Annotated in this window: 47 protein-coding genes and 1 riboswitch; of the genes, 29 read left to right on the top strand and 18 right to left on the bottom strand. The window is 45.6% G+C overall.

The window, feature by feature from the left end; all coding sequences use genetic code 11:
- Both QUA10_RS19470 and QUA10_RS19465 read right to left on the bottom strand, forming a co-directional pair.
- The coding region (locus tag QUA10_RS19470; protein ID WP_333086346.1) for a WD40 domain-containing protein at positions 1-2,571 on the bottom strand (2,571 nt) is incomplete at its 3' end.
- 36 nt (positions 2,572-2,607) lie between these two features.
- Positions 2,608-4,887, bottom strand: a complete 2,280-nt coding sequence (locus tag QUA10_RS19465) for an AAA-like domain-containing protein (RefSeq protein WP_333084049.1) — start codon at positions 4,885-4,887, stop codon at positions 2,608-2,610.
- A gap of 233 nt (positions 4,888-5,120) precedes the next feature.
- Between QUA10_RS19465 and QUA10_RS19460 the strand changes: the two genes are divergently transcribed.
- On the top strand, positions 5,121-5,495 hold the full coding sequence (locus QUA10_RS19460) for a hypothetical protein (protein WP_333084051.1): 375 nt from the start codon (positions 5,121-5,123) through the stop codon (positions 5,493-5,495).
- 209 nt (positions 5,496-5,704) lie between these two features.
- Entirely contained in the window at positions 5,705-6,010 is a 306-nt protein-coding gene (locus QUA10_RS19455; RefSeq protein WP_333084052.1) for a hypothetical protein, read from the top strand.
- Positions 6,011-6,585: 575 nt separating this feature from the next.
- Here QUA10_RS19455 and QUA10_RS19450 read toward each other — a convergent pair.
- The 4 genes from QUA10_RS19450 to QUA10_RS19435 all read right to left on the bottom strand — a co-directional run bounded on the left by QUA10_RS19450 (position 6,586) and on the right by QUA10_RS19435 (position 10,770).
- Complete coding sequence (locus QUA10_RS19450; protein ID WP_333084054.1) at positions 6,586-7,368, bottom strand: hypothetical protein; 783 nt, start codon at positions 7,366-7,368, stop codon at positions 6,586-6,588.
- A gap of 33 nt (positions 7,369-7,401) precedes the next feature.
- Positions 7,402-7,971: a serine/threonine-protein kinase gene (locus QUA10_RS19445; protein ID WP_333084055.1), complete on the bottom strand. Its 570-nt coding sequence runs from the start codon at positions 7,969-7,971 to the stop codon at positions 7,402-7,404.
- A 29-nt stretch (positions 7,972-8,000) separates the two neighbouring features.
- A complete protein-coding gene (locus QUA10_RS19440) occupies positions 8,001-10,430 on the bottom strand; it encodes an ankyrin repeat domain-containing protein (RefSeq protein WP_333084056.1) in 2,430 nt (809 codons plus the stop codon).
- A 205-nt stretch (positions 10,431-10,635) separates the two neighbouring features.
- On the bottom strand, positions 10,636-10,770 hold the full coding sequence (locus tag QUA10_RS19435; RefSeq protein WP_445242330.1) for a DUF4058 family protein: 135 nt from the start codon (positions 10,768-10,770) through the stop codon (positions 10,636-10,638).
- Positions 10,771-11,093: 323 nt separating this feature from the next.
- Between QUA10_RS19435 and fbp the strand changes: the two genes are divergently transcribed.
- The 13 genes from fbp to QUA10_RS19370 all read left to right on the top strand — a co-directional run bounded on the left by fbp (position 11,094) and on the right by QUA10_RS19370 (position 24,857).
- A complete protein-coding gene (gene fbp / locus QUA10_RS19430) occupies positions 11,094-12,167 on the top strand; it encodes a class 1 fructose-bisphosphatase (RefSeq protein ID WP_333038320.1) in 1,074 nt (357 codons plus the stop codon).
- Positions 12,168-12,405: 238 nt separating this feature from the next.
- Positions 12,406-13,560 (top strand): transaldolase, encoded by a 1,155-nt coding sequence (gene tal / locus QUA10_RS19425; RefSeq protein ID WP_333084057.1) that lies wholly within the window; start codon positions 12,406-12,408, stop codon positions 13,558-13,560.
- A gap of 308 nt (positions 13,561-13,868) precedes the next feature.
- A complete protein-coding gene (locus QUA10_RS19420) occupies positions 13,869-14,675 on the top strand; it encodes a hypothetical protein (RefSeq protein ID WP_333084059.1) in 807 nt (268 codons plus the stop codon).
- Positions 14,676-16,205 carry a glucose-6-phosphate dehydrogenase gene (gene zwf / locus QUA10_RS19415; RefSeq protein WP_333084060.1) on the top strand — a complete coding sequence of 510 codons (1,530 nt, stop codon included), beginning with the start codon at positions 14,676-14,678 and terminating at the stop codon, positions 16,203-16,205.
- Between the two features lie 191 nt (positions 16,206-16,396).
- On the top strand, positions 16,397-17,761 hold the full coding sequence (gene opcA, locus QUA10_RS19410; protein ID WP_333084061.1) for a glucose-6-phosphate dehydrogenase assembly protein OpcA: 1,365 nt from the start codon (positions 16,397-16,399) through the stop codon (positions 17,759-17,761).
- Positions 17,762-18,085: 324 nt separating this feature from the next.
- Positions 18,086-19,636 (top strand): cobyrinate a,c-diamide synthase, encoded by a 1,551-nt coding sequence (locus tag QUA10_RS19405; RefSeq protein ID WP_333084062.1) that lies wholly within the window; start codon positions 18,086-18,088, stop codon positions 19,634-19,636.
- A 107-nt stretch (positions 19,637-19,743) separates the two neighbouring features.
- Positions 19,744-20,235, top strand: a complete 492-nt coding sequence (locus QUA10_RS19400) for an ureidoglycolate lyase (RefSeq protein WP_333084063.1) — start codon at positions 19,744-19,746, stop codon at positions 20,233-20,235.
- 212 nt (positions 20,236-20,447) lie between these two features.
- Positions 20,448-21,713, top strand: a complete 1,266-nt coding sequence (gene codA, locus QUA10_RS19395) for a cytosine deaminase (protein ID WP_333084064.1) — start codon at positions 20,448-20,450, stop codon at positions 21,711-21,713.
- 26 nt (positions 21,714-21,739) lie between these two features.
- The gene (locus tag QUA10_RS19390) at positions 21,740-22,048 is read left to right on the top strand and encodes a hypothetical protein (RefSeq protein WP_333084065.1); all 309 of its coding nucleotides are present in this window, start codon (positions 21,740-21,742) and stop codon (positions 22,046-22,048) included.
- Positions 22,049-22,059: 11 nt separating this feature from the next.
- Positions 22,060-22,512, top strand: coding sequence for a hypothetical protein (locus QUA10_RS19385; RefSeq protein WP_333084066.1), 453 nt, complete (start codon positions 22,060-22,062; stop codon positions 22,510-22,512).
- 98 nt (positions 22,513-22,610) lie between these two features.
- Positions 22,611-23,063 (top strand): KGK domain-containing protein, encoded by a 453-nt coding sequence (locus QUA10_RS19380; RefSeq protein ID WP_333084067.1) that lies wholly within the window; start codon positions 22,611-22,613, stop codon positions 23,061-23,063.
- A 129-nt stretch (positions 23,064-23,192) separates the two neighbouring features.
- Positions 23,193-23,369 carry a DUF4089 domain-containing protein gene (locus QUA10_RS19375; RefSeq protein ID WP_333038298.1) on the top strand — a complete coding sequence of 59 codons (177 nt, stop codon included), beginning with the start codon at positions 23,193-23,195 and terminating at the stop codon, positions 23,367-23,369.
- Positions 23,370-23,393: 24 nt separating this feature from the next.
- The gene (locus QUA10_RS19370; protein WP_333084068.1) at positions 23,394-24,857 is read left to right on the top strand and encodes an AtzE family amidohydrolase; all 1,464 of its coding nucleotides are present in this window, start codon (positions 23,394-23,396) and stop codon (positions 24,855-24,857) included.
- Positions 24,858-24,868: 11 nt separating this feature from the next.
- Here QUA10_RS19370 and rpsU read toward each other — a convergent pair whose 3' ends face one another.
- The gene (gene rpsU, locus QUA10_RS19365; RefSeq protein WP_006632476.1) at positions 24,869-25,063 is read right to left on the bottom strand and encodes a 30S ribosomal protein S21; all 195 of its coding nucleotides are present in this window, start codon (positions 25,061-25,063) and stop codon (positions 24,869-24,871) included.
- Between the two features lie 48 nt (positions 25,064-25,111).
- Between rpsU and QUA10_RS19360 the strand changes: the two genes are divergently transcribed.
- Positions 25,112-25,237, top strand: coding sequence for a hypothetical protein (locus tag QUA10_RS19360; protein WP_333086345.1), 126 nt, complete (start codon positions 25,112-25,114; stop codon positions 25,235-25,237).
- A gap of 28 nt (positions 25,238-25,265) precedes the next feature.
- On the opposite strand, the gene prfB is transcribed toward QUA10_RS19360, so the two are convergent.
- The 3 genes from prfB to QUA10_RS19345 form a co-directional block, all read right to left on the bottom strand.
- Positions 25,266-26,382, bottom strand: a protein-coding gene (prfB, locus tag QUA10_RS19355; protein WP_333084069.1) for a peptide chain release factor 2 whose coding sequence is annotated in 2 segments (ribosomal slippage) — positions 25,266-26,309 and positions 26,311-26,382 — 1,116 coding nt in all. Because the reading frame shifts where the segments join, the coding sequence is not laid out codon by codon here.
- A gap of 207 nt (positions 26,383-26,589) precedes the next feature.
- On the bottom strand, positions 26,590-28,173 hold the full coding sequence (locus QUA10_RS19350; protein WP_333084071.1) for a tetratricopeptide repeat protein: 1,584 nt from the start codon (positions 28,171-28,173) through the stop codon (positions 26,590-26,592).
- Between the two features lie 139 nt (positions 28,174-28,312).
- Positions 28,313-29,041 (bottom strand): Bax inhibitor-1 family protein, encoded by a 729-nt coding sequence (locus QUA10_RS19345; protein ID WP_333084072.1) that lies wholly within the window; start codon positions 29,039-29,041, stop codon positions 28,313-28,315.
- A gap of 563 nt (positions 29,042-29,604) precedes the next feature.
- On the opposite strand from QUA10_RS19345, the gene QUA10_RS19340 reads away from it, so the two are divergent.
- Positions 29,605-29,931 carry a PEP-CTERM sorting domain-containing protein gene (locus QUA10_RS19340; RefSeq protein ID WP_333084074.1) on the top strand — a complete coding sequence of 109 codons (327 nt, stop codon included), beginning with the start codon at positions 29,605-29,607 and terminating at the stop codon, positions 29,929-29,931.
- Between the two features lie 85 nt (positions 29,932-30,016).
- On the opposite strand, the gene QUA10_RS19335 is transcribed toward QUA10_RS19340, so the two are convergent.
- Positions 30,017-32,170 carry a VWA domain-containing protein gene (locus QUA10_RS19335; RefSeq protein ID WP_333084075.1) on the bottom strand — a complete coding sequence of 718 codons (2,154 nt, stop codon included), beginning with the start codon at positions 32,168-32,170 and terminating at the stop codon, positions 30,017-30,019.
- 34 nt (positions 32,171-32,204) lie between these two features.
- The gene (locus QUA10_RS19330; protein WP_333084076.1) at positions 32,205-33,488 is read right to left on the bottom strand and encodes a HAMP domain-containing sensor histidine kinase; all 1,284 of its coding nucleotides are present in this window, start codon (positions 33,486-33,488) and stop codon (positions 32,205-32,207) included.
- Positions 33,489-33,695: 207 nt separating this feature from the next.
- Between QUA10_RS19330 and QUA10_RS19325 the strand changes: the two genes are divergently transcribed.
- On the top strand, positions 33,696-35,033 hold the full coding sequence (locus QUA10_RS19325; RefSeq protein ID WP_333084078.1) for an ArsB/NhaD family transporter: 1,338 nt from the start codon (positions 33,696-33,698) through the stop codon (positions 35,031-35,033).
- Between the two features lie 269 nt (positions 35,034-35,302).
- Here the strand turns inward: QUA10_RS19325 and QUA10_RS19320 are convergent, their stop codons facing one another.
- The gene (locus tag QUA10_RS19320; protein WP_333084079.1) at positions 35,303-36,481 is read right to left on the bottom strand and encodes a sensor histidine kinase; all 1,179 of its coding nucleotides are present in this window, start codon (positions 36,479-36,481) and stop codon (positions 35,303-35,305) included.
- 175 nt (positions 36,482-36,656) lie between these two features.
- A riboswitch (cyclic di-AMP (ydaO/yuaA leader) is annotated at positions 36,657-36,872 on the top strand.
- A 100-nt stretch (positions 36,873-36,972) separates the two neighbouring features.
- On the opposite strand from QUA10_RS19320, the gene ntrB reads away from it, so the two are divergent.
- From ntrB to QUA10_RS19300, 4 genes are all read left to right on the top strand, one after another.
- Positions 36,973-37,821: a nitrate ABC transporter permease gene (gene ntrB, locus QUA10_RS19315; RefSeq protein ID WP_333084080.1), complete on the top strand. Its 849-nt coding sequence runs from the start codon at positions 36,973-36,975 to the stop codon at positions 37,819-37,821.
- 110 nt (positions 37,822-37,931) lie between these two features.
- Positions 37,932-39,362, top strand: coding sequence for an ABC transporter substrate-binding protein (locus QUA10_RS19310; RefSeq protein WP_333084081.1), 1,431 nt, complete (start codon positions 37,932-37,934; stop codon positions 39,360-39,362).
- A gap of 152 nt (positions 39,363-39,514) precedes the next feature.
- A complete protein-coding gene (locus QUA10_RS19305; RefSeq protein WP_333084082.1) occupies positions 39,515-40,354 on the top strand; it encodes a nitrate ABC transporter ATP-binding protein in 840 nt (279 codons plus the stop codon).
- Between the two features lie 46 nt (positions 40,355-40,400).
- Entirely contained in the window at positions 40,401-41,186 is a 786-nt protein-coding gene (locus QUA10_RS19300; RefSeq protein WP_333084084.1) for a universal stress protein, read from the top strand.
- A 212-nt stretch (positions 41,187-41,398) separates the two neighbouring features.
- Here QUA10_RS19300 and QUA10_RS19295 read toward each other — a convergent pair whose 3' ends face one another.
- Positions 41,399-41,617: a hypothetical protein gene (locus tag QUA10_RS19295; protein ID WP_333084085.1), complete on the bottom strand. Its 219-nt coding sequence runs from the start codon at positions 41,615-41,617 to the stop codon at positions 41,399-41,401.
- 5 nt (positions 41,618-41,622) lie between these two features.
- Here QUA10_RS19295 and QUA10_RS19290 point away from each other — a divergent pair, with 5 nt between their 5' ends.
- The gene (locus QUA10_RS19290) at positions 41,623-41,745 is read left to right on the top strand and encodes a hypothetical protein (RefSeq protein WP_333086344.1); all 123 of its coding nucleotides are present in this window, start codon (positions 41,623-41,625) and stop codon (positions 41,743-41,745) included.
- A 109-nt stretch (positions 41,746-41,854) separates the two neighbouring features.
- On the opposite strand, the gene QUA10_RS19285 is transcribed toward QUA10_RS19290, so the two are convergent.
- Positions 41,855-43,798, bottom strand: coding sequence for a S9 family peptidase (locus tag QUA10_RS19285; protein WP_333084086.1), 1,944 nt, complete (start codon positions 43,796-43,798; stop codon positions 41,855-41,857).
- A 79-nt stretch (positions 43,799-43,877) separates the two neighbouring features.
- On the opposite strand from QUA10_RS19285, the gene QUA10_RS19280 reads away from it, so the two are divergent.
- From QUA10_RS19280 to QUA10_RS19265, 4 genes are all read left to right on the top strand, one after another.
- A complete protein-coding gene (locus QUA10_RS19280) occupies positions 43,878-44,801 on the top strand; it encodes a nucleoside hydrolase (protein ID WP_333084088.1) in 924 nt (307 codons plus the stop codon).
- A 157-nt stretch (positions 44,802-44,958) separates the two neighbouring features.
- Complete coding sequence (locus QUA10_RS19275; RefSeq protein ID WP_333084089.1) at positions 44,959-46,317, top strand: DUF3370 domain-containing protein; 1,359 nt, start codon at positions 44,959-44,961, stop codon at positions 46,315-46,317.
- Between the two features lie 122 nt (positions 46,318-46,439).
- Positions 46,440-46,823 (top strand): VanZ family protein, encoded by a 384-nt coding sequence (locus QUA10_RS19270; protein ID WP_333084090.1) that lies wholly within the window; start codon positions 46,440-46,442, stop codon positions 46,821-46,823.
- Between the two features lie 47 nt (positions 46,824-46,870).
- Positions 46,871-47,002, top strand: a complete 132-nt coding sequence (locus QUA10_RS19265; protein WP_333084091.1) for a hypothetical protein — start codon at positions 46,871-46,873, stop codon at positions 47,000-47,002.
- A gap of 206 nt (positions 47,003-47,208) precedes the next feature.
- Here the strand turns inward: QUA10_RS19265 and QUA10_RS19260 are convergent, their stop codons facing one another.
- A complete protein-coding gene (locus QUA10_RS19260; protein WP_333084092.1) occupies positions 47,209-48,780 on the bottom strand; it encodes a DUF4335 domain-containing protein in 1,572 nt (523 codons plus the stop codon).
- Positions 48,781-48,832: 52 nt separating this feature from the next.
- Positions 48,833-49,438, bottom strand: a complete 606-nt coding sequence (locus QUA10_RS19255; protein ID WP_333044296.1) for a DUF3038 domain-containing protein — start codon at positions 49,436-49,438, stop codon at positions 48,833-48,835.
- A 385-nt stretch (positions 49,439-49,823) separates the two neighbouring features.
- Between QUA10_RS19255 and QUA10_RS19250 the strand changes: the two genes are divergently transcribed.
- Complete coding sequence (locus tag QUA10_RS19250; protein ID WP_333084094.1) at positions 49,824-50,036, top strand: helix-turn-helix transcriptional regulator; 213 nt, start codon at positions 49,824-49,826, stop codon at positions 50,034-50,036.
- Positions 50,023-50,166: a hypothetical protein gene (locus QUA10_RS19245; protein ID WP_333084096.1), complete on the top strand. Its 144-nt coding sequence runs from the start codon at positions 50,023-50,025 to the stop codon at positions 50,164-50,166. The genes QUA10_RS19250 and QUA10_RS19245 overlap by 14 nt, the downstream gene beginning before the upstream one ends.
- A gap of 371 nt (positions 50,167-50,537) precedes the next feature.
- On the opposite strand, the gene QUA10_RS19240 is transcribed toward QUA10_RS19245, so the two are convergent.
- A complete protein-coding gene (locus QUA10_RS19240) occupies positions 50,538-51,266 on the bottom strand; it encodes a site-specific DNA-methyltransferase (protein ID WP_333084095.1) in 729 nt (242 codons plus the stop codon).
- Positions 51,267-51,333 lie beyond the last annotated feature (67 nt).

Below are 51,333 nucleotides of genomic sequence, written 5' to 3'. Positions count from 1 at the left end.
CAGGTGCCACAGTTTGATGGTGTTGTCACTGCTTGCAGAAGCCAATGTCTTGCCATCTGGACTAAAGGCGACGCTATAGACCGGATTGCTATGCCCGGTGAGGGTAGCGGTGGGTTTTTGGCTTTCCAGATGCCACAGTTTGATGGTGTTGTCACGGCTTGCAGAAGCCAATGTCTTGCCATCTGGACTCAAGGCGACTCTATTTACCTCATTGATATGCCCGGTGAGGGTAGCGATGGGTTTTTGGCTTTGCAGGTTCCACAGTTTGATGGTGTTGTCACTGCTTGCAGAAGCCAATGTCTTGCCATCTCGACTAAAGGCGACGCTCAAGACCTCATTGCTATGCCCGGTGAGGGTAGCGATGGATTTTTGGCTTTCCAAGTGCCACAGTTTGATGGTGTTGTCACGGCTTGCAGAAGCCAATGTCTTGCCATCTTGACTAAAGGCGACGCTCCACACCGGATTGCTATGCCCGGTGTGGGTAGCGATGGATTTTTGGCTTTCCAGGTGCCACAGTTTAATCGTCTTATCGCTGCTTGCAGAAGCCAAGGTCTTGCCATCTGGACTAAAGGCGACGCTATTTACAGAATTGCTATGCCCGGCGAGGGTAGCGATGGGTTTTTGGCTTTCGAGATTCCACAGTTTGATGGTGTTGTCACTGCTTGCAGAAGCCAATGTCTTGCCATCTGGACTCAAGGCGATACTCCAGACAGAATTGCTATGCCCGGTGAGGGTAGCGATGGGTTTTTGGGTTTGCAGATTCCACAGTTTGATGGTGTTGTCACTGCTTGCAGAAGCCAAGGTCTTGCCATCTGGACTAAAGGCGACGCTATTTACAGAATTGCTATGCCCGGTGAGGGTAGCGAGGGGTTTTTGGCTTTCCAGGTGCCACAGTTTGATGGTGTTGTCACTGCTTGCAGAAGCCAATGTCTTGCCATCTGGACTAAAGGCGACGCTATTTACAGAATTGCTATGCCCTTCCAAATGATTGCGCTCTTTTACTGCGGACACTGCTTGTTGCAGCGCAGCTATCACTCGTCCTCTAATATGTTTTGTCGTCTCGGCTGAAGAATCTAGTTGTTTGAATGCTTGTCCTGCCTTTAATGCTTCCAAAAGTGCTTGGAATGTCTGTCCTGAACGAAATGATTCATTAGAAAAAGCAGTTTCCTGGATGACATTTGCTAAATTCTGAGCTTGAGTGATTTTATATGTGGCCAATTGCTGTGCTTTAATTAGCGTCTGATTCGCTTGAGTCAAAATTTGATTCGCTTGTTTTTGTGCTTCTAACTCTCGTTCAACTTCCCGTTGTTGGACTTCCCGACTGGCATTTAAAAACTGATAATCCAAATCGCTCAAACTTTTATCGGCTGCCCAACTTTGAGCATCTTGCAAGGCTTGACCTCGCAACAGTCGCGATTCATCCTGGAAATTAGCCTCTATCCAAGCTTTAAAACTTTCGCTGTAAGGGCGGAGTTCCGCTAATTGTTTTTCCACCCAATCCAGGTTAAAAACCGATTGATAAATCCGGTTATAAACTTGAAGTTTGCTAGACTGCTTAACCACCAACCCAGTTAATCGTAGTTCCATTTGTTCGGGACTATCATCAGTAGCTATTTCATTGTGCTGCAAAATTTGCTGATATAGTCCCAATAACCTACTTGCCCGTTGCTCGCTGCGTAAAATGCGTCCTCTAATCGTTTTTAAATGTTCTGGTTCATCCTGTGCTTCCCAATTATCAATCACCTTTTCTTGGACTAAACTTTCTACCCACTCAGCGGGATTTGAAATGGGTGTATGATTTGCACTACCGAGCATTAGTTTACAAAGCTTTTGTGTTAAAAATGGCTGTCCGCCCGTCCAATATAATACTGCTTCTAACACAGCTTTAGAATTTTCCGCTTGAGTTTCTAACCCCACTGCCAAAGGTTGGGCTTCTGCTAATTTAAACCCCGTTAACTCTATCCCTCGACCAATATTAAACGGAGTGCGTCGCTTGTCTTGAATTAAATCTGAGGGAGTAGCTACCCCCAACATTGTAAATGTTAATCGACGATAGTCGGGTTTATCAGCTCGATTATTATAGCAATCACGAATCACAGCAAAAAAATCTTCTATTTTAAAATTTAAGCTGAGTAAACTGTCCGATTCATCGACAAAAATTACTATATTTTCTGAAATTATCTTGAGTAATACTTCTTCAAAAAATTTACTGAATCGTTTAACATTCGATAGTAAGCTGTTCTGCTCCCACCATTCATCTAAATCAAAAACGTCATACAAATCTAATCGGCTGACGATGCTATCAATCACGCCTGCATACCACTCTTCTGGCGTGATGTCTGAGGTGCCAATTTCTGTGATATCAATGCTACTACAGGCAATTCCCTCTGCTTGTAACCGCTGCATTGTCCGCACTCGCAGGGATGATTTTCCCATTTGTCTGGAATTAAGAACATAGCAAAATTCTCCAGCTTTTAAAGCTTGATAAAGTTCTTCATCCGCCTTTCTAGTGACATAAGTTGGGGCGTTGGCAGGCAGGCTACCCCCAACTTGATATTGATAATCCTTCATAGGTCATTGTTAATTTATAGGTGGAAAATCAGAGAATCAAGGAATCAATTTGTACAGCCGTACAGGTTCAGTAATTCCCTTTAACTGTTGCATACCTAAGTCAATCACATTTAAAGGTGAGTGGGTTTTAACGACTTGATAAACTGTTTCAGAAATACAGATTCCTCCTGGCTCTGCTTTCCCTTCTAAACGAGCCGCTAAATTTACACCAGCCCCCCTGATATCATTATTAAGAAAGAAGATTTCCCCCAAGTGAATACCAATCCGGTGTTGCAGGACATGACTCGCAGGTAAGGTTGTAGCAGCTTCGGCGAGACTTCGCTGTATTTCTAGCGCACAGGCTACTGCTTTTACGGCACTTTCTGGAAAGAAAATTAATAAACCATCGCCCATTTCTTTAAGGACTTTGCCTTGATGTTTAGCGCAGATGTCTCGGATGATATTGAAATCTCGATTCACTAATTCTAGTGTCAGCTTTTGGTTGGCCACTGATAAAGCGGTGGAATTAACTACATCGGAAAAAATAATAGCTGCTAAATTACTCTCTACGCTCAAGCTTAATGGGTTATTAGATTGTTGCACAGCAGTCATATTTGGTTGGGGAAAAGCTAGGCGATGGCTAAAATATTGACGATACAAACCACACAATGGCATGACAGCATTTCCCTGAAATTTGATCAACCCCATGCTTCGCAATTTAAAAGCCTCTCCGGTATTAATTTCTACAGGTTGTTCGCTGTTAATTACTTGTCTAATTGTTGCTGCTAGTTCTGCATCTTGTTCCAAGTTAACTAAATGCCGTCGTAAATGATCGTAGTAAGGGCCTTCTTCAGTAGGAGCAACTTTTAGCAAGCTATCTAAGCTAATTCTCCCTCTGGCAATTTGGTAGAGAGCAACTCGCACTAAATAAGGATGACCGCCCACCATTTCCATCAGGTCACAAATCTCTTGATTTGACCAATTTAATTGGTGTCGATTCACTAAATCTGTTACCTGTTTCTGATTGAGTTCAGGTAATTCTATGGGCAATCCCACGTTAAATGGCGACTGATTAATATTGAGAGGAATATAAACTTCTTGAGAGTGAGAAATAACCAACCTCAGCTTTTTCCAAATTTCCTCATTTTTTCCCCGTTCGTGCCAAGCTCGTAATAATCCAAAGAAGTCGGTGGCTATTTCGGAATGCTCAAAAATGCGATCGACTTCATCTAACCCTAAAACAACAGGCCGATCGCTGTTAGATAGTAGATAGCGTTGGAAATACTTCGTGCTTTTATTTTTACTGCCGAGAACGCCTTTCCAATATTCTCCTAACCTATCTTCTAAATTTAATTCATTGGTAATCTCACCACAAAACCACTGCAACAACTCATCAAGATTGGTGAGAAAACTGCCATCAGCCCATTGAAAGTTTAAATAAGCCGTTTGATAACCCTGTTCCTTGGCGTTGTATAAAATTCGCTGCACTAAGGAAGTTTTTCCCATGTGCCGGGGGGCTTTGATTCGGATTAAAGCTCCGGGCTTAACAATAGTTTGGTAGCAGTCAGATTCAATGGGATGCCGATCAATATATAGGGGTGAATCTAAACTAACAGAACCTTCTGGGTTGTCTAAGTTGGAACTCGAAACGGGAGATACGGCGCTAGATCGCGGATTTTCCACCACAGGCGACGACTCCTCAACGATATCGCTAACAGAAGCATCGCCCGATCGCCCTGCTGCACCCAACTCAGAAAAATCCGACTTTTTCTTTAATACCGGAGTCAGCTCTTCTGGAATACCAGCCATGCTGATGCTAACGCAACCCAATTTATAGGCAAATTCGATCGATTCCCCCGCCGCCAACGTATCGTAAAAACCTACAGCAAATTCTCGTGCGGCGCTATCTCCCACCGCTTGCTTCATGCCGATCACATAGGGAATGTGACGTGCGATCGCAGCCGCTTGCACTTCTGAATAGCAAGCGTTGAGTATTACGCACTCCACGTACTCATTAAACGCCTCAAATAAAGCTGCCAAAGCTTTGGTATTGACCAGCTTAATTTGTCCCGCCCCATCTTCCAAGGCTAAACCGCCTTCTCCTGCACCATGCCCAGAGAAATGCACAATCTCTGGTTTATAATCTAATATGGCTCGCTGCATTTCTCTGGGTGTCACCGCCCACTGTTGCTCAAGTTGGAACTTGTCGGCTTTTTTAGAGCGTTGCAACCCCTCTGCAACTTCCTTCGCCTCTTTCTGTAAGTCCACAGGGGTGGTATTTTTGGGGTTGGCTGCCAAAAACAGGATAATTTTTTTATTTCTAGGCGAAATACTCATTAATGGAACCTTTAGGAGAGGAGATACAGGAGCTTAACGACACTACCTCAGTCAGGGCGAGATATTTCTTGTCTTTATACGATATTTAACCACAAACATCTTTATTTTTGTTGAGCAGTAAACTGGCAGAAACGATCGCCCTGAGTCAAGCATAACCAATCGAAAAGGCGATCGCTACCTGACGGGGTGACAACCCCGCCGAAAGCATTATCTGTAGAGCTTTTGGAGCTTTTGTGGTAAAAAAAGATGGGGTCGTGATTGTGAAAAATCCCCATCTATTAAATATGCTTCCTTCATTTTACCAAATCTACCTACAACAACAGCTAAAAGTCACCGAATATCTGACTTTAAAGATTTTGGTATATCTACTTGCTTGCCATAAACAAGTAAGCCTGGAATTGCTAGCTTCTTTGATGCCTTATCCGATTCAATTTGAAAGCCGCAGGCGCAGCCTACAACGATTTCTCAAATTGGATTGCCTCCAAATAGAACGCCTGTGGTTCCCTATCGTTCAAGAAATATTGAAGCAGAAATTTAAAAATCATAAATTATTAAAACTCGCTATCGATCCCACTTGTCGGGCGAGCCAAAAACCTTTTTGTAATTAGTCTGATTTGGGACAAGCGAGCTATCCCCTTATACTGGCAACTCTTGGATAAGAGAGGAAGCAGTAATATTGCCGAGCCGCAAACTCTAATTACACCGATTTTAGAGCTTTTAAAGGATTACAAAATTATCATTTTAGGAGACGCCTGAATTTGGCAGCGTCAAACTAGGGAGCTGGCTGTGTGAGCAAGACGTGAAGTTCGTTTTTAGGGTGAAACAGGAACGCTATATTCAGCAAGAATTTGCCGAATATACTCATTTGTCCGAGCTGGGATTGTTACCCGGAAGTCGCTTTTTTCTCACGGGTATTAAAGTCACTAAACAAAAAGGATTTGGCTTGTTTAATGTAGCTGGTTATTGGCGTCGTAAATATCAGGGCAAGGTGGAGGATGAAGGTTGGTATCTTCTCACTAACTTAGAAACCCATAATACAGCAATTTCTGCTTTCAAAAGTCGTATGGGTATAGAAGCCATGTTCAAAGATTGTAAGACAGGTGGTTACAACGAGCGAGAATAGTCATGCTAATAATGAACGGTTACAAAAATTAATTCTCCTCATTGCTCTCGCTTACAGTTCTGCTATCCTGCAAGGTCAAAAAATCAAGCACCAGGGAATTCAAAAGTATGTTAGTCGCCTCACAGAACCTCAACGTTCCCAGCGCCGACACAGTAGCTTTTGGATTGGGCTATATGGTCAATCTTGGGTAGTTGGAATGGAGTTTTGTCAAGATATTATTGCAGAATTAATGAGGATGAGGCGAAATAAGCTACCCTTTTTTCAGAGGGGTATGAGGGCTATGTCCTTGATTTTATCAAGCTTTTGACGGGGTTGTCACCCGTCAGGATCGCTACTCTCAACTAATCTTTTTAGCTACGTATTCAACAAGTGCGATCGCCTTCCCCTTTTGCAGTCCTATTTCATAAATATCGAAATTATTTATAGTTTTACTCTCATGCCAGAGCCAGGATTTTTTGATTATTATTATTGCCTAAATTAGTACATAAAATCTTCTATACTTCCGCATTTACTTAACCCACGCACTCCGAAAAAAAAACGGGTTTTTCATCAAATCTGTGGATGACAACAATGATTTATTTTAGTTTACTTAAACAATCATTTAATTCCCCTACCAACCATTCTTTCTCAGCTTGCGGCAAAAATAAGCCAAAACAATAGTTACGCGACTTGGTGCGAATCAGGCAAAAACTAATCGATTTTTTGAGCAATGGCAGATGAATTACGCTCAACTTTACCCGCTGGATATCTTGAGGGCTGATTTGAATTGGTCTGCTCAATAAACAATAAGAAATCCAACACAAGTACATCAAAGCATAAAATACGGTAAATATTATTACAGGTTCGATCGATATAAATACAAATAGGTGAAATAATTTACCTAGCGAGTCTGCTAAAGTGTATTTAAACAAGCTAAATGTCGTGTACCACGGTGTGACAATTAACCATAGGATTAAATCAAAAACGCCCAGAATCAAAGAGAAGAGAAGTAAAACTTTACAACTCAAATGAATGAACCGGAAAAACCCTTTGAGTTTGCTAGGGAAGCGATCGGGGTATATATTGATGAATAACCACCGTTTAGCGTCAATTAAAGTAATTCGGGATTGGGGCGATCGCTTAAACATTTTTTCGGGATTAATCCCGCTTGGCTGTTCACCTCGCAACGCTGATAAAGCATCTTTTGCTGAGTGAAATCGATCTTCACTTGCGGGTTCAATTATCTTCTCTAACCAGTCGGCAAACTCGGGAGAAATAGAGACGCGATCGCGGAATTTTACCTTCAGCTTTTGTCTGGGTAAATCCGATGGAAATTTCTGGGTTAACAGGAAAAGCAGCGTTGTTCCTAATCCATACAAATCTGTTGATAATACAGCTTTTCCTCTGAATTGTTAAGGTGCCATGTAACCGTAGGTTCCGACAACGGTACTGCCTCCTGTAACGGTATGATGGTAAGTATTTTGAACTGCACCAAAATCAACTAGGAAGACTCGCCCGTTTTTTTGCAGAATTATATTTTGAGGTTTGATATCTCGGTGGATAGTAGCAGGTAACAGCGATTGCAGATAAACTAGAATTTCTAGCACTTTATCGGCGATATGACGAACTTGCGATTCATTTGGTTTCCAGCCATTTTCTATCAATTGTGCGAGAGATTTTCCAGGTGCGAGTTGTTGGGCGATATAAAAACAACGATCTTGGGAAGTATCAACTTGAAAGTAGTCAATGTAGCGAGGAATTCCCGGATGATTCAATCCCGATAAAGTTTTGGCTTCTCGTTCAAATAACTCGACTTTCTTCCATTCAGTTCTTACACGCAGGGATAAAGCTTTGAGTGCAACTTTTTGATTGCTGTTTAAATCTACAGCAGCATAGGTAATCCCAACTCCACCCTGTCCTAATTTACCGATTATGCGATATCTTTCAGCAATGATTTTTTCCGATTGTTGTAGTGTTTTCATATTTTTGTGCCTGAGTTGATTGTGGATGATTAGTAGGTTGCACCGCGAGATATGAGTATTTTGGCTGCTGCTTCTCCGTCGGGGTTCCAGTTGGTTTCTGCTATCTTTAGGGGCGTGTCGCCATAGCAGTTTGTAGCGTTGATTGTTGCACCTTTCGCAATTAGTAATTTTAAGATTTCTACAGTGCCATAATGTGCGGCTTTGTGCAGGGGAGTTGTGTCACACTTATCTCTATTATTAACATCTGCACCGTTTTTAATTAGCAGTGCAGCAATATCATTGTGTCCGATCGCGATCGCTTGATACAACGGAGTTTGACCGTTCTCATTTCTAACGTTAACCCTTGCGCCATTAGCAATTAGCAGTTTAGCGATATCTTGAGAGCCTTGAGCAACAGCAAGATGCAGGGGAGTTTGAAGCAAGTTATTTTTGGTATTAACGAATGCACCTTTGGCAATGAGTTGTTTGGCTACATCCTCAAGTTTGAAATCGACAGCGATATGCAGTAAAGTTCTGCCTTCTTTGTCTTCACTATTAACAACTGGGTTTTTACTAATTAGCAGCGCCACTGCATCCTGAAGTTTCAGGTCTACGGCGATATCCAGTGGAGTTTTTCTTTGATTATCCTGGATATTAATTTCTGCACCTTTAGCAATCAGCAATTTTAAGATTTCTACAGTGCCATAATGTGCGGTTTTGTGCAGTGGAGTTGTGCCAGATCGATCTATATTATTGACATCTGTACCGTTGTTAATTAGCAGTGCAGCAATCTCATTGTGTCCGATCGCGATCGCTCGATACAATGGAGTTTGACCGTTCGCATTTCTAGCGTTAACCCTTGCGCCATTAGCAATTAGCAGTTCAGCGATATCTTGATAGCCTCGATCGACAGCAAGATGCAGGGGAGTTCTTTTTTCACTATCCAGAATCGCCACATTTGCACCGTCTTTAATTAGCTGTTGTACCAACTCCTTAAAACCTATTTTGGCTGCATTATGTAATAAAGCTGTACTCTTGCCATTTCGGGCATTGTCTTCTTTGATGTTAATTTTTGCGCCTGCGGCGAGTAGTATCTTTGCTATTGCCTTCGATCGCGCCGTATGTAGAGGAGTCAAGCCATTTTTGTTTTTGGCATTGACATCCGCACCTTTAGCAATCAGCAACTTGGCCATTTCAGGCGATCGGGCAAAGAACAGAGGAGTTCTATTAAAATATTGACTTCCTGTCCGGGCGTTAATATCTGCACCTTTAGCAATTAGCGTCTGTGCCACTTTTATGTGATCGAACATAGCAGCGATGTGTAATGGGGTACCGCCATGTGTACCCTTAGCGTTGACATCTGCACCTTTGGCAATTAACAATTCTGCCACCTCTTTTGAGCCAGCAAAGTGTAGTAAATTCTGACTGCCTATCCTGCTATTGGCACTAATACCAAGATCCAGATAATGCCTAATAGTGTTAGTATCTCCCTGGCTGGCAGCCTCGACAACTGCATCGGGTGTAAATCCAATCCGGTTGAGTATGGGATATTTAAAGTGATTAAAAACAGCAACAGTAGCAATAGCAGCAATTCCTATTTTGAGGCGCTTTTTCCATTGCGTCGGATTGGATTTAACGTTAACTCTTCGAGGATTGCGAAGAGATTCAAGCGCTTCTTGTGCCGATTCAAAGCGGTTTTCTAAATCTGGCGCGATCGCTTTTTCTAACCAATCGGCAAATGCTGAAGAAATCTGAATTTGAGAGCGAAAATCTTTCTCTAGTATATTTGTTGGTAATTCGGCGGGGGAACGGTGGGTTAGTAAATACAACAATGTCGCTCCTAAACCATATAAATCTGTTGCAGGTACGGCTTGTCCGAGACATTGTTCTGGAGCCATATAACCATAGGTTCCAACTACGGTACTTCCTCGCAGTAAAGTATTGTAATAAGTGTTTTGCACTGCTCCAAAATCTACTAAGCAGACTGCCCAGTCTTTTTCTTTGTGGGAATCGATCGGCGATTTGAAAACTATATTCTCTGGTTTAATATCCCGGTGGATAACAGGTGGTTTCTGTGAATGGAGATAAACCAAAATATTCAAAATTTGTGTGGCAATGCGTTGAATTTCGGACTCACTAGCGTGCCAGCCATTTTCGACTAAACTGGCTAGAGATTGCCCTTGGGCCAGTTCTTGTACTATATAAAAACAACGGTTATCGGGAGTATCGACATAAAAATAATCCAAATAACGCGGAATTCCCGGATGATTCAATTTTGATAAAACATTGGCTTCTCGTTCAAAGAGTTCCAGGACTTTCCAGTCATTCATCTTCTGTAAAGACAAAGCTTTGAGTGCGACTCGCTGGTGTGTTTGGAGGTCAAAGGCTTCATAATTTGTGCTACTACCGCCTTCTCCGAGTAGCTTTTTAATTTGATAGTGTTTGACTAAGTTATGGGGAATTTGTTCGACAATATCCATAGCATTATCCTGGGTTGATGAGTATCAACAAACATTTTGTATTTCGGTTTTAAAAACCCAAATTTTGAAAAATTTATGCAAGGTAAATTGAGTGTTTGAGTATATTTCAAACAAGTCAATAGAAAAGTCAATGACGGACTCTGTATATTTGCTTAAATTTCAATTACCGTATTTCTATGGAGAGCTTACCCAGAATTTTGGAGTGTCATATCACCTTTGGCGAAAATTTACGTACGGGATATTGATCGTAATCGAGCCGATAATCATAGCCGGCGCGATCGTAAATGCCTGCAAGCAATTCCGGCAAATTAACAATAGGTTCTACATCTTCTTCGCGCAAAGGAAGTTGTCGGTCTTTTTGAGATGCTAGCCAACGTTCGTAGGCTTATCTATCGCCACTTTCTCTCTCAGCGCCCTCTGCGTCCTCTGCGGTTAATCAAAAAAATTAGTGATTTTGAATACAATTCCCGACTCAACAGCCGCTCGAACTCCTCAATTTTCGATGCGGATCTAAAATTCACCTAAAGTTCGACGCCCTTTGGCAAAACCCTTCCTAAGATAGAAGTTGGGGGACGATCGGTCTTTTAGCCGATTCAGGAGCAAGAGTCAAGGACTCCATCGAACCCAAATCCAGAGCAGCAAGACAGGGAGGACATCAAAATCATGGTAAACGCGCCGACAGGGGAAGCCCGACTGGGCCCGATGGATCAGGTGCAAGCCTTAGACCGCGATTGCACAACCCTATCCCGTCACGTACTCCAGCAACTCCACAGCTTTTCAGCAGATGCTCAGGATCTCAGCGCGCTGATGAATCGCATCGGGCTGGCGGCAAAGCTGATCGCGAGGCGGCTCAGCAGAGCCGGATTAATGGCAGATGCCTTGGGGTTTACAGGGGCTACGAACGTGCAGGGAGAATCTGTCAAAAAGATGGATATCTATGCCAATGAAGTGTTTATCTCGGTATTCCAGCAAAGCGGACTTGTCTGCCGCTTGGCTTCGGAGGAAATGGAAAAACCCTACTACATTCCCGAAAATTGTCCGATCGGGCGTTACAGTCTGCTCTACGACCCCATAGACGGTTCTTCCAATCTTGACATCAATCTCAATGTAGGCTCCATATTCAGCATCCGCAAGCAAGAGGGGGACGATGAAGACGGTTCTGCTTCCGACTTGCTGCAACATGGACACAAACAAATAGCGGCCGGCTACGTACTCTACGGCCCTAGTACCATGCTGGTTTATTCGATCGGTCAGGGTGTTCATTCCTTTACCCTCGATCCCAGTTTGGGCGAGTTTATTCTAGCTAACGAAAACATTAAGGTTCCTGATCGCGGCCCGATTTACAGCGTTAATGAAGGCAACTTCTGGCAGTGGGAGGAATCTTTGAGAGACTACATTCGCTATGTACACCGCAGCGAAGGCTACAGCGCCCGGTACGGCGGGGCTTTGGTGGGAGATTTCCACCGGATTTTATTCCAGGGAGGCGTCTTTTTGTACCCCGGAACGGTGAAAAACCCCGAGGGCAAATTGCGTTTGCTCTACGAATCGGCTCCTTTGGCGTTTTTGATGGAGCAAGCCGGCGGGCGCGCCAGTACGGGCATTCAAGACATCTTAGACGTTGTGCCGACCAAACTGCACGAGCGATCACCCTTGATTATCGGCAGTAAAGAAAATGTAGCGATGGTGGAGTCTTTTATTCAAGATCGATCGCGCAATCCTAGAACAGTCCAACAGTGAAGGAAGTTCGGCAACGGATTATGCAACGGATGTAACGGATGTAACGGATGTAAGGAAGAAGGAACAAGGAAGAAGAAAGAAGAAAGAAGGAAGGAAGGAAGGAAGAGGGAAGAAGGAAGAGGGTTTTAACTTATAACTTTCGACTCCCAATTACCAATTCCCCATTGCCAATTTTGACTTTTCAATTCCCAATTTCCAAGTCCCAATTAACAGCTATCAAATTGTAGGAGTTACAGTAATGACAGCAACGTCAACGAATCACCTGTTAGAAATCAAAGAAATTGGCCAAAGTATCTGGATGGACAATTTGACTCGCGATCTGATCGAGTCCGGCGAACTCAAACAGATGATTGAAAGTAGGGGACTGCGAGGGATTACATCTAATCCGGCTATTTTTGAGAAAGCGATCGCGGGTAATGTGATTTACGACGCGGATATCGAAGCGGGCATCCGGGCAGGTAAATCTGTAATGGAGATTTACGAATCTCTGGTATTTGAAGATATCCGCAACGCTTGCGACATCTTCGCCCCAGTTTACGCAGAGTCGAAGGGTTTGGACGGCTACATAAGCATTGAAGTGCCACCGACGATCGCCAACGATACAGAAAGCACGATTAGCGAAGCCATGCGCTATTACCAAGCCCTCGGCAAAGAAAACGTGATGATTAAGATTCCGGGAACCGCTGAAGGTTTGCCCGCAGTTGAGCGAGTCATCAGCGAAGGCATTAACGTTAACGTGACTTTGCTGTTCTCGGTTGACAGCTACGTCGAAACCTTCTGGGCTTACATTCGCGGTTTGGAAGCGCGGGTGGCTAAAGGTTTGGATGTGAGCAATATTGCTTCTGTTGCCAGTTTCTTCTTGAGCCGGATCGACATCAATGTCGATGGCAAGATTGATGAGAAACTCAAAAATGTCACAGATATTTCCACAAAAGCTAGACTGGAAGCGGTGAAAGGGAAAGTGGCGATCGCCAATGCGAAGATAGCTTACCAGAAGTATAAAGAGATCGTAGCGAGCGATCGCTGGCAAGCTTTAGCAGCCAAAGGAGCGAAAGTACAGCGCTTGCTGTGGGCTTCCACCAGCACCAAAAACCCCAACTACAGCGATGTCATGTACGTCGATGAACTAATCGGCCCGGACACCGTTAACACTTTGCCACCGAACACCGTGGAAGCTTGTTTCGACCACTGCGATGTCGCACCCCGGATTGAGAACAACGTTGCAGAAGCTTACACGCTGATCGAAAGTCTCAAAGATCCCGACATCGACATCAACTTGGACAAAGTGATGGCAGACTTGCTCATCGACGGGATTGAGAAATTCGTGAATCCGTTCCAATCCCTGATGGATTCCTTGCAAGAGAAAGTGCAGAAGTTGTCGCCCGTCGCTTAGGCAGATATCTGTATCCTTGAAGGCAGAAGCATTTAGGAGTCGGAATAGATAATTGTTTGGACTCTGGAATACTGAGTTTTCGATCCCGAATCTGGAAAAAATGACACCAATTGGTGACAAAAATCCTACAAAGGAAAATCTCCCGGGATTGGGACTCTGGAATACTGAGTTTTCGATCCCGAATCTGGAAAAAATGACACCAATTGGTGACAAAAGTCCTACAGAGGAAAATCTAGTTCCTTCTCTCGGAGGACTCCTGCCAGAAGCTTTAACTCCAATCCTCTATCTCCTACCAATGAGGAAATGCTATGCAGACTACCAATACCCTACTAAAAAGCGAGTATGTCACGGCCCAACTAGATGTCACTGAACGGGCAAGGCTTCAAGAACTGGAATCCATCGTGGAACATGGACTCCAGACATTTTACGAAGTTGGGAAAGCCCTAGATGAGATTCGGGAACAGAAACTGTACCGCGAAACTCATAAAAGTTTTGAGACTTATTGTCGCGACAAATGGGCCATAGCAAGGCAGACGGCTCATAGATTTATTGCAGCAGCGCAGGTCATCGAAAATTTGACACCAATTGGTGTCAAAATTCCTACAAAAGAAAATCAAGTACGTCCTCTAACAGGATTATCGCCAAAACTGCAACTCGAAATCTGGCAAGAGGCTCTGGAGTCATCGCCCAATGGTATGCCCACTGGTGCAGCAGTTCAGCGCTTGGTTGAAAAGCGATTTCCATCACTAGGAAGCGGGCGAACTGGCAAGGATGATGCTTCAGAATTAGAGAAATTGCGATCGGACAATCAGCGCCTTAGAGAGCAAATCCGCGAGCAAAACAGAGAAAGGGATCGCCGTAGTGCTGCTGTGGCGTTGGAGTTGGAGCAACTGCGAGCCGAAAACAGGCAGTTGAAAGCTGAACTGCGACAGCGGGATCGAGATTGGGAAGTGCGACTGGCTGCTGAGAGGGTAAAAATCCGGGAGGAAATCAGAGCGGAAGTCAAAGCAGAGTATGAAGGGCAAATTAACTCTCTCACCCAGCAACTAGCAGAAATGACCGCAAACTATCATGGTGTCTTGGCACGGTTAACAGCACTAGAAAAAGGAAAATAAATGGTAACGCTACTTGAAAATCCACTGCGCGTCGGTTTGCGAAAAGAACGGGTGCCGGAACCACAAATTCTGGTAATCTTCGGAGCTTCTGGGGATCTCACCCAGCGCAAACTGGTACCTGCAATTTATCAGATGAAGCGCGATCGACGCTTGCCACCGGAAACTACCGTGGTGGGAGTAGCCCGCCGCCCTTGGAGTCACGATTACTTCCGCGAGCAAATGCGCGAAGGCATTGAAGAATTTGGCGGCGGCATTGGCAATGAAGAATTTTGGCAAGATTTCGCTCAAGGTTTGTACTACTGTCCGGGCGACATTGACAACCCGGAAAGCTATCAAAAACTCAAAGCTTTCTTAGCGGAACTCGACGAAGAAAGGAGAACTCGTGGCAATCACATATTTTATCTCTCAGTTTCCCCGAACTTTTTCCCAGAAGCAATTAGGCAACTGGGCGCTGCTCAAATGCTGGCTGATCCAGCAAAACACCGCTTGGTAATTGAAAAACCCTTCGGCCGCGACTTGAGTTCGGCAAAAGCTCTCAACCGAGTCGTGCAGCAGGTTTGCCAAGAACAGCAAGTTTACCGGATCGACCACTATTTGGGTAAAGAAACTGTTCAGAATTTAATGGTATTCCGGTTTGCTAACGCGATTTTTGAACCGCTGTGGAATCGCCAATTTGTCGATCACGTACAAATTACAGTTGCAGAAACAGTAGGCGTAGAAGACCGGGCTGGTTACTACGAATCCTCTGGGGCGTTGCGGGATATGCTGCAAAACCACTTGATGCAGATTTTCTGTCTGACGGCGATGGAACCGCCGAACTCGCTCGACGCTGACAGCATCCGCACCGAAAAGATGAAAGTTCTGCAAGCAACTCGCTTGGCAGATTTGAATAACTTGGACTTCTCAGCGATTCGGGGTCAGTATTCCGCAGGTTGGATGAAGGGCAAACCCGTGCCGGGGTATCACGAAGAACCGGGGGTTGCTCCCAACTCGACAACGCCGACTTTTGTGGCGATGAAGTTTATGATTGACAACTGGCGCTGGCAGGGAGTGCCTTTTTACCTGCGAACCGGCAAACGGTTGCCGAAAAAAGTTAGCGAAATTGCAATCCAGTTCCGCGAAGTTCCGCTGCTAATCTTTCAGTCCGCAGCCCAACAAACTACTCCTAACGTTTTGACTATGCGCGTGCATCCGAACGAGGGGATTTCGCTGAGGTTTGAGGCGAAAATGCCGGGGCCGGATTTGCGGACGCGGACGGTGGATATGGATTTCAGTTACGGTTCTTCCTTTGGGGTGACATCTTCGGATGCTTACGATCGCCTGTTAATTGATTGTATGCTGGGCGACCAAACTTTGTTTACCCGTTCTGATGAAGTGGAAGAAGCTTGGCGGGTGGTAACGCCGGCGCTGATGGAGTGGGAATCGTCCAACGACCAAGATTTGGTTCCTAAATACGAAGCGGGTACTTGGGAACCTGCGGAAGCAGAACTGCTAATTAACAGAGATGGTCGCAAGTGGCGCAGACTTTAAAAGTGATTAGTCAGCAGTCATTAGTCATTAGTTATTGGTCAGCATTAGTATTAGTGATTAGCTAAGAACTGCTAACTAAGAACCAATGACTAATAACTTAATGACTAAGAACCAATGACTAATGACTAATGACTAATGACTAATGACTAATGACTAATGACTGCTGACTAATAACAAAGGAGAAAAAACCGATGACGATGACACCGATGAAAGCTCCGCCTCTGGTTTCGCTACAAAGTCCTAAAGATGTGTCGATCGACCAAATAGAGGCCGAATTAAGTCAAATTTGGGAAAGTTACAGAGAATCGGGGTCGAAGGGCGATTTTCCGATCGCTAGTAGGGCAACAACTTTTACTTTTGTAGTCTACGAACCAGAAGAAACTCAGCGTTTATTAGCGGATCTGGGGTTTTACGACGGGCCGGTGGACGGTATTACCGGGCCGATGACGGCATCTAGCATCAGGGCGGCTCAAAAAGCTTACGGGCTACCGAGAACTGGCAAAGCTAACGATGAATTGCTAGCGACTTTGCGGGAAGAAGTGGCTCGCAAAAATTCCAGTGGTGAGGAGATGGGATCGAGTGGTTTAGGTTCCGGGGGTTCGGGCGTAGCTGACGCGATTGTGGCTGCCAATCCCTGCCGGATTATTGCTTTGTGCCCGACGGCGGGGGAAGATACAGGCGTGCAGGCTCAAGTGGCTGCTTATTGTCCGGTTCACAAGCGCACCAGCGGCAATCTAATCTGCTGCGAGTATATTACGCTGCGGGGTACGGAAGCTGCTTTGGAACGGGTGAGCGGCATCGTGACGGCGTTGACTATCGCTGATTTGCCGACGCTGCTGTGGTGGAAGGCGAACCCTGATGCCGATCGAGGTTTGTTCCAGCGGCTGGCGGCAGTTAGCAGTTCTGTGATTGTTGACTCTAGCAGCTTTGCTGAGTGTGAAGCTGAATTGCTGTTGATGCAAAGTCTGATCGAGGAAGGAATTCCGATCGCGGATCTGAATTGGCGACGGTTGGCCGCGTGGCAAGAGTTGGCTGCTGAGGCTTTTGACGCCCCGGAACGTCGCGCTGCGATTCGGGAAATCGATCGGGTGACGATCGATTACGAACAGGACAATTCTACGCAAGCGCTGATGTATTTGGGTTGGCTGGCGAGTCGGCTTCAGTGGCGTCCGGTTGCTTTCAAACAGGAAGAGGGCGATTACCAAATCAAGCGAATTAAATTCGCCGGGCCGGACGAACGGGTTGTCGAAGCTGAGTTGGCTGCTATTCCTACTGCTGATACGGGCGATGTCGCGGGCGATTTGATTGCTGTGCGTTTGAATTCTACGAACGAGAAGGCGGACTGCGGTACGGTTCTGTGTTCGGAAGTGGGCGGCTGTATGCGGATGGAAACGAAGGGCGGCGCTCAAACCGATCGGTTTAACCAGGTGAGTCCTCTGTTCGATCAGGTGACGGAACACTTGCTGGGTCAGCACTTGCAGAGTTGGGGTCGAGATGTGCTTTACGAGGAAAGTTTGGCCGTTACAGCTCAAATGCTGAAGTTGGCTAAGCGGTAAAAATAAGGAAGAAGGAAGAAGGAAGACGGATTGAGTTAATATTCAGTGGGGCAGGCAATGTCTGCCCTACTTTTATTCTTCTCTTTTCTTCCTGCGCGCTCTTTGCGTCTTCGCGGTTCGTTCAATAGTTATTATTTGAGCGGTTGGAGAGCAATACTCATAACTTTATCAACTGTCTCTTTTATGAGGAAAGATTGCATAAATCTTTGATTGATACAGAAACCGCAGATGCAAGGCAGATTAACACAGATAAACGCAGATAATTTCATGATTGGAAAGAACTTTGGCAATTTTATCTATTATTGATTTTAACTAACTATAACTATGAGTTTAGTAATTGCTGGTGAACGTAGTGGTGCGGGAAAGACTACTGTAACGATCGCCCTTTTAGCTTATTTAATCCGTCGCGGCTTGAATGTTCAATCTTTTAAGGTGGGGCCCGATTACATTGACCCGATGTTTCACGCTTTTGTTACTGGTCGCCCCTGTCGCAATTTAGACCCGGTATTAACTTCTGAATCTTATGTAAAAAAGTGTTTTTCTCGTCATATTCCAGATGTCGATTATGCCTTAGTTGAAGGGGTGATGGGACTATTTGATGGAGTGAGTCGAAAAAATCAGGAATCACGAAGGCACGACACGGATTTTGACACGGATACAGGGATTAATTATCGAAAAGAAGAAGGCAATTATGATTTTTCCTTTGCTTCTACGGCTCATGTTGCTTATTTGCTGAATTTGCCAGTATTGTTTGTGATAGATTGCAGCAGGCTCTCTGGTTCTGTGGCTGCGATCGCCCACGGTTTTCGTTCTTTTAACCCTGACCTTAAATTCGCTGGTTTGGTGCTGAATCGGGTGGCGAGCGATCGACATTTGGAACTGCTTCAAAATGCTCTCCAACCGCTCAATTTACCAATTTTGGGCGTTTTGCGTAGGGATGAGGCTGTTACTATTCCCGATCGACATTTGGGGCTGATTCCTGCTGAGGAGTTGCCGAATCTTCATGCTGCGATCGATAAATTAGCTGATTTGGCTGCTGTTAGTTTTGACTGGGAGCAACTTTTGCCTTTGTTGGCTGCAACTCGAAATGGGGGGGGTGAGGGGTCTGAGCAACTTGTGGGTAGACACAATTTGCCTTCTGAAATTGTAACTAAAAAAGATGATGTTGTCAACAGTTTGGGAAAACAATTTGGAGTGAGGATTGCAGTTGCGCGCGATCGGGCTTTTAATTTTTACTATCAGGACAATCTTGATTTGTTGGAAGAGTTGGGTGCCCAGTTAGTATTTTGGAGCCCGCTTGATGACTCGGTTTTTCCTGACAATGTGCAAGGGTTATATTTTGGTGGTGGTTTTCCCGAGGTGTTTGCTCAAAAATTGAGCAGTAATGTTTTAATTCGGGATGCAGTAAAAAGTGCGATTTTTTCGGGAATGCCGACTTATGCGGAGTGCGGCGGTTTGATGTATTTGTGCGATTCTATTGTAGACTTCGATGGCAATTCTTGGCCAGGGGTGGGTGTGTTGGAAACTGCTGCTGCGATGGGAAAGCGTTTGACGCTGGGATACCGAGAAGCTGTGGCGGTGAGGGATAGTTCGGTGTTAACTGCTCTTGATGAGGTTTGGGGACATGAGTTTCATCGATCGCATTTAACTGTGGAACCGAGTAATCCAGTTTATCACAGTTGGAGGTATGGGAAGCGAGGGGAAGTTGAGGCGGTTGCTGAAGGTTGGGGAGTTTGTCAGGTACACGCTTCTTATTTGCATTTGCACTGGGGTGCTCGTCCTGATATTCCGGCTCGTTTTTTGCAGCAGTGTGCTGATTTTGATTGTAAGGGTGTTTTGGGCGATCGAGAAAGCGAACTAGATTTTTTTATTTAATTAACCGCAGAGGACACAGAGAGCACAGAGAAGAGAAGAGAAGAGAAGAGAGAGGATTTACTGTATTAGAATGTTCATGACGGATCAAGCTAGGGATGTTGGGATTTATGAGCGAATCAATTTCGACTAAGCAGTTATCCGCACAATGGGTGACACCGGATAATTTTCGGAGTTACGGTCAAGTTATCTTTGCGGCAATTGATGGCAAGTCTTTCGATGCTGAGGATGCTCAGTTAAGTTTGCAAAATGGTATTCCTAGATTTTACATTATGCGGCTGCACGAGAAAGGTCGCAAGTTTGGCAAAATTACGCGGCACGTTCAATGTACTCAGTGTTTGGGTTCTTTGGAGGGGAAGGATTGGTTGATGGCGGTTGCGCCTCCTGGGGATAGCTATAAACCGAGTTTAGAGGATATGGCTGCTTTTCGGATTCCGGGCAATTGTTTTATTAAGTTAGATGTGGGTACTTGGCACGCTGGGCCGTATTTTGATGCGGATTTTGTTGATTTTTACAATCTGGAATTGAGCAATACTAATGTGGTTGACCATTTTACCTTTGATTTGGTGAAAAATCACAATCTGGAGTTTGAGATTGTCTGAGGTTGGCGATTTGTAGTTGCGCTTTCTGCGCGGTGATTTTCGTTATAGGTTGGTTTTTTGAGTAAGATTTTTTAACCGCAGAGGGCGCAGAGGACGCAGAGGAGGAGAAGGAGGGGGTCCGCAAGTGATTGGGGAATTCTTTTGGTCTTACTAGGCTGAGTAGCAACTAAGAACGATCGCGTTTACAAGTGTTAAATTTAGCTGCAATTGTCATGCCTGAGCAAAAGTATAGCATTGTTCTGCGCCAATGTCGTTTGTTAGGTGCGATCGACAGTCAAACAGTGGATATCGCTATTGAGGGGGACAAAATAGCCGCCGTATCGACGCAGATTTCCGAATTGGGAGAATCCGAAATTGATGTTGGAGGCAAATTAGTCACTCCCCCGTTTGTTGAGTCGCACATTCATCTCGATTCTGCTTTGACTGCGGGGGAACCGCGATGGAATCAAAGCGGCACTTTGTTCGAGGGAATTCAAATGTGGGGGGAACGAAAGCAAAGTTTAACTCTGGATGATGTCAAGAAACGGGCTGTTGAAACTTTAAGGCTGCAAGCGTCTCAAGGGATTTTATTTGTCAGGAGTCACGCTGATGTTAGCGAACCGACGCTGACTGCTTTGCAAGGACTTTTGGAAGTTCGCGAACAAGTCAAAGATTGGATGACTCTGCAAGTTGTGGCTTTTCCCCAAGACGTGATTTATGGAAGTCCAGAAAATGACAAACTTTTAGAGAAATCTCTGGATATGGGTGCGGATGCTGTGGGCGGGATTCCGCATTATGAGTTGACGCGGGAAGATGGGGTGAAGTCGGTTGAGCGAATTTTTGAACTTGCGGAAAAATACAATAGATTAATAGATGTTCACTGCGATGAAATCGATGATGAACAGTCGAGATTTTTGGAAGTTGTAGCAGCTTGTGCGATTAGAAGCGGGGCTGGTTCGCGGGTGACGGCTAGCCACACGACGGCTTTTGGTTCTTATAACAATGCTTATGCTTTTAAGCTGATGGGAAGTTTGGCAAAATCGGGAATTAATTTTATTGCCAATCCTTTAATTAATATCACCCTGCAAGGCCGCGCTGATACTTATCCCAAACGCCGTGGGGTGACGCGAGTTAAGGAATTGTGGCAGCAGGGATTGAATGTGAGTTTGGGCCACGACTGCGTGCAAGATCCTTGGTATAGTTTAGGTACGGGAAATATGTTGGATGTCGCTCATATGGCGGTTCATGTTTGTCAGATGACGGGAATGCCTGAGATTGCAGCTTGTTTTAATATGGTGACTGTCAACGGTGCTAAAACTCTCAATCTGGGAGATGAGAATTATGGGATTGAGGCGGGTAAACCTGCAAATTTGATTGTGTTGGATGCTGAGGATTGTTATGATGCAATTAGGAGGCGCGCTGCGGTTCGGTATGTGATTTCGCGGGGAAAGTTGCTGGCGGAAACTGCACCTGCTAAAATGAGTTTTTATTCGGTTTGACAAACAATTTTTTAATCTGTTAAATTGTGAATCAAGGTGCTATTCCCGATGAGAGTCCGAGAAATTTAGTAGAGCAATTGCTCCTGCAAGATGCTAAAGCTGGTAATTGTAGAGCAATTCAGGGCGGGCCTGGCGATATACTAGGGGATGTTTCCCGACTGGTTGCCCTCTATGGAGGTAATCCAGAAGACTGGTACAAAATAACCAGCATTCAGGCTTTTGTAATTAATGGAGCTTCCGTACAAGTGCACTGGTTTGAAAACGGGGAATTTTTGCAACAAGTTGAATTAAAATTTAAACGGCAATATCCTAAAATAGCACCTAAGAATTTATAGGTAGACAAGTTATGATTGTTCGCTGTATTGCTAATACTGGGGAAGTTCTACCGGAAAATTATATTGATCCGGCCCGAGGTTATACTAAAAACGTTGAATTGCCGTTGACAGTTGGCAAGGAATATGTTGTTTATGCAATCCGATCGTGGCAGGGAATAGTTTGGTACTATATTTGTGATGATAATTACAGTTATTATCCCATACAGACTCCTGCACCGCTGTTTGAAGTAGTTGATAACCGAGTTTCTAAGTATTGGCAGTTTATGCTTGACCCGAATGGGGTTTTAAGGTTTGCTTTTGAGCAGTGGTTTACTGACCCTTGTTTTTATGATAAGCTAACTGACCAGGAAGAGGCGGAGGTTGAGATTTTTGAGAAGGTTAAGGAATTAATGGATGCTGAAGATTTTACTTTGCCTCCGCTGGATGTTGCAGTTGAGCAGTTGCGGGAAACTGTCAGTGTTTGAGTGGAAAAGTGCGATAGTCAATTGATTTTGTTAACCAGCTTGACTCACACACCTCCAAATAGTATAAAATATCAAGTAGCAGAATCTTGTGAAATAAAATGGACGAAAAAGTTGAAATAAATAGAAGCTATGAGACACTAGACGGCGATGATGATGTTTTGTTATTGGGTCAAGCTACTTTTACGGTTCGCCGATTTAAAGAGCTAGCCTACAGTAAGTTTAACAAGATAATGCTTCAGACTTATGTAGCAGAAACTAACCAACGTGAGAAATCGATAATTCAGTGGATACAATATCTGTCGATTAACGAAGAAACAAAAATTATGGGAGGGGATATAAACTGGAAATCGCCTCCAGAAGGAATTGATTGTCAAATTCTAAAAATTGGTTCCAAGGGTTGGCAAAAAGGAAAGCTTCAAATAGAACTTAATCAAACTTTGCAGTCTTGGCAAACGCAGGTCTGTATAAAGTTTTGTCCTGATGAACCACCAGAGCAAAAATCGCCTCTAGATGATATCAGACAATCCGAGGAATACAAAAAACTGCTTTAAAATAACTGACAACCAGACGTGGATTAGTCTAAAATAATCGATCGCACTTATATCTGAATCTTAGATTTTTAACCGCAGATGAGGGCGGATGTACGCGGATGTACGCTGATGTTTTTTTGGGAGGTACTGATGGTAAATGTAGAAGAATATGTCGATCGCACCGCTGAACTGATAAACTTACCCTTAGACCCGGAACATCGTCCAGGCGTTGTGGTAAACTTCGAGAGGATAGTTGCGATCGCCCGACTGGTTACTGAGTTTCCTTTACCCCCAGAAGTAGAAGTCGCGCCGGTGTTTGAACCTTAGATTTTAAACCGCAGATGAGGGCCGATGAACGCAGATGAACGCAGATGTTTTTTAGATAAGGCTGATGCGGTTGCTACGGCAGCGGCGGTTAAATGTGGTAAGGTTACGGCTACAGTGGCGGTAAATGCTGCTTTGGAACGGATTGCTGTTAAGGATAAAGCTTTTAATTGCTTTACTGCAATCACTGCATCAAGCGCACTCGCAGCAGCCGAAAAAATAGATAATTCCATCGCAAATAACGAAAACCCAGGCCCTTTAGCAGGTGTTCCCTTCGCTGTCAAAAACCTGTTCGACATCGCCGGAATTACTACTCTAGCAGGGTCAAAAATCAACGCTGACAATCCTCCGGCTACCCAGGACGCAACGGTGGTCGCCAGACTCAAACAAGCCGGGGCTGTCCTCGTAGGTACTCTCAACATGGATGAGTACGCCTACGGTTTCGTCACGGAAAACAGCCACTACGGGCCCACCCGCAATCCCCGCGATACTGCGCGCATCGCCGGCGGTTCCAGCGGCGGTTCCGCAGCAGCAGTCGCCGCCGGTTTTGTACCCTTTACTCTCGGTTCTGATACTAACGGTTCCATCCGCGTACCGGCTGCTTTGTGCGGTGTCTTTGGCTTCAAGCCTACTTACGGCCGCTTGTCGAGGGCTGGCGCTTATTTATTTTCGAGTAGTTTGGATTGTGTGGGGCCGTTTGGGCGATCGATCAGAGATATGGCGCTGCTGTACGATATCCTGCAAGGCCCGGATTCTCGGGACCCAGTTTGCACTCAACGCCCGCCAGAACTTTGTTCGCCGCAGTTAAATCAAGGTATCGAAGGATTGCGAATTGCTGTTGCTGACGGCTATTTTGCCACAGGGGCCGAACCAGAAGCAATGGAGGCTGTAGAAATAGTTGCTAAAGCCTTGACAAATGTCTTGAATTGTGGTAAGACCACAGAAAAAACAACAAACCCCCCAAAAATAGGGGGGCTTGCAACTGTCACCATACCGGAATCCGATCGCGCCAGGGCTGCGGCATTTATCATTACCGCCTGCGAGGGGGGAAACTTGCATTTAGACAATTTACGATCGCGCCCTCAAGACTTCGATCCGGCGACGCGCGATCGCTTTTTAGCGGGAACCCTGATCCCTGCGACTTGGTACTTGCAAGCCCAGAGATTCAGACAGTGGTACCGCGATCGAATTCGCGAAATATTCCAACACACAGACATCATCCTCGCACCCGCAACCCCGATAGCTGCCCCTGAAATTGGCGTCGAGAAAATGGTAATAGCCGGACAAGAAATCTTAGTGCGTCCCAATCTCGGACTGTTCACCCAACCCCTATCATTTATTGGCTTGCCCGTTCTTTGCGTGTCCGTACAGCGGCCCGGCGCTTTGCCCTTGGGGGTACAAATTATTGGTGCTCCCTACAGCGAAGCGGTGATTCTCCGAGTCGCTGCGGTACTAGAATCGCAAGGCATTATATCTGCCGAATCAATTTAGTGCTAATAATTCTAGGGTTTGTTGTTGCGGTGAAAGCGTCTCTTAGTCCTTCTGGCAATAGCTTTGCGCTTCTGCTTTTCCAACGGGGTTTCAAAGTGGCGGTGCTTTCTCATGTCGGGGAAAATACCCGCTTTAGAAACTTGTCGCTTAAACCGTCGTAGGGCTGACTCAATCCCTTCATTTTCGCCTATTACAACTTGGGTCATTATTTCTCCTTAGTGTTTGTTAGATCAAGTTTTATCATATCAAGGTTTTTGACCGCGCGACCTATTGAAGGTCGGGCGATCGACCAAAACCCAAAAATCATACCAGAAAATTGGTTCGTAGTGAGGAATGCAAGTCCTGCTTTTTTGCGGACTGAAGTCCTCATTGACTACTGACTACTGTCAACTGTCAACTGACTACTGACTACTGACTACTGACCAACTGATTTTCCTGCCGCAGGTAAGCTTGAATAAACGGCTCTAATTCGCCGTTCATCACATCTTCGATCGCAGTTGTTTCCACTCCAGTCCGCAAATCCTTGACCATTTGGTATGGGTGAAAAACATAATTGCGAATTTGGTTGCCCCAAGCTGCCTCCACCATGTCGCCGCGAATCTCGGCAATTTCCGAAGCCCGCTGTTCCTTAGCAATCACCAACAGCCTAGCCTTGAGTAATGCCAAAGCTTTTTCCTTATTTTGCAACTGACTGCGTTCTTCAGTGCAGCGGACGGCCAAACCGGTAGGAAGGTGAACGATGCGGACTGCGGTTTCTACCTTGTTAACATTTTGCCCGCCCTTGCCGCCAGCGCGGGAAGTCGTGATTTCCAAATCTTTTTCTGGAATGTCTAACTTGACGGATCGATCGAGAATTGGCATCACTTCGACGCCTGCAAAACTGGTTTGACGCTTGTCGTTAGCGTTAAAAGGCGAAATTCTGACCAAGCGGTGAGTGCCTTTTTCCGATCGCATATAACCGTAAGCGTAGCGGCCGACAATTTCCAAAGAAGCAGATTTAACACCTGCTTCCTCTCCCTCGGAAATTTCCATTAAATGTACTTTGTAACCTTGACTTTCCCCCCAGCGGGTGTACATCCGCAGCAGCATTTCGGCCCAATCTTGAGCATCTGTGCCGCCGGCCCCAGCGTTAATTGTCAAAACGGCGCCACCTTCATCGTAGGGCCCCGATAGTAATTGTTGCAGTTCCCACTGGTCGAGTTCGCGGGTTAACTGAGAAAGACTCGATGAGGCTTCTTGGAACAGGGACTCGTCGGCTTCTAACTCCAGCAGTTCTAAAATAGCTTTAGCATCTTCCAAGCTAGTTTGCCAGCCGCGGTATTGGTCTAAATGAGATTTGAAGTCATTAAGTTCTTGGAGGGTTTCTTGAGCTCGATCTTGGTCTTCCCAAAATGCTGGTTGGGCGCAGATTTGCTCTAAGTCTTGAATTTTTGCTGTAAGTGCGGGGATGTCAAAGATAGTCCTGGGTTGTACCCAGTCGATCGGACAAAGTTGCGATATTGTGTTTGATGTCTAGAACTTCCACTGTTAGTCCTCTTGGTTTTGGGTGGTAATATTGATTTTAGCTGAAATTTCGACATTTCAGCAATTAATCCATGTATCCGTGTCCAAATCCCTGTCGTGCCTTCCTTCTTAAATAACACTCCTAAATCATTTGTGAATTTCTTACTCCCTCCCATTGGTAAGGGGAGGGTTGGGGTGGGGTAAAAAATTTACGGTTCATTTAGGATTGCTAAATGTACTGCGAACCTGTTGAATTGAAAGTTTTACCGCATTCGTGAGCGCATACGTCCAACCTTTTAGAACAGGAAAAACTTTTGGTGAGGTCTTCGCGAAACCAATCTCTGGCGATCGCATCTTTCACCGATTGAGTTCTGAGAGAATTAAAGCCATTTCCGTACTTTTCAATTAAAGCCAGCATTTGCGGTCTGTAAGTGTGGTTATAAACAGCGTATTTAGTATGGCTTACCCAACAGCAAGGCCAGAGTTCCGCTTCAAAACTGATGAAAATCTCTTGGGTGGCTTGAGTTTGACAGCTAATTTCTACATTTCGGTAGTAATTGTTTAGGCTACCAAATGTTTCTACAGCTTGGATAAATTGGTCTCCCTGGGGATTTTTATATTGTTCCAACGATGGGGGTTGAAGTTCTTCGCTGGCTGGCTTTGATGGGACAGAAGGAGTGGGTTCTGGTGCTTGAGAGGTTTCGATAGCTATCGCTTGATACCAAGCATAATTTGCTTTTTCGGGTTGCCCCAACTGCGTCAAAACTTTAGCTAAATTGCGATAAGCTCCTGCAAAATTGGGTTTAAGCTCGATCGCCTTTTGGTAATAAGCACTAGCTGGCTGCCACTGTTGCTGTTGAGCATAAAGACTGCCGACATTAGCATAAACTTCTGGAAAATTAGGCTGAATTTTTAGGGCCTTGGCGTAACAGTCTGCTGCTGCTTGCATCTTCCCCAAACCTTGAACAGCATTGCCTAAAGTTTTCCAGGCTGCTGCAAAATTAGGTTGAATTTTTAGGGCTTGTTGGCTGGGTGCGATCGCATCTGACAGTTGCCCTTGTTTCAAACATTCCTCAGCTTGTCGGTGGAACTGAAGCGCGGCCTGTTCTTGATGCTGAGGGGCTGCTACATTAGCTGTTGCTGGTTGGTTTGGGTGATCGCTCTTAGCCTCTACCTGAGAGTTTTCTGCTTTCTGAGGCTCTTGATTTGCAGACTCTTTATCATAAATCTCTTTCGCCACAAAACGAGAGGTAGCTTTCGGTACAAACTCGACAAATCCTAGTTGTTGGGCTAAATCCCGTGCTGCTTCTACTTGGTGCTGGTTGTGTTCAAATATCAAGTAATGCCATACAGCTTTTCCGCCAGCTTGGATAAAGGCATTAACCGACTGCATTATCCTGTCCCAGTTGGTATTTTGGCGGTAGATGCTGTTAGTATCGGCCAACCCGTCGATACTAAAAATTACGCGATCGTGTTCTCCTGTCATCGCCTTTGCCAGGGCTTGCCACCAGTCGGGGTTGCGTCCGCTACCGTTGGTGTACAGGGAGATATGAGGAACTCCCATGCGGTGCAAATACTCGATCGCGGGAATTGTGGTATTGCTAGTCATAGCATCGCCGTAGTTGCCGCACATATACACCAAATCCAACTGAGAGCAAAACTCTTGGGGGAAAATTCTCTCAATATCCTCCATCTTTAATTCTGCCCCCGGCAAAATCGGGTTGTCGGTGCGGGGACACTGCGGGCAAGCTGCATTGCACCTGGAGGTAATTTCTACGCTGACTCTCCTAATATCTTCATATTTTAAGTACATGAGTTTTCTCCAATTAATTTTTTATGAATGTTGAGAGAGGACGCGACGATCGCTATCTTAGTTCCTAAACTTAATAAAAATCAAAAACCGCGGCCTGATGTCGATCGGGCCGCGGTTTTTTTTTAAGCTAAAGTTTCAATTAATCGCGGCCGTTGAGAGCAATCAGCAGGCGCAGAATGAAAATGAACAAGTTGATGTAAGTCAAGTACATCGACAGAGCGGCGGGCAAATACTGGTCGTCGCGGTAGCTGCGGGGTAATATGTAAAAATCGACGATCGCAGCGCCGGCAAATATAAACACGCCGATGCCAGAAATGCCAATTTCCAACCAGGTTGGGGTGTAGACGCCAAATAGAGAGAGCAGAAACTGACCGCCAACAACCACTAACAAAGCAATCACACCTAAACTGATAGTTTTGGTGAGAGCCATGCCGTCTTGTTCAGAAAGGTTGGAGCCAATTTGGCGGGCGGCGATAAAAGTAATGCCACATCCAAGTGCAGCAAAACCAATACCGGCGATGCCGACGCCTTCGCTTCTGAGGGCTATAGAAACCAATCCGCTGAGGGTGTAGCCTGTAAGCAAGCTGTAGGTTGCCAGGAGAGGCAAAGCGGTATTTTTGTTACCTTGTTCGGCAGCGCCGCGGGCGACAAAGAACAGAATTAATTGTAGGACGATCGCAGCAATGAAGGTGGGAAAGAAGATCCCGGGATAGTTACGAATCACTCCGAGGCCGCCGTAGGTGCCGACAGCAGTTAAGACAAGTCCGCCGCCCACGAAGGGGAGAGCGTTGGAGATGACGTTGGGGCCTACCAGCGCGTGGTTTTTGGCCTCGCGCACGGCTTCGCGGAAATTGCTAGTGTTACTCACGAGGATTTACCTAATTTTGGCTGAGAATTGCTATCTATTATTGTGACAGCTTTACACTTTGTTTGCAAAACCTGAAAGAGTTTAAAGATTTGATAAAGAACGGGGGTGAAATCACTCCAAACCAGGGATCGATTGTTTATAATGGACTGCGTATACGTCTGTGCCGTGTCGCTGTCTCGCACCGTTGCGCCTCGCGGCAAAGCTATAATTGAGTTTAAAGGGTCGGTGCTATCTGCGGCCAAGGGCTAGCTTAAAGTCGATTAAATCGCAAATAGCTGATGTAAATCAATTTTGGATGGGGGATTTACGATTGGGGATTAAGGAGTATATGCTAGAGGCAGGGATCACAGTTGATTTTAGGTTTTTGATTTGCGAGTTAGTTGAAACTAGAGACCAGAAACTTCAATAATCTAAAATATAAGATATAAGAGATAAAATCTAAAATCTAAAATTGGTTCCGTTAATTGCTAAGGTAGCTCACACAGTAGCTCAGACAGAGGATAACCAGAAAATTAATGAATAGATCGAGTTCTATCGACAAACTGCTAAATAGGTAATTTCCAATGCCCACCTTTTTTGAGCGAAAATTATTGCCCCCTACAGCCGGGATTTTATTGGCTGTCGCCGCCATTATTTCCGGCGGTCAAGCTGCCGTTGCAGCTAATGTCCAAGCCGTTTCTACCGCTGCTTCCTGGCAGGGTTCAGAAAATTTGCTGCTGGCTCAGACCGGTCAACTCCCCCAAAGTACAATTTCTTCAACCCCGAACCGGGGGACGGAAAACCGCGTACCTCTGCCCGTAAGAATTCCTGAGCCTTCGGCGGTGATAGGGCTGGGTTTAGTTGCGGGTTCGCTGGCAGTGACTCGCCGGAGAGTGAGAGTTAAAAATTAGACTTTTTTTGGCAAAAAGTCTAATTTTTGGATTTTTAACCGCAGATAAACGCGAATAAACGCAGATAAATGTGGCTATCAGGATTTTAGCCGATCGCGTCGCGCAGAGCATTTTTAGTCATAGCTGCGATCGACTGTTCGGTAGCTTTCGGCAAGTGATAGTATTTCCCTCCAGAAGTCTTGGCCAATTCCTTCGCAAAGCCAGTCGAAATAAACTTGCTCTCGGTATCAATCACCAGCAACTGCATTCCCAACCCACGAATTTTGGCAGCAATTTCTAACAATTCTTTCTTAATATCAGGCTTTTCTCCATCTACAATCGGTTCGCCCAAAGAACGAGCCAAAGGAATATTACCTCGTCCGTCAGTAATGGCGACAATCGCAACTTGACCGATATCTCCAGACTGCCGCGCGTTGACTCCCACCCGCACTGCTTGAGTCAAACCGTGGGCCAGGGGAGAACCGCCGCCGCAGGGCAACCGTTCCAAACGCTTGCGGGCCAAGGCTATCGAGCGAGTCGGCGGTAGCAGCACTTCTGCTTGTTCTCCGCGAAAGGGAATGAGAGCAACTTGATCGCGGCTTTGATAAGCTTCTGTGAGTAGCTGCATGACTGCACCTTTGGCAGACTGCATCCGGTTGAGGGCCATCGAACCCGAAGCATCGACGACAAACACGACTAGAGCTCCAGCTTTTCTGGCTAAACGCTTCGCCCGAATGTCTCCCTGTTCGACAAATACACGGCGCTGAACCCCCTCTTGCCCCCCCTTAGTAAGGGGGGGTTGACTCGCTTCTTGCCCCCCCTTACTAAGGGGGGATTGGGGGGGGTTAGAATTCCTGTCGCGGCGGGCTTTTTGGTAGGGTGCGGCGGCTCTGAGGGTGGCGTCAACGGCGATGCGGCGGACGGGGCCTTTGGGTAAGACTGGCTTGACGTAACGGCCTCTATCTTCCGAGAAAATGGTGCTGCGGCTGCCGGATTTGCCTTGTTTGTTGGCGGATTGTTGGGCGAATAAAAGCACGCTGGGGTCGAGAATTACGCCTTCGGGGTCGAAGAGAAATTCTTCGGGAATGGTATCTTTTTCTGGTTCTTCTTCAGGTTCCGGGTTGTCTTCATCCTCTTGGTCTTCTTCGTCTTCTTGCTCGTTTTCTGGTTCGTCTTGTTCTTGTTCTGACTGCTTTTGGGGAGGCGGTGGAGGGGGAGGAGGAGGAGAGTTTTCGTCTGGGGGAGTTTGGATGATGGTGGCGCGGGGTACGATGACTAATTCTACGGCGCGGCGCAGGTCTTCGGCGTTAACTTCTGTGCGTCCTTCGATGGCGGCGGCGGCTTTGGCGACGCGGACTGCGAATATTTCGGCGCGGTGTCCTTGAACGCCACCCCGGATGGCTTCTTCTACTAGGTAGGCAATTTGTTCGCGTTTAATGCTGACATCTTTGAGCCATTCTCTGGCTAGGATGATTTGGGTTTTGAGGTTGTCGGTGTCTTCGCTGTATTGATTTAAAAATTCTTGGGGAGAGCTGGAGTAGGATAAAGCTTGTTCTACTGCATAGACTCTTTCTTCTATTTCGAGTGCTGCATCGGCTGAAAGTACGATCGCGATGCGATCGAGCAAATGTTCTCTCAGCGGCCCTTCTTCGGGGTTGTAGGTGGCGATAAATAGAGGTTTGCAGGGGTGTTGGAAGCTAATGCCTTCGCGCTCTATTTGGTTGCGCCCTTCGGTTAATACTGTTAGCAATTGGTTGGAAATATTGTCATCGAGGAGGTTAATTTCGTCTACATATAGTACGCCTCGATTTGCTTGGGCTAAGAGTCCGGGTTGAAATACGGTTTGGCCGAATTTCACTGATTGTTCGACATCAACTGAACCTAAGAGTCTGTCTTCGGTGACACCCAAAGGAATTTGAATGAATGGTGTGGGAATTATTTCAGTAGTTAAGGAATTAGTATCGGTGGTGTGGGCATCTTGCCCGCCATTTTCTGGTAACAAGCCTGATGCTTGTTCTGGAAGAATATCATTAGGTTCGGCGTTGCAAAAAGAATCTTTAACAATTTCAATGGGTGGCAGTAAGGAGTGCAAGGCGCGGGCCATTACTGATTTTGCTGTGCCGCGGCGGCCTGCGATCGCCACTCCTCCCAATCCGGGATCGACTGCTGCTAACAGCAGGGCTAATTTGATTGCTTCTTGCCCGACTACGGCGGTGAGGGGAAAGGCTGTGGTGGAAGGGCTAAGGTTGGCTGCGGGCATAGGATTTTCGGATGTAAAAATTTGAACTTAATGTTTAGCTTACTTCTTGGAGTATTTTAACTTCTAGGGGCAGAATCACGGTAAAAGTTGAACCGACTCCTATTTCTGATACTAGCTCGATTTTGCCTTGGAGCAGCGTGACGAGCCGCGATACTATTGCTAATCCCAAGCCGGTGCTTTCGGCAGGAAAGAGCTGTTTGCCGGCTTCTCCTGCTTGAAAGAAGGGGTCAAAGATGCGGTTTGTATATTCGGGGGCGATGCCAATGCCGGTATCTGTAATTGCGATCGCCCAATTTCCTTCTCCAGCAGGGTGGCAACTTAATTCGATGCTACCAGCTTCTGTATAGCGAATGGCATTGCTCAGCAGGTTGATCAGAATTTGTTGCAGCCGCCCAGAGTCGGAGATTACTTGTGTTGGGCCGCAGTCGCTGGTAACAGCGAGCTTTAGTCCTTTAGCATCAGCAATTGGCTGCATCATTTCTACTACGTTGTTAATTACTGATCGTACATTAGTTCGCTGCAGGTTAAGTTTAATTTTTCCGGCATCGGCGCGAGAAAGTTCTAGCGTGTCATTAATCATGCGGAGCAACTGTCTGCCGTTACGCAATACTCGCTCGATGTGTTCGATGCCGGGGAGAGTATCTTTGACTTCTGATTGCCATTTTTCTTTTCGCAGGAATAGTTCGGAATAACCAATAATTGAGTTGAGAGGAGTTTTGAGTTCGTGAGCCAAATGGTAGACGTTTTCTTGATGGACGCTGACAAGGCGAGAGAGTTCTTGATTGGTGAGTTGTAACTGAGTTTGAATTTGTTGAAGTTCCAGCAGCCTCTGAGCAACGTAGCTATTGAAACACTGGGCAATTGCTTCGTCTACTACGGCGTCTATCAGCCGAAAAGCTCTGAATACGTCGGTGGTGGTTCCTGCTAGCAAATCTGCTTCTAATTGGGAGAATATTACTTGACGCAATAAGTGGTATTCGCGGGCTACTTCTGCGGCGTCGTAGCCTTGTTCGGCTCTGAGAAATCCGTGATCTAAACTGGCTTCTATTATTACTTTTATTTCGCTGTGTTGATATTGGGAAAGCACTGTGGCCATCGCCGCCAGCAGGTGAGGTATGTGATTCTCGATTGCTGAGTGCGGTAAGGCGTCAGCGGTTTCAATTTTCCGATCCTGACGAACTGCTTCAATCCAGTTTTGGACGATAATATCGGTTTTGTCGGCGAGCACTTGGCTGTAGTCCATGATGTCTGCGTGGGGGTTGAGTTTGGCAGAGATTGCCCATGCTTCATTGTAGTTGAGCGATCGCCGGATCGCCATACCAAACTTCTGCCGATCACGACCCTCCCAAAAGAAGTAGTTTTGAGGTGATTTTTTCCGTGTACCGGAGAGCTCTTGATGAGTCGCTCCCAGCTTGTTGCTGCCAAAATCAGCACTTAAATTTATTGACAGAAGAGCCAGAAAGTAGTATATTCACTCGAACCGAGACTTTTTAATTTTTAAGTTCTATTATTTTCAGGGGACTAAATGGAAAACGTGCAAGCTGTGATTGCTGCAACAACATTTATATGTGTAGTTTTCTTAATAATTACAGAATGGATACACCTCACAGTTGCGGCATTTCTGGGAGCGGTGATTCTGGTTTTTACCCACGTGATGACGTTAAACAACGCGATCGAATATATCGGTCGGAGTCACGCCACCCTGGGCTTATTTTTCGGAGTCATGGTAATGGTGAGAGCCTTTGAGCCTACCAAAGTATTTGAATACTTGGCCACTCAAATGGTTCTTTTGGCCAAAGGCAAAGGTAAAAATCTCTTGCTGGGTATTGTCGCAATTACTACCCCAATTTGTGCAGTTTTGCCCAATGCCACGACCGTCATGCTGCTAGCACCATTAATTCCGCCAATGGCAGAAGAAGTCGGTGTAGATTTTGTGCCGTTACTGATTTTAATGGTATTTGTAGCTAACAGTTCGGGACTTCTGACAATCGTGGGCGATCCGGCGACATTCATTGTCGGTGATGCTATTAACATGAGCTTTACAGATTACCTGGTAAAGTTAAGTTTGGGCGGGGCAATTGCAGTAGGAGTGATAGTAGTTATGTTGCCTTGGCTGTTCCGCGAAATTTGGCACAAGAACTTAGACGATTTGGAACATTTGCCCCACCCAAAAATCAATCACCCGCGAGTTTTAGCAGTAGGCGGCTTAATTATAGCTTTCGTGCTGACATTTTTTGTAATAGGAGAGTCTCTGCCCGTGCCTATTTCACCGGCAGCCGTTGCTTTGTTGGGGGCTGCTTTGGCAATGCTTTTAGCTCACCATTCCCAAATAGATTCTGTTAATAATATTTTGCGGGATTTAGATTGGAGCACGCTGCTATTTTTTATGTCTATCTTTGTGCTGATTGGCGGTTTGGAAAAAACTGGAGTAATCGGCAGTATATCTGGAATATTAGCAGTGATTTTAGGTAAAAATATTTTTCTTGGTTCTTTAGTTTTGTTATTTTTTGTGGGTTTGATGTCGAGCGTGGTGCCAAATATTCCGTTGGTAGTGGCCATGGTGCCGCTGCTAAAACAGTATGTTGTCAATGTCGGGCTCGCACCCGCAGAAGTGCTGGCGTCGGATTTTGCAGGGCAGTTTCCACCTGCTGTGCTGCCGCTGTTTTATGCGATGATGTATGGAGCCACTTTAGGAGGAAATGGCACTTTGGTAGGAGCTTCTTCTAATATAGTGGCAGCGGGAATTTCTGAACAGCACGGACGCCGGATTTCTTTTCAAACTTTTCTGCGTTACGGGCTTCCTGTGATGGCTGTGCAATTAATAAGTGCGGCTGTTTATGTAACTCTTCGGTTTCTGATTTAAAGAAGTCAATCGATTTTAGATTTGAGATTTGAGATTTTAGATTGAAGCATTGACCCCACAGATCAATTCGGGGGGAAAGTTTCATCGGATACAGGTTTTTTATTTCTGGACGGATGAATCCGGGGGCTTGTATCCTGGATGCTTTCGGTCATTAGTCATTAGTTATTAGTCATTAGTTTGGTCGCGAGAGGAATCTAGAAGCAGTAAGGTGCTTAGTTGGGACCTAAATATAGAGATTGAAGTGAGTCCTGAATCAAAAATCACTCCAATTATAAGGGGAAAATTACAGTGAAGGAAGAGCCAACTCCTACTTGAGAAACTAATTCGATTTTACCTTGCAAGAGCTTGACTAATCGAGCGACAATTGCTAGCCCTAAGCCGGTACTGTCAGGAATTCCAGAACTCAGGGAGTTGTCGGCTCGAAAATAGGGTTGAAAAATCCGATCGCAGTCTTCAGGAGCAATGCCAATTCCTGTATCGCTGATGCCGAGACTCCAATGTTGGTCTGACAATAATTCGGTTTTTATGGTAATACTACCAGCTTGGGTGTAGCGAATGGCGTTGCTCGCCAAGCTGCTGATAATTTGCTGCAAGCGCAAGTAATCTGTCATAACTCGATCGAGAACCGGATCGCAGTCAACTGCGATCTCTAAATTTTTTGCTTTAGCCAAAGGCTCGAGTATTTCGACAACAGTGCCGATCGCCGATCGCACATTTGTCGCAGTTAGCTGCAATTTTATAGGTCCCGCGTCGTACCGCGAGATTTCGAGAGTATCGTTAATTAATCTAAGTAACCGTCTGCCATTGCTGAGGACTTTATCAATATGTGCCATATTGGGAGCCGAATCTTTAAGTTGAGAATTGTTTCTTTGGCGCAAAAACAATTCTGAGTAACCAATAATAGAGGTGAGGGGAGTTTTCAATTCGTGAGCTAAGTGAGATAGATTCTCTTTACTGGTGCGAACTAAGCGAGTCAGCTCTTGATTTGTAAGTTGCAATTGGTTTTGCAACTCCTGTAGTTGTTGGAATCTTTCCTGGGTATAGGTTTTGAAACATCTAGCAATTGCTTCGTCGAGGGCAGTGTCAATTAAGCGGTAAGCTCGGTTCACTTCAGCGGCTGAGCCTTTTAGCAATTCTGGCTCTAAAGCCTCGAAAATTACCCTCCGCAGCAAGCGGTATTCCCGCGCAATTTCTTCGGCATCGTAGCCTTGTTTTGCCCTGAGAGTCCCATGTTCTAAACTTTCTTCTACGACTGTCCGAATGTCGCCGTCTTCTGATTGGGACAGCATAGTTACGATCGCTTGCAGTACGATGGGAAGGCTGTCGCGCACGGAAGAGTAGGTGAGTTGCTTGGCGGTTTCGATTTCCTCGTCGCCGCGAACAGCTTCGATCCAGTTTTCGGTAATTATGTCAATTTTATCTTGTAGGGCTTGACTAAAATCTCTCATGGCTCTTAATATACAAATTAAGTGAGCGATCGCATTTTATATTTCTAGATTACTTTAATAATTAACTTTTTGAATTTTCTCTCAACTTTTGGGCTTCGCCGCAGATCGCCAAGTGCTACTCCTAAAGACATATTGACAAAATGAAATGCTCGTGCTAGCTTATTTTAAATTGGCTTAAAAAGTCAAGCCTAATCCAGCACTGCGCGATCAAACCAAGCGTGTAGCTGGAGCGGAGGAACCAATTTTCGGGGCGAATCTCTACAGAATTAAAAAGCAAAGTTAAAAATTGCCAAAAAATTTGAGTGTAATTTTTGATTTTGAAATCTAAGGAGAAGGACATCTCTCAGTCCTAGCCCGTCAGCTAACTTCGCAGGCATTGAGAAGAGACTGAAAAGCCAAATGCTCTGAAAAAGATTGTTTGGCTTCGTCAGTGTCTCAGGTTGGTATTGTTCAAGATTCTTGTACCTGCCCTGACTCTGAAGGAGATTGAAATGTTCATACAGCTTAATTTATCTGCGATCGCACTTGCAGGAGTTGCAACGTGGAAGCGTGTAAAACCCCTGGTCATCCGAGATGCTGTTTTGTTACCTGCTGCGGGTTTTTTGGGAATTCTTGGTGTGTGGTGGATTGTTGCCAGCTTCAACAGCGATTTGATTCCCACTCCCTATCAGGCCTTAATCGCTAATTTAGATTACATATTCCATCCATTTTATCAGCGCGGGCCTGGAGATTTAGGCATTGGCTGGCTGCTGCTAGCGAGTTTGCGACGGGTGTTAGTGGGATTTTTCCTGGGTGCAGCAGTTGCGATTCCCGTGGGATTTCTGATCGGGATGTCGAAACCAGCAATGATGGCGCTCAATCCGCTGATTCAAATCTTCAAACCGGTGTCGCCGCTAGCTTGGCTGCCGATAGCTTTATCGATTTTTAATTTAGCAGAGCCGTCGGCAATTTTTGTCATATTTATCACGTCTTTGTGGCCGACAATTATCAACACAGCTTTGGGAGTTTCTAGCGTTTCCAAGGATTATTTGGATGTGGCGCAGGTTTTGGAAATGCCACGCTGGAGGCGGATTACCAAGATAATTTGGCCGGCGAGTTTGCCATACATTTTTACAGGTTTACGGATTAGTTTGGGGATTGCTTGGCTGGTGATTGTGGCGGTGGAAATGCTGACAGGCGGTGTGGGAATTGGCTTTTTTGTCTGGGATGAGTGGAGCCGTTTGAATCTGAGTTCGGTATTTTTAGCGGTGTTTGTAATTGGCTTAACTGGATTGTTGCTCGACGCTGCAGTTGACAAAGTTCAGGAATTGGTAACGCATCGATCGGTCATTAATCATTAGTCAGTTTGCAGTTTGCAGTTGTTAGGAAAGCAGTTGTCTGTTGTCAACAGTTAACAGTCAACAGTCAACAGTCAACAGTCAACAGTTAATAGTCATTAGTCAAATTAAATATGAGTGACAAGTTTTCCAATGAATGGAAGCGCCGAGAGTTTTTGCAAGGAATGGGCTCGGTAGCGGCGGGAATGGCTTTATCTGGTTGTGGAATTAGCGCGGATCGATCGGCAAAAGGACTCACAGAAGAAGCCTCAGCCGTAAAGCCGGTTGTCGATTCCCGAACCTTAGAAAAACCAAATTTAACCGTAGGATACGTGCCGGTTAACGATTGTGCACCATTTGCGATCGCCTGGAAAAAAGGCTTTTTCCGCAAATACGGTTTAAACGTCAAACTCAACCGCGAAGCAAGCTGGGCAACCTCCCGCGACGGCGTAATCTTCGGCCGCCTCGACGCCTCCCCAGTCGTATCTGGCGCCGTCACAAACGCCCGAATTGGCGCCGAAGGAGCGCGCCACGCACCCCTGTGCGCGGCAATGACAATTCACCGCCACGGCAACGCCATGACGATGAACAAAGCTATGTGGGATTCCGGTTTACGCCCGTGGCACGAATACAACGGCAATATAGAAGAATTTGGCAAACAATTTCGAGCCTTTTTTGACAGTCAGCCGCCGGAAAACAGGGTTTGGGCAGTGGTTCTGAGTTCTGCGATTTACGAATACTTTGTCCGCTACATATCGGCGGCTGCCGGTGTCGATCCGTTCAAAGAATTTCGGGTAATTATTGTGCCGCCGCCGCAGATGGTAACTAATATCAGGATTGGCGCGATGCAGGCTTACATGGTGGCCGAACCTTGGAATACGCGGGCAATTGAAGGCAATTTAGGAGTGGGTTTTACCTTCGTGCAAGGCAAGGAAGTTTGGCTGGGACATCCCGATCGCCTTTTGGGAGTAATGCAATCATTCATTGAGGAAAATCCGAAGACTTATTACTCGCTGGTTAAGGCAATGGTGGAAGCTTGTCAGTATTGCAGCAAGCCGGAAAATCGCAGTGAAATCTCGGCGCTGCTGACTGAACGATCTTTTACGGGGGCGAGACCGAAAAAAGGGGCGATCGACAAATTTACGCGACCGGCAATAGTTGGCGACTACAACTATGGAGGGTTTGACGGAAAAGACCGCACTATACAATCGGAAGATGCAACTATTTTCTATGACATTCCTAAGAATTTGCCTCAAATACCGGGAAATCATTCAACATTTATGTGGCAGTCTCAGAGTATTTGGTTGATGACTCAAGCCGCTCGCTGGGGGCAGATTAAAGAAGTGCCAAAAAATGCTGAGGAATTAGCTAAAAAAGCTTGGAGAACCGACCTTTACCGGAAGATTGTTGCCGAAATGGCGATCGGTTGTCCGAAGGAGGATTACCAAGTGGAACCTGCGGAACTTTTTATTGATAAAAAGGCATTCGATCCTAGCGATCCGGTGGGTTATTTGAATAGTTTTGAAATTCGAGCCAACCGCCCTCAGTCTTTTTTTCAGTCTTAATGTTTGAGATGTTGCGCTTTTCCTAATGTCCCGCCAGGAAATTCATTCCCTGGCTAATAGCTAAAGTCGGTTGAAACCGACTAAAAGATTTTAGGAATTACGCTACCGGAAGGAAATCAAATTAACACTTTACTACTTTTAAGGAGAATACCATGACTCAATACTTTTCTACTTCTATCGAAGCCAGCAGCCAAGTCAAGAAGCAGCCTGAATTTCTGGAAATTAACAACTTGTTCAAGTCGTATAAAAATGGTGACGGGACAGAATTTAGCGTCTTGGAAAATATCAATTTAAGTATTGGAGAAAACGAATTTATTTCGGTAATCGGTCACTCGGGCTGCGGCAAATCAACGCTGCTAAAAATAGTGGCTGGTTTGGAAAAACAGAGCGGGGGAATGGTGACACTGGAAGGAAAAGAAATCCGCAAACCTGGAGCCGATCGCATGATGGTATTTCAGCACTATGGATTGCTGCCTTGGCTGACGGTGCGGGAAAATATTCGGCTGGCAGTTGATGAAGTTTTGCAAAGTCTTAGCCGTTCCGAGAAGATTAGTCTTGTCAACGAACACCTAGCAATGGTAAACTTAATATCGGCAGCCGATAAATATCCAGACGAAATTTCAGGGGGCATGAAACAGCGGGTTGGGATTGCGCGAGCTTTGGCGATTCGACCGAAAATGTTATTAATGGACGAACCGTTTGGAGCGTTGGATGCTCTAACTCGCGGCAAGTTGCAGAAACAGGTGCTGGATATCTGGGAAAATCACAGACAAGCTGCAATGATGATTACTCACGATGTGGATGAAGCTATCTATATGTCCGATCGTATTGTGCTGATGACAAACGGCCCGGCGGCGACAATAGGGGAGATTTTGTCAGTGCCGTTTTCGCACCCGCGCGATCGCCAGGAGTTGCGGGAATCGAAGGATTATTACGAACTCCGCAACTATGCTTTGAATTTTCTCGATCGCTACTTTACTCAAGACGAATAACACCGGACGGATCGACATAACAATTCACTTAAGAGAGGTTAAGCCTGTGAATCTCAAAACAATGTTAGCGCGTTTTGAAAGTGCATTGGGATACCAAAATTTAGCAGAAGAAATGGTGTTGCTGCCGGAGCCAATATTACCAGTTTCTAAGAAATCAAAATCCTCAAAATCGGCCAAAACAATCAATTTTATGGTCGGTTACAACAGTTCTCCCCAAAGTCAAATAGCTCTGGATATTACCCTTTGGATGGCGCATCAAACTCGTTTAGTAACAACTAAAGAAGTCACGGTTCAAGTCGTCTACGTTATAGACGAAGCGCCCAAAAGTTACGGCGAAGATACTTGCAAATTGGCTGTAGCAAATGCCTTGGCTGCCCAGGCCAAAGTGTCTAATTTAGAGGAAACATTCGCCCTTAATTGTGCAGCACCTGCGATAGTTTTACCAGGAGAAATCCAATCGGTATGCTCGCCAAAAACTTGGACAGATCCGCATTATTTTCGAGAAATTTTTGGTCAAAAGAATGAGTATGAGATAGCAGATAAGTTGCTGTGGCAAGCGCGCTGTTTGGCTGAGGAATGGCGCGGTTTATTCAAAGCTCATTTACGCATCGGGCGGGTTGCTACAGAATTGAAAAACGTGGTTGAATTAGAATCAGCAAATTTACTATTCTTGGGCTGTGGTTCTGGCAACCATCGGCTGGTTAGGGAACTAGGCAATAATTTTCCCTGCTGCGTACTCGGGATTCCTTCGGCACTCAGCTATCAGATGGATGTTCAGGCTGAACAAAGTTTGAGCAAGTTACAGTTGGCGACAACTATACCTGCACGTTAAACTTGTTCACTCGTTGGGGCAGAATTTAATTATGTAAGGTGCAGCGCACCCTACGACTATAATTCGCGCGCCCAACCTTTTTTTGCATAAGTTCTATATCGATCACAAAATAACAATAGTTTCCTCCCTCGAAGTCCCAATTACGATACAATTGAGACTTTTTTTTGATTATTGAGATGTTTAAAATTACTCTTAAGGAAAATTCTCGTCACTTACCTGATCATAGACAATTCGTTAACTAATTTTATCCTTCCTCGGCACACAGAGCGCAGGAGCCGATCGATCGAGCGTTTGTCTTCCTCAGTCAAATTTTCGTCAAAAATAGCAGCCATCAAACCGTACCGATCGGCTAGAGTAATGTAGCCATTATGATTCACTTCGGCAAACAGCTCGCCCAAAGCAGATGGAATCAGGTTGATAGGAGTTTGCATAGCGATTGACTCTAAAATCGAGGATGGCGCGATCGGGCGTTTCTTCGGTAACAAAAGGCGATCGCACTCTGATATTCTGTCAGTATATTTCCTTAAAAGGTGTGACAATCAACCGCCAAAACTTGTGACAGCAAACAGCAAAAATTGTGAAGGACATCACATTCCCTATTTGCGAAATATGCTAAAGCTTGCAGTTGCGTTTTAGCCCAAACATAGCAACTGCAAACTTAATTTTTGCTAAAGATTGTAAATCTGCACTTCCTCCACAGGTTCAGCTAACTCAAACTTAAACACCCGCGAATAGAAATAGAATTCGCCGTCAAGAGTTCTTTTGATATTTTCAGCGCGGCGAAAACCGTGCTGTTCCCCTTCATAAGCAACATAAGCCACCGGCAAACCTTTAGCTTTCAATATCTCTACCATCATTTCCGCTTGATTAGGCGGAACCACTTTATCTTCTAATCCTTGAAAAAAGATAACGGGACAAGATAAACGTTCGGCGGAATGAATGGGCGAACGAGCTACATACAAATCTTTTCTTTCAGGATAAGGCCCGATTAATCCATCCAGATAGCGCGCTTCAAACTTGTGAGTATCCGTTGCCAAAGCTTCCAAATCGCTAACTCCATAATAGCTCGCACCGGCCTTAAACACATCCCGGAAAGTAAGAGCGCACAGAGTAGTGTACCCCCCTGCACTGCCTCCGGCGATCGCCATTCTTTCGCCATCAACTAAACCCTTTTGAGCTAAATATTTAGCACCGTTAGCGCAGTCGTCAACATCGACAATTCCCCAACTATCTTGCAGTCTTTTTCTATATTCTCGGCCGTAACCGGTGCTACCGCCGTAATTAACATCGAGCACGGCAAAACCGCGACTCGTCCAATATTGAATTTTCAAATTCATGCTGCTAGAAGTAGCAGCAGTGGGGCCGCCGTGACTTTTAACAACAAGCGGCGGTTTTTCACCCGCAGGTGCTGCGAAATCTTGATTTTTCGGGGAATAGAAGAAACCGAAAGCCGTCAAATTGTTTTCCGTGGGAAACTCGATAGGTTCCGGTACAGAAAGATAACCCGGATTGATGCTTAAATTGCTCGATTGGCGCAATATTTCTAGTTGGCTTGTTGCTAAATTGAGTTGTACAATGGCAGTAGATTCAGTCGGCGAACTTGCCAGAAAAACAACTATTTGTCCCTGCGCTTTGACGGAGGAAATATCAGTGTAAGGCGTTTCAATTGTTGTCAACTGCTTTGTCGTTAAATCAAGACTCGCTAAATACCACTGGCCTTGCTGAGTGTAGGTGCAAATAATTTTGCTTTCCGAGACAACGGCATAAGTAGACATTCCAAAAACCCACTGAGGAAGTCCGAATTCAGCCGCCATTTCGCACAGAGATTCGACCTCTTGCTGTCCCCTCGGCAAGCGGGGATTGACGGTTCTATAGAAATTCCACCAGTTAGACTTGTCAGAAACAAAATACAAAACTGCATCTGGCGACCATTCCGGTTGAAAAATCGACTCCTCAACCCCGCCAGCAACTAAGTATTTTTCACCTAAAGAACCGTCAGCATTAATTTTTGCCACCCACAATTCTGTGCCATCCCACGGCATATTTGGATGGTTCCAACAAATCCAGGAAAGTAGAGAACCGTCAGGACTTAAACGAGGGGAAGCATAAAAATCATTACCCTGAGTTAAGATTTGAATATCTTCGCCGTTATCTAAATTAATGCTAACAATAGTATTGACAGGTTCGCCCTCACCTGCATGGTCTTCGCGCACGCAAATCAGGCGATTTCTTTGCTTGTCAATTATCGCATCTGCATAGCGAGAATTAGCAGTAGGTGTCAGATGTTCTGGTTGAGAATTTAATGTTTGAGTATAAATACGTTGGTCGGCAAAATGAGAAAAATAGACCACACCGCCAGCAACTGCAAAAGCAGCGCCGCCGTATTCGTTAACACGAGTGCGAACATTAAAAGGATGCGGTGTCACGTCGCTAATTGTACCGTCAGAAGTGCGCCGCACGAGCACGCTTCGCCCCGCTTCCGAAGGTCTTCCCTCAACCCAGTAAATATCATCGCCGTCAATAGCAATTTGTCCGAGTCCGACTGTTCCAGAAACAATTAAATCGGAAGAAATAGGTGATTTCCAAGAGCCGTAAGCTGATACTGTATTCATATAGTTAAGACCGTTGTGTTTGACGCACAAATAAATTTATATTTGTACTTTACACTAATTCAGTCACCGGGGAAGCAAAATGTCCAAAAAACTCGTACTAATGGATCACGACGGTGCAGTTGACGACTATCTATCAGTCGTGTTGCTGATGACAATGGAGGAAGTCGAAACTCTGGGAGTAATTGTAACTCCTGCGGACTGCTACATTCAACCGGCTGTGAGTGCAACGCGCAAAATCCTAGATTTGATGGGGCGTTCAGAAGTTCCAGTGGCGGCGAGTACGGTGCGGGGACTGAATCCATTTCCGGTGTTATTTCGGCGAGATTCCTTTGCAGTCGATCGACTTCCCATTCTAAATGAAAAAGGAACCATTGACACGCCGTTAATATCAGAACCCGGACAAAACTTTATGGTGCGAGTTTTGCAAGATGCAGCCGTACCAGTCACATTAATGGTAACGGGGCCGTTAACAACAGTAGCGCAAGCTCTAGATATCGCGCCAGAAATTGAAAGTAAAATTCAAGAAATTGTCTGGATGGGAGGCGCCCTCAATGTTATCGGCAATGTTAGCAAAGATATGGAACCCGGACAAGATATGTCGGCGGAATGGAATGCTTACTGGGACCCGATAGCAATCGAGAGAATTTGGCAAACCCAAATTCCCGTTGTCATGTGTCCTTTAGACATCACTAATAATGTACCGCTGACTGTAGAATTTTCCAATCTCTTAGCAAAACAGCGCAAATATCCAATTTCCGACTTAGCAGGACAGTGTTATGCCCTAGCAATATCTCAAGATTACTATTTTTGGGACATTTTGGCAACCGCTTATTTAGCACATCCAGAATTTTACCAACTGCGAGAATGGGAAACAGAAATTATTACCGAAGGCATCAGTCAAGGACGCACAAAAGTTAAAATGGGAGGGCGAAAAATTCAAGCAATGGATAAAGTAGACCTAGAAAAGTTTTACAATTACATATTACAACAGTGGGCGAGGTAAAAATCACAATATCTGCTAGGACTGATCCGCAAAATCTCCGTACAAAACCCGCCCTGACACAAATATTTACCTCCTCTTCTCTTCCCTCTCTTCCTCTGCGTCCTCTGCGCCCTCTGCGGTAAAAAAAACTCATATCAAAAACGCAAAACATCAAACAATGCTGCCAATTCTATCAATTATCCCCTTAGCCCAAACCCCTCCCACACCTCAAGAAAAAGTTCAAATCCAAGAAGTGCGACCTCTCCCCGGACGGTTAGACAACATACCAGTATTTAACAGCAACAGTCCCGAATTAGTGCTGCAAGAAGGAATTTTGCTTTCGACATTTCCCCCGGATGGTAAAAGATTTCCGGCGGCACATTTAAACTTTCCGTTTCAAGGACGTTTCGACATATTTGCCCACCACATAGCCCGCGCACCTTCCCCGGAAGATTTGCGAACATTGTATCAAGGAGTAATTGTTTACAATCCGGGCAATAAACCTGTAAAATTAGATATATTGCAAGCTGCGAGTTATCTCAGTCAACCCGATGCACCTTTTATTGAATTGCCGCCTCAAGTCGATAATTCAAACAGTAATATTTATGCGGGGCCGGGAAGTCGCGCTGTGAATGATATTCTCAGAGGAAGGAGACAGTCTGACTTTGATCCGGGGTTAATTATTCCACCTGGAAAAAGCCAATTGTTGATGAATCATCCGATACCGGTGCGGGGATTGGTACCGCCGCTAAACGGTCGATCGACCTTGATGCGGTTACGCAGCGATGGTATAGTCTATGTTGCCAGCCTGGCGATGTTTGCCAGACTTGACCCAGAGGGAAACGGACAGGGAAACGAGCGATCGCCGGACTTAGCAGAATGGCAGAACTTATTAGACAATGGTAATATAGCCGGGCCGCGCGATCGAGTTCCCACACCGCCCGAAATCACCGAAGGTCAAATAATTTACGGCCGAGTTGCCGGTGTAGCATTAGGTTCAGAATGGCCAGCACTTCTCTCAGACAACCCCGCCACATCAAACCTAGTAATTCCCCAACCCGGAACAGCATTTTCCTACCCATTAAGTAGCCTCCCCCGCGGAATGCTGGGAACAAATCAAGTGCAAAGTGCGAGAATGCTAGTCCGCTACCCAGATACAGCATACCGCGCCCACGGCAATTACGGAATTCAATACAGTCTCAGCTTGCCGCTGTACAATTCTACCAGCAATAATCAAACTGTAACTGTCGCAATTCAAACTCCAATTAAAACAGACCAATTAACTTCAGGAGGACTGAATTTTTTAGAACCTCCGGCACCTCAAACTTTTTTTAGGGGGACGGTTCGAGTGCGCTATACTGATGACAATAAAGTGCCTCAAACTCGCTACGTGCATTTAGTGCAGCGGCGGGGACAGCAGGGGGAACCTTTAGTAAAATTAGAGATGCAATCGGGAGAAAAACGACTGGTAGAAGTAGATTTTATTTATCCGCCCGATGCGTCGCCGCCGCAAGTTTTGACAGTGAAAACAAATTAAATTTTAGCGGCTGCTACGGGTAGGCAGACGCGTACAAGGACAATGCGTAATTAACCAGATTTGTTTTTATTTTTGCGCTGCGCGGAATTGATTTGTCCCTAGTTGGTATCTGCCCAAAAAAGATGAACTTATCAAAAAAATTCTGGATTATTGCTTGTTTTGTGTACGTTTTAATTCTTCTCATTATCATGCTTTTAGCAGATACGGGGAAATTAGTCAACTTTCCTCTCGCTCATCCGCCTTATGACAAACTCGGCCACTTTATTTTGTACGGAATAGCATCTTTTCTGTGCCATAGAGCAACTGGAAAAAAAAATATCAATTTGTTTAATTATTCAATTCCTTTCGGACCCGTAATTTTTACCATGTTCACGGCTGGGGAAGAAATGCTGCAAGCGATTTTACCCAATCGCAGTGCTAGTATTGAAGATTTTTTATTTAGTTTTTGCGGGATTGCAGTTTTTTATTGGATTGGAGAAGTTTGGGATAGAAAAAAAGGGCATTGATGATATAGAAGAAAGTTCGGCAACGGATTCTGCAACGGAGGTAACGGATGTCAGGAAGAAGGAAGTTCGGCAACGGATTCTGCAACGGATGTAACGGATGTCAGGAAGAAGGAAGTTCAGCAACGAGCACTGTACAAGATGTAACGGATGTCAGGAAGAAAGAAGAAGGAAGTTTCTAGAGTGCACAATGCGAACCTGTTGAGGAGTGTCAGCCACTTTTTTTACTGGTAACTCTGCCCACACGGATCAAGAGATATGGGTAGAAGAAACGGGAGCAACTGTCAATATGCTGGCTGCTGCTGCAGTTAAAAATTGATTTTTTTGAACTCATTTAACATTGGCAATTAACCGGGATTTCTAATCTGAACAATGTGTTTGAGAGCGTTTAATCACTCTCTTCCAAAAAGGTTTGTACTCGACCGTTCGGTCGCAAAACAACTCGAATTTTCGGGTTTTTGCCATTAGAAACGGCAGAAACAAACGGCTCGCCGGCTAATGGCATATTAGCTTGCTCGATATAATCTGCTGCTGCTTTTCCCATCGGCAAAATACTTTGAACTGACCCATTTTCATCGATCAGCACGCTGTATTCCAAAGTTTGTTCCATTCCTTCTGGAGGCTTCCAGCGTTCCTCAAAGTAAGTTCTAGCTTCTGAAACTTGAGGAATTGTATCAAATAAAGTGCGGTTTTTTTGGCTAGCGGCAGCCTGGTTGTTGTCCTCGGACTCGGTGGTTGGTTGATCGTCCTCAAGGGGTGGGAGTTCGGTACTGGCGGGGGGGACAATCGGCTCGATGGGGCTGGGGAAGGGCTGCGGCGGGGGAACGGGAAATCGGGAAGCCGACAGGGAGGGCGGCAGGGGGGGCGGTACGGCGGGAGCTAGTCTCGGCGGTAGGGGGGGCAGCACGTAGGGTACTGGTGCGGGTGCTTGGGGGGCGGAAATGGGGGGTTCTTCGGGGGCGGGAATAGTGATTGTTTGCCCTTGAGGGAATGCTGGGGCGCTCTGTGGGGCGCTGGCTGTGCTGCCGTTGGGGGGAAATAGCAGGGGTGGCTGCTGGATGGGGCTGGGTTTGTTGGTGGGGGGAGTTGGGGCGAGGGCAATGGGGGGCAAGCTGGGGCTGGGGGAGGCTGCGGTGTTGATGGGCGGGGGCGGCAGGGGGGGTAAAGCGGGTGTGGCGGCGGGTGTTGGTGCTGGGGGTGTCGGTAGGGCGGGAACTGGACTAGGGGAGACGCCAGCGGCTAACTGGGGGTTTCCTGGATCGGGGGCTGTGGCGGTTTGCGGGGAGGTGGCGGATCGATCGAGCATTTTGATAATTCCTGTCGTCAGGCCCGCGCTGGCGACCAGCATTGCAGCCACCTTGAGCCAGGGTGAGGACAGCGGCCGTCGGGGTTCGCGGTTGAGGTTGGGAAGTGCCATCACTTCGGCGGCGCAGTCATCCAGTGCTGTGGCCAAGTCAAACAGTTGCAGGGTGCTCAAGGGAACTACTGGCCCGGATTCTACGGCGCTCAATGAGCCTAAAAACAAGTTGTGGGCGAGCAAGCCGCGGGGTTCTAAGCGGGGGGGAACCGGAAGGTAGGAGGTTGGGAGAGAGTAGGGGTTTGAGGTTGCTAGTTCGGAAGTGTTGACGGATCGATCGAATATGACGCCATTACGCGCGGTTTCTGGCGAGTCTGGACTTGCTGCGGTAAGGCCGGTTTGAGAGTTGAGCTTGTTTTCCCAATCGCGGGATTCACCGAGCAAGTTTTGGACGTAGTTGCTGACAGCTTCGTGGAGGGTTTCGAGTTGAATTCGATCGCCCCTGAGAGTAACGTGTTCGGTATCTGGCAGCCTGGGGTCGTCGAGTCGCAGCTCAAAACTTAAAGATTTAAACACTGGTTGGCCCGCCCACCGAGATAGAGGCGAACTTTTGGCTGTAATTTCCAGCGTGCAAGTGGGGGGCGTGTACCGTTTGAGAACCATAGCAGAAAGTCTGTTGACTGTTGACCGTTGACTGTTGACTGTTGACTGTTGTTTAATTCTTAGCACGATCTAGAAGAGCCAGCCAGAGGCGGCGGTGGCCGCCGGGACTGCTGTAAAACAGCAAATCGATCAGGAGTTTGAGGGCCAAATCAGTTAGTTCTCGTGCCGATAAATTTTCTGCATCTTCCATGCGCGAGCCATAAGTGTTGCTGAACCTGTCAATGTAATCTCCCAGCAAAGCGATGGTGTGAGGTTCGCGGTTTTGCTCTGCCATTTGTTCCAGCAAAGCAACAGCGCGGCGGATTAAAGCTTGGTGCTGTTTTGCCAAATGACAGCTTATCAAAACGAGCGATCGAGCTTCCTCCACATCGAGTTTTTTGCGCCCTCCGTGACCTTTCCGCAGCGGGTTAGATTGGCGCAGCCGCCACAAAGCTACCCGATCGGCTACCATTGGCTCTAAATTCAGTTCGGCTGCTACCTTGAGCATCGCCTCTGAGCCAATTTCTGCCAGTGCTTCTAGAGCTAACAACACTAAATCCAGTTGGGCTTTAATGTTGTCCAACTGGGTAGGTTCTGGTGCTTTTTGGGTCAATTCTTCCCAGTTGGGAGATGGGCCCGTTTCGTTTGTGGGAGCGGAGGACTTTACGGTCGAGCGCATGGCTTCAGCACGGGAAATTTAAGACAGGTTGAGGCAGGATATCAAACAGTATGCACTGATTAAAGCTTTGCGGCCTGTGGGCAACAGCACATCTGTTAATTTGTCTCCATAGCTCGTTGCTTTGATTCCGGCAATCCTAACTACTGGACGGAGTTGCGGGCTAAAAGTTGCGGTTTCAAGTTTGATCGATCGCAATCCGCAAAACCCATAGATTTTCACCCCTAACCATCCTACGCCACACAGTGACCGAAATCAAATCAGTGCTTTGAAACTATTGGGACTTATATCAATGCCAAGATCCTAGCGCTCTCGAATGCTACTTATAGTCTGTCGCTACTTATAGTCTGTCAGATTATATTTGTCATTGCTTCATCTGGCGCCATCTATGGATATTACGGAGCAATTTGGTAAAAAAGTTAGACATTTCCGAAAGCTCAGAAATCTTTCCCAAGCTCAGCTTGCAGAACTATCTGAATTACATCGCACCTATATTGGCTCAGTGGAACGAGGTGAAAGGAATATAACACTGCTTAATGCCAGCAAAATAGCCAAAGCATTATCCGTTAGTCTAGCTGAACTGGTAAGTGATGATGACTGAAAGAAGACTAGAGGAAATTTTAGGAAGATACCAAAACTCATTTACAAAAAAAATTTATGCAGAAGAGAATGAAGAACACGATATTTTAATGGATGTATTTGGTATTTCTCCTATTATAAAAAAAAAATAGGCAATATTGGGGACGTGAGTTAGGTATGTGTTGGCAATCGTTAGTTACTGAAACGTGTAAAACATATTGCAGTAGCTTTCAGCCAGCATTTAAAGTTGGAAGCGATGAGCCGTGCGATCTGATTGTTGATGGGTACGCAATAGATACAAAATATCGTATTGGCTCAGGAGAGTCTGGAACACTGAAAAAGTTCAAATCTTATGGCCCACTACTTCGTACTTATAATTACGAACCCGTATTCTTAATTCTTAGACAAGATAATTTGCCCGCAGCTATTACAGCGTGCCAAGTAGGGACTTGGAAAGTTTACACTGGGGACGATTCGTTTCAGTTCATAAAAACAATAAGCGGGTTTGATTTAAAGTCATTTCTTATTGAAAAGGTGGGAGAATTCCCTGTATACCGCTGAAACTATCCAGGCGCTTGTTGATAATCTCTATGTAGTCCGGTACTATTTCAATGCCAACATACCTAATCCCAAATTCTTGCGCCGCCAGCAATGTAGTTCCCGATCCTGCGAAAGGATCGATTAGAATAGAATTTTCCAAACGCGGTACAAATATTTCGACCAGTTGTCTCATTAGAGCGATTGGTTTAACTGTGCAATGGACGTTAAACTCCTCGGTTTTCTCACGCTGTATACCTTCTAAAATATTTGACTGAAAACCACCGAACCGATCTTTAGTATAAAATAGACCAGTACCATATTCCTGTAGAGTTTCCAAGTAATTATTGACCAGTGGTTTTTGAAGTACGCAGATTGCTTCCCATTCATTCCTCAGACAACTGTGCCAACCATCCCATTGTTCATAATTTTCATATCCTTTCTTCTCTAACTGTTGTTTGATATTGACACCTTTAGGGATACCACTCGATCTTTTATAAACAAGAATATCTCTCGCATAGAAACCAGCACTTTCAAGTGCTACTTGTACGTGAGCAACAGTCCGCGTGCTGTTGAAAACTAAAACTGTTGCACCCGGTTTGCAGATACGAAAAAGCTGCTCGCCCCACTCAAAGCACCACTTTTCATAATCCAGAGTGTTGTTACGATTCCTTTGATACCATTTTTCGTTTCTGACTCCACCTGCTAATACCACTTCTCCAAAAATATGCTACAATAGCACTTCTAGCAAAAGGACGATTGTATGAAAGTAAATTACCAAG

This window comes from Microcoleus sp. Pol8_D6 (assembly GCF_036700965.1).
GTDB lineage: Bacteria > Cyanobacteriota > Cyanobacteriia > Cyanobacteriales > Microcoleaceae > Microcoleus.
Note: the sequence above shows the minus strand (reverse complement) of the source record. Positions and strands in the feature narration are given on the sequence as shown.

What these genes read in the sequence shown, in the direction of transcription:
- QUA10_RS19465 (WP_333084049.1), bottom strand. Translation starts at nt 4,887, where the DNA reads ATGAGTATTTCGCCTAGAAATAAAAAAATTATCCTGTTTTTGGCAGCC.
- QUA10_RS19445 (WP_333084055.1), bottom strand. Translation starts at nt 7,971, where the DNA reads ATGAAAACACTACAACAATCGGAAAAAATCATTGCTGAAAGATATCGC.
- QUA10_RS19440 (WP_333084056.1), bottom strand. Translation starts at nt 10,430, where the DNA reads ATGGATATTGTCGAACAAATTCCCCATAACTTAGTCAAACACTATCAA.
- fbp (WP_333038320.1), top strand. Translation starts at nt 11,094, where the DNA reads ATGGTAAACGCGCCGACAGGGGAAGCCCGACTGGGCCCGATGGATCAG.
- tal (WP_333084057.1), top strand. Translation starts at nt 12,406, where the DNA reads ATGACAGCAACGTCAACGAATCACCTGTTAGAAATCAAAGAAATTGGC.
- QUA10_RS19420 (WP_333084059.1), top strand. Translation starts at nt 13,869, where the DNA reads ATGCAGACTACCAATACCCTACTAAAAAGCGAGTATGTCACGGCCCAA.
- zwf (WP_333084060.1), top strand. Translation starts at nt 14,676, where the DNA reads ATGGTAACGCTACTTGAAAATCCACTGCGCGTCGGTTTGCGAAAAGAA.
- opcA (WP_333084061.1), top strand. Translation starts at nt 16,397, where the DNA reads ATGACGATGACACCGATGAAAGCTCCGCCTCTGGTTTCGCTACAAAGT.
- QUA10_RS19405 (WP_333084062.1), top strand. Translation starts at nt 18,086, where the DNA reads ATGAGTTTAGTAATTGCTGGTGAACGTAGTGGTGCGGGAAAGACTACT.
- QUA10_RS19400 (WP_333084063.1), top strand. Translation starts at nt 19,744, where the DNA reads ATGAGCGAATCAATTTCGACTAAGCAGTTATCCGCACAATGGGTGACA.
- codA (WP_333084064.1), top strand. Translation starts at nt 20,448, where the DNA reads ATGCCTGAGCAAAAGTATAGCATTGTTCTGCGCCAATGTCGTTTGTTA.
- QUA10_RS19385 (WP_333084066.1), top strand. Translation starts at nt 22,060, where the DNA reads ATGATTGTTCGCTGTATTGCTAATACTGGGGAAGTTCTACCGGAAAAT.
- QUA10_RS19380 (WP_333084067.1), top strand. Translation starts at nt 22,611, where the DNA reads ATGGACGAAAAAGTTGAAATAAATAGAAGCTATGAGACACTAGACGGC.
- QUA10_RS19375 (WP_333038298.1), top strand. Translation starts at nt 23,193, where the DNA reads ATGGTAAATGTAGAAGAATATGTCGATCGCACCGCTGAACTGATAAAC.
- QUA10_RS19370 (WP_333084068.1), top strand. Translation starts at nt 23,394, where the DNA reads ATGAACGCAGATGAACGCAGATGTTTTTTAGATAAGGCTGATGCGGTT.
- rpsU (WP_006632476.1), bottom strand. Translation starts at nt 25,063, where the DNA reads ATGACCCAAGTTGTAATAGGCGAAAATGAAGGGATTGAGTCAGCCCTA.
- QUA10_RS19350 (WP_333084071.1), bottom strand. Translation starts at nt 28,173, where the DNA reads ATGTACTTAAAATATGAAGATATTAGGAGAGTCAGCGTAGAAATTACC.
- QUA10_RS19340 (WP_333084074.1), top strand. Translation starts at nt 29,605, where the DNA reads ATGCCCACCTTTTTTGAGCGAAAATTATTGCCCCCTACAGCCGGGATT.
- QUA10_RS19335 (WP_333084075.1), bottom strand. Translation starts at nt 32,170, where the DNA reads ATGCCCGCAGCCAACCTTAGCCCTTCCACCACAGCCTTTCCCCTCACC.
- QUA10_RS19330 (WP_333084076.1), bottom strand. Translation starts at nt 33,488, where the DNA reads ATGGCGATCCGGCGATCGCTCAACTACAATGAAGCATGGGCAATCTCT.
- QUA10_RS19325 (WP_333084078.1), top strand. Translation starts at nt 33,696, where the DNA reads ATGGAAAACGTGCAAGCTGTGATTGCTGCAACAACATTTATATGTGTA.
- QUA10_RS19320 (WP_333084079.1), bottom strand. Translation starts at nt 36,481, where the DNA reads ATGAGAGATTTTAGTCAAGCCCTACAAGATAAAATTGACATAATTACC.
- ntrB (WP_333084080.1), top strand. Translation starts at nt 36,973, where the DNA reads ATGTTCATACAGCTTAATTTATCTGCGATCGCACTTGCAGGAGTTGCA.
- QUA10_RS19310 (WP_333084081.1), top strand. Translation starts at nt 37,932, where the DNA reads ATGAGTGACAAGTTTTCCAATGAATGGAAGCGCCGAGAGTTTTTGCAA.
- QUA10_RS19305 (WP_333084082.1), top strand. Translation starts at nt 39,515, where the DNA reads ATGACTCAATACTTTTCTACTTCTATCGAAGCCAGCAGCCAAGTCAAG.
- QUA10_RS19295 (WP_333084085.1), bottom strand. Translation starts at nt 41,617, where the DNA reads ATGCAAACTCCTATCAACCTGATTCCATCTGCTTTGGGCGAGCTGTTT.
- QUA10_RS19285 (WP_333084086.1), bottom strand. Translation starts at nt 43,798, where the DNA reads ATGAATACAGTATCAGCTTACGGCTCTTGGAAATCACCTATTTCTTCC.
- QUA10_RS19280 (WP_333084088.1), top strand. Translation starts at nt 43,878, where the DNA reads ATGTCCAAAAAACTCGTACTAATGGATCACGACGGTGCAGTTGACGAC.
- QUA10_RS19275 (WP_333084089.1), top strand. Translation starts at nt 44,959, where the DNA reads ATGCTGCCAATTCTATCAATTATCCCCTTAGCCCAAACCCCTCCCACA.
- QUA10_RS19270 (WP_333084090.1), top strand. Translation starts at nt 46,440, where the DNA reads ATGAACTTATCAAAAAAATTCTGGATTATTGCTTGTTTTGTGTACGTT.
- QUA10_RS19265 (WP_333084091.1), top strand. Translation starts at nt 46,871, where the DNA reads ATGTCAGGAAGAAGGAAGTTCGGCAACGGATTCTGCAACGGATGTAAC.
- QUA10_RS19260 (WP_333084092.1), bottom strand. Translation starts at nt 48,780, where the DNA reads ATGGTTCTCAAACGGTACACGCCCCCCACTTGCACGCTGGAAATTACA.
- QUA10_RS19255 (WP_333044296.1), bottom strand. Translation starts at nt 49,438, where the DNA reads ATGCGCTCGACCGTAAAGTCCTCCGCTCCCACAAACGAAACGGGCCCA.
- QUA10_RS19250 (WP_333084094.1), top strand. Translation starts at nt 49,824, where the DNA reads ATGGATATTACGGAGCAATTTGGTAAAAAAGTTAGACATTTCCGAAAG.